This is a genomic window from Telmatospirillum siberiense (genome assembly GCF_002845745.1).
GTDB lineage: Bacteria > Pseudomonadota > Alphaproteobacteria > Rhodospirillales > Magnetospirillaceae > Telmatospirillum > Telmatospirillum siberiense.
Genome location: NZ_PIUM01000004.1, coordinates 115,344 through 169,653 on the forward strand (window position 1 = coordinate 115,344; position 54,310 = coordinate 169,653).

General features: G+C 60.7%; 63 protein-coding genes, 1 tRNA gene and 1 riboswitch (2 of these 65 only partly in view). Of the genes, 45 read left to right on the forward strand and 19 right to left on the reverse strand.

Annotated elements, in window-relative coordinates; genetic code table 11:
* The 14 genes from CWS72_RS05545 to parC form a co-directional block, all read left to right on the forward strand.
* Positions 1–1,210 carry the 3' portion of a hybrid sensor histidine kinase/response regulator gene (locus CWS72_RS05545; protein WP_101249585.1) on the forward strand. 455 nt of this gene lie to the left of the window's left edge, so 1,210 of the gene's 1,665 nt are visible here — the last part of the coding sequence; the start codon falls outside the window, past its left edge; it ends in the stop codon at positions 1,208–1,210.
* Positions 1,210–2,433 carry an HDOD domain-containing protein gene (locus tag CWS72_RS05550; protein ID WP_101249586.1) on the forward strand — a complete coding sequence of 408 codons (1,224 nt, stop codon included), beginning with the start codon at positions 1,210–1,212 and terminating at the stop codon, positions 2,431–2,433. The genes CWS72_RS05545 and CWS72_RS05550 overlap by 1 nt, the downstream gene beginning before the upstream one ends.
* Positions 2,434–2,821: 388 nt before the next feature.
* Positions 2,822–3,760 carry a histone deacetylase family protein gene (locus CWS72_RS05555; RefSeq protein ID WP_101249587.1) on the forward strand — a complete coding sequence of 313 codons (939 nt, stop codon included), beginning with the start codon at positions 2,822–2,824 and terminating at the stop codon, positions 3,758–3,760.
* A 57-nt stretch (positions 3,761–3,817) separates the two neighbouring features.
* A complete protein-coding gene (locus CWS72_RS05560) occupies positions 3,818–4,264 on the forward strand; it encodes a bacteriohemerythrin (protein ID WP_274540586.1) in 447 nt (148 codons plus the stop codon).
* A gap of 125 nt (positions 4,265–4,389) precedes the next feature.
* A complete protein-coding gene (locus CWS72_RS27690) occupies positions 4,390–4,527 on the forward strand; it encodes a hypothetical protein (protein WP_158240522.1) in 138 nt (45 codons plus the stop codon).
* Between the two features lie 279 nt (positions 4,528–4,806).
* Positions 4,807–5,739, forward strand: coding sequence for a lactate/malate family dehydrogenase (locus tag CWS72_RS05570; RefSeq protein WP_101249590.1), 933 nt, complete (start codon positions 4,807–4,809; stop codon positions 5,737–5,739).
* Positions 5,740–5,980: 241 nt separating this feature from the next.
* Positions 5,981–6,250, forward strand: coding sequence for a translation initiation factor IF-1 (gene infA, locus CWS72_RS05575; RefSeq protein WP_101249591.1), 270 nt, complete (start codon positions 5,981–5,983; stop codon positions 6,248–6,250).
* 96 nt (positions 6,251–6,346) lie between these two features.
* Positions 6,347–7,597, forward strand: a complete 1,251-nt coding sequence (locus CWS72_RS05580) for a DEAD/DEAH box helicase (RefSeq protein WP_420824050.1) — start codon at positions 6,347–6,349, stop codon at positions 7,595–7,597.
* 201 nt (positions 7,598–7,798) lie between these two features.
* Positions 7,799–8,350: a hypothetical protein gene (locus tag CWS72_RS05585; RefSeq protein ID WP_101249593.1), complete on the forward strand. Its 552-nt coding sequence runs from the start codon at positions 7,799–7,801 to the stop codon at positions 8,348–8,350.
* A 217-nt stretch (positions 8,351–8,567) separates the two neighbouring features.
* On the forward strand, positions 8,568–9,317 hold the full coding sequence (gene lepB, locus CWS72_RS05590; protein WP_199175552.1) for a signal peptidase I: 750 nt from the start codon (positions 8,568–8,570) through the stop codon (positions 9,315–9,317).
* Between the two features lie 13 nt (positions 9,318–9,330).
* Positions 9,331–10,032 carry a ribonuclease III gene (gene rnc / locus CWS72_RS05595; protein ID WP_101249594.1) on the forward strand — a complete coding sequence of 234 codons (702 nt, stop codon included), beginning with the start codon at positions 9,331–9,333 and terminating at the stop codon, positions 10,030–10,032.
* Positions 10,029–10,937 (forward strand): GTPase Era, encoded by a 909-nt coding sequence (era, locus tag CWS72_RS05600; protein WP_101249595.1) that lies wholly within the window; start codon positions 10,029–10,031, stop codon positions 10,935–10,937. The genes rnc and era overlap by 4 nt, the downstream gene beginning before the upstream one ends.
* A 101-nt stretch (positions 10,938–11,038) precedes the next feature.
* Positions 11,039–11,752, forward strand: a complete 714-nt coding sequence (gene recO, locus CWS72_RS05605; RefSeq protein WP_101249596.1) for a DNA repair protein RecO — start codon at positions 11,039–11,041, stop codon at positions 11,750–11,752.
* Positions 11,753–11,788: 36 nt separating this feature from the next.
* Positions 11,789–14,011, forward strand: coding sequence for a DNA topoisomerase IV subunit A (gene parC / locus CWS72_RS05610; RefSeq protein WP_101249597.1), 2,223 nt, complete (start codon positions 11,789–11,791; stop codon positions 14,009–14,011).
* Here parC and CWS72_RS05615 read toward each other — a convergent pair.
* The 3 genes from CWS72_RS05615 to motA all read right to left on the reverse strand — a co-directional run bounded on the left by CWS72_RS05615 (position 14,004) and on the right by motA (position 16,960).
* Entirely contained in the window at positions 14,004–14,783 is a 780-nt protein-coding gene (locus tag CWS72_RS05615; RefSeq protein ID WP_101249598.1) for an arginyltransferase, read from the reverse strand. The two genes, parC and CWS72_RS05615, sit on opposite strands and share 8 nt — an antisense overlap.
* A gap of 207 nt (positions 14,784–14,990) precedes the next feature.
* Entirely contained in the window at positions 14,991–16,079 is a 1,089-nt protein-coding gene (locus CWS72_RS05620) for a flagellar motor protein MotB (RefSeq protein ID WP_101249599.1), read from the reverse strand.
* A gap of 20 nt (positions 16,080–16,099) precedes the next feature.
* Positions 16,100–16,960: a flagellar motor stator protein MotA gene (gene motA, locus CWS72_RS05625; protein WP_101249600.1), complete on the reverse strand. Its 861-nt coding sequence runs from the start codon at positions 16,958–16,960 to the stop codon at positions 16,100–16,102.
* Positions 16,961–17,163: 203 nt separating this feature from the next.
* Between motA and CWS72_RS05630 the strand changes: the two genes are divergently transcribed.
* Positions 17,164–17,652 carry a flavin reductase family protein gene (locus CWS72_RS05630; RefSeq protein WP_101249601.1) on the forward strand — a complete coding sequence of 163 codons (489 nt, stop codon included), beginning with the start codon at positions 17,164–17,166 and terminating at the stop codon, positions 17,650–17,652.
* Positions 17,653–17,771: 119 nt separating this feature from the next.
* Positions 17,772–18,383 (forward strand): 2-hydroxychromene-2-carboxylate isomerase, encoded by a 612-nt coding sequence (locus tag CWS72_RS05635; RefSeq protein WP_101249602.1) that lies wholly within the window; start codon positions 17,772–17,774, stop codon positions 18,381–18,383.
* 97 nt (positions 18,384–18,480) lie between these two features.
* On the opposite strand, the gene CWS72_RS05640 is transcribed toward CWS72_RS05635, so the two are convergent.
* Positions 18,481–19,059, reverse strand: a complete 579-nt coding sequence (locus CWS72_RS05640) for a TMEM165/GDT1 family protein (RefSeq protein ID WP_101249603.1) — start codon at positions 19,057–19,059, stop codon at positions 18,481–18,483.
* A gap of 8 nt (positions 19,060–19,067) precedes the next feature.
* A riboswitch (yybP-ykoY riboswitch) is annotated at positions 19,068–19,252 on the reverse strand.
* Between the two features lie 82 nt (positions 19,253–19,334).
* On the opposite strand from CWS72_RS05640, the gene CWS72_RS05645 reads away from it, so the two are divergent.
* Positions 19,335–20,180 (forward strand): alpha/beta fold hydrolase, encoded by an 846-nt coding sequence (locus tag CWS72_RS05645; protein WP_101249604.1) that lies wholly within the window; start codon positions 19,335–19,337, stop codon positions 20,178–20,180.
* Between the two features lie 163 nt (positions 20,181–20,343).
* On the forward strand, positions 20,344–21,501 hold the full coding sequence (locus tag CWS72_RS05650) for an aldose epimerase family protein (RefSeq protein ID WP_241911598.1): 1,158 nt from the start codon (positions 20,344–20,346) through the stop codon (positions 21,499–21,501).
* A gap of 227 nt (positions 21,502–21,728) precedes the next feature.
* Here the strand turns inward: CWS72_RS05650 and CWS72_RS28030 are convergent, their stop codons facing one another.
* From CWS72_RS28030 to CWS72_RS05665, 4 genes are all read right to left on the reverse strand, one after another.
* A complete protein-coding gene (locus tag CWS72_RS28030) occupies positions 21,729–22,358 on the reverse strand; it encodes a glutathione S-transferase family protein (protein ID WP_199175553.1) in 630 nt (209 codons plus the stop codon).
* A gap of 42 nt (positions 22,359–22,400) precedes the next feature.
* Positions 22,401–23,096, reverse strand: coding sequence for a helix-turn-helix transcriptional regulator (locus CWS72_RS28035; RefSeq protein ID WP_199175554.1), 696 nt, complete (start codon positions 23,094–23,096; stop codon positions 22,401–22,403).
* 144 nt (positions 23,097–23,240) lie between these two features.
* The gene (gene hemB / locus CWS72_RS05660; RefSeq protein ID WP_241911599.1) at positions 23,241–24,251 is read right to left on the reverse strand and encodes a porphobilinogen synthase; all 1,011 of its coding nucleotides are present in this window, start codon (positions 24,249–24,251) and stop codon (positions 23,241–23,243) included.
* Positions 24,252–24,255: 4 nt separating this feature from the next.
* Positions 24,256–25,548 (reverse strand): O-acetylhomoserine aminocarboxypropyltransferase/cysteine synthase family protein, encoded by a 1,293-nt coding sequence (locus CWS72_RS05665; protein ID WP_101249738.1) that lies wholly within the window; start codon positions 25,546–25,548, stop codon positions 24,256–24,258.
* A 259-nt stretch (positions 25,549–25,807) separates the two neighbouring features.
* Between CWS72_RS05665 and CWS72_RS27360 the strand changes: the two genes are divergently transcribed.
* A complete protein-coding gene (locus tag CWS72_RS27360; protein ID WP_146002636.1) occupies positions 25,808–25,999 on the forward strand; it encodes a DUF6898 family protein in 192 nt (63 codons plus the stop codon).
* A gap of 269 nt (positions 26,000–26,268) precedes the next feature.
* Here the strand turns inward: CWS72_RS27360 and CWS72_RS05670 are convergent, their stop codons facing one another.
* The gene (locus CWS72_RS05670; protein WP_101249606.1) at positions 26,269–26,733 is read right to left on the reverse strand and encodes a Ros/MucR family transcriptional regulator; all 465 of its coding nucleotides are present in this window, start codon (positions 26,731–26,733) and stop codon (positions 26,269–26,271) included.
* Between the two features lie 404 nt (positions 26,734–27,137).
* On the opposite strand from CWS72_RS05670, the gene rpiB reads away from it, so the two are divergent.
* The 11 genes from rpiB (at position 27,138) to CWS72_RS05725 (ending at position 37,056) form a co-directional block, all read left to right on the forward strand.
* Positions 27,138–27,584: a ribose 5-phosphate isomerase B gene (gene rpiB / locus CWS72_RS05675; RefSeq protein ID WP_101249607.1), complete on the forward strand. Its 447-nt coding sequence runs from the start codon at positions 27,138–27,140 to the stop codon at positions 27,582–27,584.
* 42 nt (positions 27,585–27,626) lie between these two features.
* Positions 27,627–28,919 carry a serine hydroxymethyltransferase gene (glyA, locus tag CWS72_RS05680; RefSeq protein WP_101249608.1) on the forward strand — a complete coding sequence of 431 codons (1,293 nt, stop codon included), beginning with the start codon at positions 27,627–27,629 and terminating at the stop codon, positions 28,917–28,919.
* Positions 28,920–28,952: 33 nt separating this feature from the next.
* Entirely contained in the window at positions 28,953–29,420 is a 468-nt protein-coding gene (gene nrdR, locus CWS72_RS05685; RefSeq protein WP_101249739.1) for a transcriptional regulator NrdR, read from the forward strand.
* A 10-nt stretch (positions 29,421–29,430) separates the two neighbouring features.
* Positions 29,431–30,507: a bifunctional diaminohydroxyphosphoribosylaminopyrimidine deaminase/5-amino-6-(5-phosphoribosylamino)uracil reductase RibD gene (ribD, locus tag CWS72_RS05690; RefSeq protein WP_101249609.1), complete on the forward strand. Its 1,077-nt coding sequence runs from the start codon at positions 29,431–29,433 to the stop codon at positions 30,505–30,507.
* 75 nt (positions 30,508–30,582) lie between these two features.
* A complete protein-coding gene (locus tag CWS72_RS05695) occupies positions 30,583–31,170 on the forward strand; it encodes a riboflavin synthase (RefSeq protein ID WP_101249610.1) in 588 nt (195 codons plus the stop codon).
* A gap of 25 nt (positions 31,171–31,195) precedes the next feature.
* The gene (ribB, locus tag CWS72_RS05700; protein WP_420824052.1) at positions 31,196–32,299 is read left to right on the forward strand and encodes a 3,4-dihydroxy-2-butanone-4-phosphate synthase; all 1,104 of its coding nucleotides are present in this window, start codon (positions 31,196–31,198) and stop codon (positions 32,297–32,299) included.
* Complete coding sequence (ribH, locus tag CWS72_RS05705) at positions 32,296–32,760, forward strand: 6,7-dimethyl-8-ribityllumazine synthase (protein ID WP_101249612.1); 465 nt, start codon at positions 32,296–32,298, stop codon at positions 32,758–32,760. Before ribB ends, ribH begins: the two co-directional genes overlap by 4 nt.
* A gap of 29 nt (positions 32,761–32,789) precedes the next feature.
* A complete protein-coding gene (gene nusB / locus CWS72_RS05710; protein WP_420824051.1) occupies positions 32,790–33,296 on the forward strand; it encodes a transcription antitermination factor NusB in 507 nt (168 codons plus the stop codon).
* Positions 33,280–34,266 (forward strand): thiamine-phosphate kinase, encoded by a 987-nt coding sequence (thiL, locus tag CWS72_RS05715; protein ID WP_101249614.1) that lies wholly within the window; start codon positions 33,280–33,282, stop codon positions 34,264–34,266. The genes nusB and thiL overlap by 17 nt, the downstream gene beginning before the upstream one ends.
* A gap of 3 nt (positions 34,267–34,269) precedes the next feature.
* A complete protein-coding gene (locus CWS72_RS05720) occupies positions 34,270–34,740 on the forward strand; it encodes a hypothetical protein (RefSeq protein WP_101249615.1) in 471 nt (156 codons plus the stop codon).
* Between the two features lie 234 nt (positions 34,741–34,974).
* Positions 34,975–37,056 (forward strand): sodium-translocating pyrophosphatase, encoded by a 2,082-nt coding sequence (locus tag CWS72_RS05725; RefSeq protein WP_101249616.1) that lies wholly within the window; start codon positions 34,975–34,977, stop codon positions 37,054–37,056.
* 122 nt (positions 37,057–37,178) lie between these two features.
* Here CWS72_RS05725 and CWS72_RS05730 read toward each other — a convergent pair whose 3' ends face one another.
* Positions 37,179–37,646, reverse strand: coding sequence for an outer membrane protein assembly factor BamE (locus CWS72_RS05730; protein WP_101249617.1), 468 nt, complete (start codon positions 37,644–37,646; stop codon positions 37,179–37,181).
* A gap of 245 nt (positions 37,647–37,891) precedes the next feature.
* Here CWS72_RS05730 and CWS72_RS05735 point away from each other — a divergent pair, with 245 nt between their 5' ends.
* From CWS72_RS05735 to CWS72_RS05765, 7 genes are all read left to right on the forward strand, one after another.
* Positions 37,892–38,455, forward strand: a complete 564-nt coding sequence (locus CWS72_RS05735; protein WP_101249618.1) for a ubiquinol-cytochrome C chaperone family protein — start codon at positions 37,892–37,894, stop codon at positions 38,453–38,455.
* Entirely contained in the window at positions 38,452–38,976 is a 525-nt protein-coding gene (locus CWS72_RS05740; protein ID WP_101249619.1) for a YceD family protein, read from the forward strand. Before CWS72_RS05735 ends, CWS72_RS05740 begins: the two co-directional genes overlap by 4 nt.
* 142 nt (positions 38,977–39,118) lie before the next feature.
* The gene (rpmF, locus tag CWS72_RS05745) at positions 39,119–39,307 is read left to right on the forward strand and encodes a 50S ribosomal protein L32 (RefSeq protein WP_101249620.1); all 189 of its coding nucleotides are present in this window, start codon (positions 39,119–39,121) and stop codon (positions 39,305–39,307) included.
* A 38-nt stretch (positions 39,308–39,345) separates the two neighbouring features.
* Positions 39,346–40,395 (forward strand): phosphate acyltransferase PlsX, encoded by a 1,050-nt coding sequence (gene plsX / locus CWS72_RS05750; RefSeq protein ID WP_101249621.1) that lies wholly within the window; start codon positions 39,346–39,348, stop codon positions 40,393–40,395.
* A 5-nt stretch (positions 40,396–40,400) separates the two neighbouring features.
* Positions 40,401–41,372: a beta-ketoacyl-ACP synthase III gene (locus CWS72_RS05755; RefSeq protein ID WP_199175561.1), complete on the forward strand. Its 972-nt coding sequence runs from the start codon at positions 40,401–40,403 to the stop codon at positions 41,370–41,372.
* 126 nt (positions 41,373–41,498) lie between these two features.
* Positions 41,499–41,828 (forward strand): integration host factor subunit alpha, encoded by a 330-nt coding sequence (locus CWS72_RS05760; protein ID WP_101249623.1) that lies wholly within the window; start codon positions 41,499–41,501, stop codon positions 41,826–41,828.
* A complete protein-coding gene (locus CWS72_RS05765) occupies positions 41,825–42,361 on the forward strand; it encodes a MerR family transcriptional regulator (RefSeq protein ID WP_241911600.1) in 537 nt (178 codons plus the stop codon). The genes CWS72_RS05760 and CWS72_RS05765 overlap by 4 nt, the downstream gene beginning before the upstream one ends.
* Before the next feature lie 52 nt (positions 42,362–42,413).
* Here CWS72_RS05765 and pspF read toward each other — a convergent pair whose 3' ends face one another.
* Positions 42,414–43,433 carry a phage shock protein operon transcriptional activator gene (gene pspF / locus CWS72_RS05770; protein ID WP_101249624.1) on the reverse strand — a complete coding sequence of 340 codons (1,020 nt, stop codon included), beginning with the start codon at positions 43,431–43,433 and terminating at the stop codon, positions 42,414–42,416.
* A gap of 193 nt (positions 43,434–43,626) precedes the next feature.
* Here pspF and pspA point away from each other — a divergent pair, with 193 nt between their 5' ends.
* From pspA to CWS72_RS05790, 4 genes are all read left to right on the forward strand, one after another.
* Complete coding sequence (gene pspA, locus CWS72_RS05775) at positions 43,627–44,301, forward strand: phage shock protein PspA (RefSeq protein ID WP_101249625.1); 675 nt, start codon at positions 43,627–43,629, stop codon at positions 44,299–44,301.
* 21 nt (positions 44,302–44,322) lie between these two features.
* Positions 44,323–44,553, forward strand: a complete 231-nt coding sequence (pspB, locus tag CWS72_RS05780; protein WP_101249626.1) for an envelope stress response membrane protein PspB — start codon at positions 44,323–44,325, stop codon at positions 44,551–44,553.
* Complete coding sequence (locus CWS72_RS05785; protein ID WP_101249627.1) at positions 44,553–44,951, forward strand: PspC domain-containing protein; 399 nt, start codon at positions 44,553–44,555, stop codon at positions 44,949–44,951. Before pspB ends, CWS72_RS05785 begins: the two co-directional genes overlap by 1 nt.
* A 94-nt stretch (positions 44,952–45,045) precedes the next feature.
* A tRNA-Pro gene (locus CWS72_RS05790) sits at positions 45,046–45,122 on the forward strand.
* 75 nt (positions 45,123–45,197) lie between these two features.
* On the opposite strand, the gene CWS72_RS05795 is transcribed toward CWS72_RS05790, so the two are convergent.
* Entirely contained in the window at positions 45,198–45,377 is a 180-nt protein-coding gene (locus CWS72_RS05795; RefSeq protein ID WP_146002637.1) for a hypothetical protein, read from the reverse strand.
* 319 nt (positions 45,378–45,696) lie between these two features.
* Here CWS72_RS05795 and CWS72_RS05800 point away from each other — a divergent pair, with 319 nt between their 5' ends.
* Complete coding sequence (locus tag CWS72_RS05800) at positions 45,697–46,143, forward strand: bacteriohemerythrin (RefSeq protein ID WP_101249629.1); 447 nt, start codon at positions 45,697–45,699, stop codon at positions 46,141–46,143.
* Here CWS72_RS05800 and CWS72_RS05805 read toward each other — a convergent pair.
* Together CWS72_RS05805 and CWS72_RS05810 are read right to left on the reverse strand one after the other, a co-directional pair.
* Positions 46,077–46,370 (reverse strand): hypothetical protein, encoded by a 294-nt coding sequence (locus tag CWS72_RS05805; protein WP_101249630.1) that lies wholly within the window; start codon positions 46,368–46,370, stop codon positions 46,077–46,079. The genes CWS72_RS05800 and CWS72_RS05805 overlap by 67 nt on opposite strands.
* A 97-nt stretch (positions 46,371–46,467) precedes the next feature.
* Complete coding sequence (locus tag CWS72_RS05810) at positions 46,468–48,282, reverse strand: ABC transporter ATP-binding protein (protein ID WP_101249631.1); 1,815 nt, start codon at positions 48,280–48,282, stop codon at positions 46,468–46,470.
* Positions 48,283–48,432: 150 nt separating this feature from the next.
* Between CWS72_RS05810 and CWS72_RS05815 the strand changes: the two genes are divergently transcribed.
* The gene (locus CWS72_RS05815; RefSeq protein ID WP_241911601.1) at positions 48,433–49,119 is read left to right on the forward strand and encodes a fused DSP-PTPase phosphatase/NAD kinase-like protein; all 687 of its coding nucleotides are present in this window, start codon (positions 48,433–48,435) and stop codon (positions 49,117–49,119) included.
* A 75-nt stretch (positions 49,120–49,194) separates the two neighbouring features.
* On the opposite strand, the gene CWS72_RS05820 is transcribed toward CWS72_RS05815, so the two are convergent.
* From CWS72_RS05820 to CWS72_RS05840, 5 genes are all read right to left on the reverse strand, one after another.
* The gene (locus tag CWS72_RS05820; RefSeq protein ID WP_146002638.1) at positions 49,195–49,716 is read right to left on the reverse strand and encodes a hypothetical protein; all 522 of its coding nucleotides are present in this window, start codon (positions 49,714–49,716) and stop codon (positions 49,195–49,197) included.
* Positions 49,717–49,740: 24 nt separating this feature from the next.
* The gene (locus CWS72_RS05825; protein ID WP_101249634.1) at positions 49,741–49,992 is read right to left on the reverse strand and encodes a hypothetical protein; all 252 of its coding nucleotides are present in this window, start codon (positions 49,990–49,992) and stop codon (positions 49,741–49,743) included.
* A 137-nt stretch (positions 49,993–50,129) separates the two neighbouring features.
* Positions 50,130–51,614, reverse strand: a complete 1,485-nt coding sequence (locus CWS72_RS05830) for a sensor histidine kinase (RefSeq protein WP_101249635.1) — start codon at positions 51,612–51,614, stop codon at positions 50,130–50,132.
* Complete coding sequence (locus CWS72_RS05835; RefSeq protein WP_101249636.1) at positions 51,611–52,321, reverse strand: response regulator transcription factor; 711 nt, start codon at positions 52,319–52,321, stop codon at positions 51,611–51,613. The genes CWS72_RS05830 and CWS72_RS05835 overlap by 4 nt, the downstream gene beginning before the upstream one ends.
* A complete protein-coding gene (locus tag CWS72_RS05840) occupies positions 52,318–52,797 on the reverse strand; it encodes a hypothetical protein (RefSeq protein WP_101249637.1) in 480 nt (159 codons plus the stop codon). Before CWS72_RS05840 ends, CWS72_RS05835 begins: the two co-directional genes overlap by 4 nt.
* A gap of 133 nt (positions 52,798–52,930) precedes the next feature.
* On the opposite strand from CWS72_RS05840, the gene CWS72_RS05845 reads away from it, so the two are divergent.
* Both CWS72_RS05845 and cutA read left to right on the forward strand, forming a co-directional pair.
* On the forward strand, positions 52,931–54,037 hold the full coding sequence (locus CWS72_RS05845; RefSeq protein ID WP_146002639.1) for a glycosyltransferase: 1,107 nt from the start codon (positions 52,931–52,933) through the stop codon (positions 54,035–54,037).
* 48 nt (positions 54,038–54,085) lie between these two features.
* On the forward strand, positions 54,086–54,310 hold the 5' portion of the coding sequence (gene cutA, locus CWS72_RS05850; RefSeq protein WP_101249639.1) for a divalent-cation tolerance protein CutA. It continues 108 nt past the right edge of the window; only the first 225 of its 333 coding nucleotides appear in the window; it begins with the start codon at positions 54,086–54,088; its stop codon lies beyond the right edge, outside the window.

Below are 54,310 nucleotides of genomic sequence, written 5' to 3' on the forward strand. Positions count from 1 at the left end.
TATCCGCGCGATCACGGAAAGTCTCTTCGAAGGCGTCCTGGTGACCGATATCGACGGTTTCGTGGCTTTTTCCAACCATTCGGCCGACAGCCTGCTGGGTGACGAACGGACCCCCCGGATCGCCGGCCGTTTCGTCGATTCGATCTTCAGCCTGCGCGCCGACCAGCGGCTGTTGCTGTTCTCGGAGGGTCCTTTCAGCAAGGTGGTGGAAACCGGGCAGTCCTGGCGTGACGACGATGCCGTCTTCCAATTGCGCAACGGCCGAACCTTGTTGGTTGCCTACGCCTGTTCCGCCTTGGTCGAAGAGGGGATCCGTAAGGGAATCATCATATCCTTCCGCGATATCCAATCCTTGAAGCGGGCCCAGCAGGAATCGTTGCAGGCATCGAAGCTGGCCAGCGTCGGCCAGTTGGCCGCCGGCATCGCTCATGAAATCAATACGCCCATTCAATATATCGGCGATAATTTGCGTTTCCTGGGTGATTCCCTCGATACCCTGCTGGAGGTGAACCGCCGGTACCGCGACTTCATCGATCTCCATTGCGGCGAAGCGGACGCCCAGGCCAGGGAGGCGTTGGCGACGTTCGAGACCGAGTCCGATCTGTCCTATCTGCGAGAGGAGATGCCGCCGGCCGTCAGCCAATCTTTGGACGGGGTCGGCCAGGTGGCGAGGATCGTCCTCGCCATGAAGGAGTTTTCCCACCCCGGCGAGCGTGAAAAAGTCGCCGTCGATTTGAACCGGGCCATCGAAAACACCTTGGCGGTCAGTCGCAACGAATGGAAACACGTCGCCGAGGTGCGGTTGGATTTGGCCGAGGATCTACCTCAGGTGGCGTGCCTTCCCGGTGAGATGAATCAGGTGCTGCTCAATCTTATCGTCAACGCGGCTCACGCCATTCAGGCGCGCCAGTCCGCGGAAAAAGGCTTGATAAACCTGGCGACCCGCCGGCATGGCCGCTTCGTCGACATCATCGTCGGGGACGACGGCGTCGGGATGTCCGAAAGCATCAAGGAACGGATCTTCGATCCCTTCTTCACCACCAAGGCGGTCGGCAAGGGAACGGGGCAGGGACTGGCCATTTGTCGCGACGTTGTCGTCACCAAACATTCCGGCCGGATTTCCGTCGATACCGAGGAGGGGAAGGGGACGGTATTCACCATCTGTCTGCCGATCGACGGAAAGGCCGCTCAGGCTGCCGGACGTAAATAATGGGCCGGCCCCGCATTCTTTTCGTCGATGATGAACCCAACGTCTTGCAGGGACTGCAACGCATGTTGCGCTACATGCGGATCGAGTGGGATATGCGCTTCGTCGATTCCGGACGGGCCGCTCTCGATATGATGGAGCAAGAGCGCTTCGCGGCGGTGGTCACCGATATGCGGATGCCTGGCATGGACGGGGCCGAACTGCTCGCCGAGGTGAGGCGGCGCGATCCCGGCGCGGTCAGGGTCATCCTGTCCGGCTATTCCGACGCCGACAGCGTGATGCGCACTGTCGGGCCGGCCCATCAGTTTTTGGCCAAGCCCTGTTCCGCCCAGGTTTTGGTCGATGTCATCTTGCGGGCGTTCGAGTTGGAACGGGTCCTGGGATCGGAACATTTGCGCAAATTATTGACGGGTTTGAAGGGCCTGCCGACTCCTTCCGACACCTATTACACCCTGCTCGATTATATGAAGCGGCCCGAGGCTTCGGCGACCGGACTTGCCGAGATCATCGGTCGAGACGTCGCGATGACCGCGGAGTTGCTCAAGCTGACCAACTCTTCCTATTTCGGTTTGTCGTCCCGGTTGTCGCAGCCCTTGCAGGCGGTGCGCATTCTCGGTTTCGAAACCCTGGGCGCGTTGGTTTTGCGCATCGGAATATTCCGAAACTTCCAAGGGTTGCCTGAAATGGCCATGCTGGTCGAGGAGGTCAACCGCGACAGCTTTTTCGTGGCCAGGGTGGCCAGAAGAATTGCCAGGTTGGAAAACTTCGATGAGCATGCCCAGGAGGAGGCCTATTGCGCGGCGATGTTGAGTTCCATCGGCTTGCTGGTGCTGCTCGATCAATGTCCGCACGACGTGGCTCGCGTCAAGGCGGCGGTCGCCGCCGGTGTCGATCCGCAGGATGCCGAGGTGGCGGTTTTCGGCGCCAGCCATTTTCAGGTCGGCGCCTATCTGCTGGGCCTTTGGGGATTCAATAAGGCCGTCGTCGAGGCGGTGGCCTTTCTCGGGCGGCCCAGCGCGGCCTCCATCGGTGTCCTGGATATCGCCGGCGTCGTCCACATCGCCCGGGTTGTGTCCGGTCCTTCGCCCATTTACGCCCAGCCGGCGAAAGGTGCCGATATCGGCCGCCTGCCGCTTGACAAGGCTTATCTCCAATCGCTTGGAAAGGACGACCGGCTGGTCACCTGGTCGGCCGAGGCGGCTGTCGAGGCGGGGCGATCGAGCTGACAGGCGATCGGCCGAAGCCTGATGTCCCTCTTCAGAGCGTGATGCCTTAAATCTGCATCACGCCCCGGCTTTTTTTCAAGCCCTTGGCCTTAGCGCACGCATCCGCGTGCTTGGCTGCGGCCTCAATGACGCTCGATGCTTGTCTTCGGTATGGTTTCGGCAAAGGATATCGTTTTACCCCCCGACTTCGTTTAATCTGTTCCAATGAGCGGGCGATGAGATTGATACGACGTGCGGCGTCGATCCGGTGTACCGCTCATCTTTGGCAAGACCGAAACGAAACTGTTTTTCGAACCACTAAATAAATAAAAACGCCAACTTCCATTTGGAATTGGCGGCAATGACGGCAGGTATAATAAAAAATTGCTGTCAGGGAGGTTCAAGAAGCATGACCACGCTTTTGCTGACGCACCCAGCGTGCCTGCAGCACGAGACGGGGGATTATCACCCGGAATGTGCCGATCGTTTGCGGGCGGTCAACCATATCCTCGAACATGAGGATTTCTTGTTCCTGGCGCGGGAGGAGGCTCCTCGCGCCACCACGCAGCAATTGTTGCGCGCCCATTCCATGGATCATATCGACCATATCCTGTCGTTGGTTCCCGCCGCGGGAGAGATTCTCCCCATCGACGACGACACCTTCGTCTCGTCCCACTCCAGCGAGGCGGCTCTGAGGGCGGCGGGCGCCATTTGCGCCGCCGTCGAGGAAGTGGCGGCGAAAAGATGCCGGAATGCTTTTTGCGCGGTGCGTCCACCCGGACATCATGCCGAGCGGTCGGCGGCGATGGGATTCTGCCTGTTTTCCAATGCGGCCATCGGCGCGTTGCATGCCCGTGACGCTTGCGGATTTCGGAAAGTGGCAGTGATCGATTTCGACGTGCACCACGGCAATGGAACGCAACAGATCCTTTGGGACGAGGCGGGCATGTTCTATGCGTCCACTCATCAGCAGGACGCATATCCCTATAGCGGGACGCCGGACGAGCAGGGGCAGCCGGGGGGAGGTGTCATCGTCAATATACCATTGCCGGCGGGCAGCGGTTCGGACGCCTTCCGGCTTGCCTATGGCGACATCATCCTGCCCCGTCTTCGTGCCTTTGCTCCGGAATTCGTGATCGTCTCGGCGGGATTCGATGCCCATGCCGCGGATCCGATGGCGGATTTACGGCTGCAGGTGGCCGATTTCGAATGGGTGACCCGCGAGTTGTTGCGGATTGCCGAGGATTTTTGCGGCGCTCGGCTGGTTTCTGTTTTGGAGGGTGGCTACGACACCCGTGCCCTGGCCGCCTGCGTCGCGTCCCATGTGCGCGCGCTCATGGAAGGATAACACCATGTCGGACCGGGAGCTTTCCTCCGTAATGGTCCTTTGTCATCGGGGTCAATGATGCAATTCATCGAATGGACGACGCAGATGTCCGTAGGGTCCGATGTGCTGGACGGACATCACAAGATGATCATCGAATGCCTGAATCGTCTGTATCCCTTGATCGGGGCGGTAGGGCGGGATGCCGAGATCCATGCCGTCCTGGCTAAATTGGAAGATTTCGTGCTCGTTCACTTCAGCGAAGAAGAGCAATGCATGAAAAAAGGCGGTTACCTCGACTGGCAGGCGCATAAAGAGCAGCACGATAAAATGTATGACATTGTTTTCGGACTGAAGTCGGATGTGGAACATGGCAGGGAGTTGGATGCCAAGAAATTGTTTGACATCATATACAATTGGCTGCTTCAGCATATTTTGAAGGAAGACAAAAAATACGAAAAATTCATTAATAATACGGTGAATGATCCTCATGGTGTCTGGGTCAGGTCCAATGGTCGGCCGTATTAAAAATGGCTTTTTGCCTGTTCCGTTTGCCGGTGGTGTCATTTTCTAAGAGGGAAATGGGGTGTAATGTTTGGTTGGTGGAAGAACCTGACGCTGCGGGCGCGATTCAATGGGTCGGGGTGCTTGGGATGGCGGCGACGGTAGCGGTCGCCATCGTCGAGACCAACCGGATGGAAGCGAAGCTCATGGCCCGGGCGGTTCAGGTGTTCAAGACCAATCTGCTTCGCCAGCGTGAGCTTGAGGAGCAGCAGCGGCCGATCTCTTGAGCGCCTCGGACGATCTGGCCGCCCAGTCGACCCGCCTGAAGGGGATCATCGACGGCTTCCTCAAGGATGTCGCCTCCAACTGATTTCGGTGGACAATGCCGGGGTGTGCCGAACGGAAACTGCAAGTTGTTGAATATTGCGTAAGAACGTCATTGGATATCTCTAAGTTACGTCAATAGAAGGAGTATTAGAACAAGAACCCCCCTGTAGACGTGTTCTTGAACCGGGTTCATATTATCCGGCGGTTTCTGTCGTTCGATTCAATGAGAGGAGAGCGCCGTGAAGGTGTCGGTGATCGGCATGGGTGCGGTAGGCACCGAGTTGGTCGGCTATCTGGTCAACCTTTCGGAGGTTTCTGAGATCGTCGCCGTCGACAAGGCGCGCGAAAAGGCGGAAGCCGAAATCTGGGACTATTCCCATACGACGTCTTTCATTTATGCGAAAAATCCCTTGCTGGTGGCGGGGGACTATCCCGAGACCGAGGGCAGCGACATCGTCGTCATCACCGCCGGAGCCCAGCTTCAGCGAGGACAGACCCGCGATACCCTGGTCGAGATCAACGCCGAGGTGATCCGCGATATCATCGGCCGGGTCGAACGCTATTCACCGCAAGCCATCGTGCTCATCGTCACCAATCCCGTCGATGTCATAGCGCAGGTGGCGCTGCGCCATTCCTCCTATCCCCGCACGCGGTTGATGAGTGCCGGCACCATCGTCGATTCGGCCCGCTTCATGCGGATCCTGAGCGATCATCTGAAGATCGACCCCAAAAATATCTTCGGCTATGTGTTGGGAGATCACAGCGCGACCGGCTTCATTCCCTGGAGCATCTGTAATGTCTGCGGGCTGGACGTCGATACCTATTGTCGGCTGAACGGCGAGGTGCCGATCGACAAGGCGGCGGTGCGTCAGGCGGTCCTCGATGTCGGCCTCGATATCTTCAATCGAAAGGGAAACACCAATCACGCAATCGCGGCCAGCGTGTTCCGTATCATCCGTGCCGTGGCGTCCAACGAGCATTCGGTGTTGCCGGTCGGTGTCCTTTTGAAGGATCAGTATGAAGTGGACGATGTGGTGATGAGCGTGCCTTGCGTCATCGGACGTGACGGCGTGCAGAAAATCCTGAACTACCAATTCACCCGGCAAGAACAGCATGAGTTTCTGGCTTCCGAGGCGCATCTGCGGAAATTGCTTGCATTGGCGGGTGTTTAATTTGTCCCCCGCCTTCCTGGGGGGCGCATGGCAGGGTTCGTCCTCGGCATGGTAATAATGCTTGCGATTTCGGCTGAATAAGTCCATATACCAGCCATCTTAATGCTTCGGGTTCGCCCGCCGTCGCCTGTCGATGCCGGTTCTGGTGTACTCCTATCGAATTCGGGCATCCGCGTGAAGTTTGCGTGGCCATACCGGTAAGAGTTAAATCGCAGAACGCAAAAGGTAGACAGAGTCGATCTTGGCTAAGGAAGATCTCATAGAATTCGAGGGTGTGGTCAGCGAAGTGCTGCCGGACGCCCGTTTCCGTGTCACTTTGGACAGCGGGCATGAAGTGCTCGCCTATAGTTCAGGGCGTATGAAAAAAAACCGCATCCGCGTCCTCGCCGGCGATCGGGTGACGGTTGAAATGACGCCTTACGACTTGACCAAGGGACGCATCAATTTCCGTCATAAAGACGAGAGGGCCCCGCAACCGGGCCACCGTCCAGCGCCGCCGCGGCGCCGCTGATGATCAGGGTTGCGACAGGGCGATTTTAGAATACCCGGCGCAACCCTTATTTAATGAAAGTACATCCATATAATGACAAGTTTTGTTGAGCTCGGCTTGGTCGAGCCCATTTGCCTCGCCGTGACGGCTGAAGGCTACGAAAACGCGACGCCGATCCAGGCCCAGGCCATCCCCGCCATTCTTGCCGGGCGCGACGTGCTCGGAGTCGCTCAGACCGGAACCGGAAAGACGGCGGCATTCGCCTTGCCGATTCTGCAACGTCTGGCGGACAACAAGCGGCGGGCGGGACCGAAAGGCGCCCGGACGCTGATTTTGACCCCGACCCGGGAATTGGCCCAGCAGATCGGAAAATGCTTCGCCACTTACGGCGTTCATCTCCGGTTGAAGCGCACGGTCATCACCGGCGGCGTCGGCATGCACCCCCAGATCTGCTCGCTGCTGGCCGGATGCGACATTGTCATCGCCACGCCGGGCCGCATCCTCGACCTCGCCATGCGCGGTCATGTGAAGCTTGACGGTGTCGAGACCTTCGTCCTCGATGAGGCCGACCGCATGCTCGACATGGGCTTCATCCACGACGTGAAGAAAATCACCGCCCTGCTGCCTGCCGAACGGCAGACCCTGCTGTTCTCCGCGACCATGCCGTCCACCGTGTCCTCGCTGGTCGCCGGTTTGCTGAAGGATCATCTACGCGTCGAGGTGACGCCGGAATCGACCACGGTCGAACGTATCGAGCAGCGGGTGATGTTCGTCGCCAAGGACAAGAAGCGCGACCTGCTTCTTGATATCCTGCGCGGCACGTCGGTGACCCGCACCATCGTGTTCGCTCGGACCAAACATGGCGCCAACCGCCTGGCCGAACAGCTTTCGAAAAGTGGTGTGAAGGCCGAGGCCATTCACGGCAACAAGTCGCAAGGCGCCCGGCAGAGGGCTCTGGCCGATTTCCATTCCGGGAAGGTCAGCACTCTGGTCGCCACTGATATCGCCGCGCGCGGTATCGATGTCGACGGTATCAGCCATGTCATCAATTTCGATCTGCCGAACGAGCCGGAAAGCTATGTGCACCGGATCGGCCGGACCGCACGCGCCGGTGCCGAGGGCATTGCCTTGTCCTTCTGCGATGCCGACGAGATCGCCTATCTCAAGGATATCGAGCGGACGATCCGTCAGCCGATCGCGACCGACGAAACGCATCGGTTCCATTCCGAGACGATCGCGCGCATGCGGTTGGCACCGGTTTCCAAGCCCAAGGGGCGCCAGAGCGCCCGCCCATCCCGGAGTGGTGGTGGCGGTGGAAACCGGCAGCGTAGCGGTGCACGTGTCGGCGGGGCGCAGCGCGCGGCCTAAAGACCGTCTTCCCGCCAGGGGTTGCAAAAACGCCGCCGGTGCATTCACCGGCGGCGTTTTTGTTTTGCGGTTATTGACCGGCGGCCTTGTTATCGCGGAATGCGAAAAGCTCAACGCGGGAATGCGGGTCTCTCCTTGAGGAAGCGCATTACTTCCGGCCGATTCCATGTAAGATTTCATGAGTTCGGCAAGGAGCGAAAGATGCGGCTATATCAGCGACTGGCCTTTGTCATGATCGTCGGTGCGCTTACCGCTTGCGGCGGTCCCCTGACCAGGGATGTCGGAAATTCCTTTACCAAGATCAACGGGCTCTACGACTATGGCGCGAGCGGTCGCGATTTACGGCTGAGCGTGCGCGGAAATCCTTTCACCGTGTCCGATGACACGCTGTCCAAGGCGGTGGAGGCGGCGAGCCAGGTACAGGTCCTGCGTCCGCGGACCCATCCGACCTTGACACCCGATTCTTCCGCGCGGCGTGGATATGAGCTCGCTTTCCTGTTTTCTCCCGCGCCGACCCAGAGCGGTGACGACTTATGCAAGGGACGAATCGAAGATTCCGCGCCCGGTGCCGTCGCGCCGACGGTCCATGTTCTCGGAGTCTTCTGCGTCTCCGGCTCGGCCCAGACCGAGGTGAGGGGGCTGGCGGAAGCCACCGGTCCCGCTGATCCCCGCCTCAAGAATCTGGTGGCGCAAATGATTGTCCAACTGTTCCGTCCCGATCTACCCGATGCCGACGGCAATTCCGGGAGGTAGCGCGCCCTGCTTTCCGGCGGAGCGCCGGTTGGGGCGGGCCTGAGAAATGCCTCTCGGCAGAGCAAACCGATGCATTCTTTTCCGGAACGCCGCCGCTTGATGACGATGACGGCGAAGGGCTCTTGACAGGGGCGCTCGGCTAAGGCTTGATCGGCGGACCATGCACAGCGCCCGTTCCCTTCGGGAGGGCGCATTTTTTTTCACAGAACCGCGATCCATGGGCATCTCTCGAAAGAAAACAGGTGGCATTGGCGAAACGATCAAGACGATCGTTTACGCCGTCCTCATCGCCCTCGTTGTGCGGACCGTCGCCTTCGAGCCCTTCAACATTCCGTCCAAGTCGATGGTGCCGACCTTGCTGGTCGGGGATTATTTGTTCGTCTCCAAATACTCCTATGGCTACAGTCGCCATTCACTGCCGCTCAGCCTACATCTGTTCGACGGCCGGATCTTCGAACAGACGCCGGAACGTGGCGATGTCGTCGTCTTCAAGGTGCCGTCGGATAACCGCACGGATTACATCAAGCGGTTGGTCGGTTTGCCGGGCGATCATATCCAGATCGTCCATCGCGTCCTTTATATCAACGGCAAGCCGGTTGAGCGCAAGCAGGTCGGCGATTACACGGATCGCGATCCGCGGGGCGGCAGCCAGATCTACACCCAATATGTCGAGACCTTGCCCAACGGCCGGTCCCATCTCATCTTGGAATATCCCGGCAGCGAAAGTCAGGCTGACAACACGCCGGAATATGTGGTGCCCGATCATCATTACTTTATGATGGGCGACAACCGGGATAATTCGCAGGACAGCCGGTATTTGAGCGTGGTTGGCTATGTGCCTGCCGAAAATCTCGTCGGCCGGGCGGAGATCATCTTCTTCTCCACTGATGGATCGGCCGCTCTGTGGGAACTCTGGAAATGGCCTTGGGCAATTCGCTGGGACCGATTCTTCTCGTTGATTCATTGACTTTCGTGCGGCCATGGATCAGCGCCTGAACGATATCTGCCGGGCGCTCGCCTACCGGTTTCATCGCTTGGAACTGCTGGAGGAGGCGCTGACCCATTCCAGCGCCTGTCCGGCCCGGGGGCGGAGCCCGTCGTCGGCACGCCCCCGCGTTGCCTACGAACGTCTGGAGTTTCTCGGCGATCGCGTGCTTGGCTTGGCCGTCGCCGAAATGCTGTTCTATACCTTCCCTCAGGAGAACGAGGGCGCGCTTGCCCGTCGTCACGCCGCCCTGGTCCGCCGCGAAGCCCTGGCCCGTGTCGCCTTGACCATCGGGCTCGATGCGGCCCTGATCATGTCCAAAGGCGAGGAGGAGGGTGGTGGTCGGCATAATCCGACCATGCTCGCCGACGCCTGCGAGGCCGTCCTTGGGGCCGTTTACGCCGATGGAGGGCTGGAGGCCGCGGTTACCATCATCCGCCGCAACTGGGAGCCCTTGATGGCCGAGGCGGTGACGCCGCCCAAGGATGCCAAGACCGGTCTTCAGGAATGGGCGCAGGGGCGCGGAAAGCCGTTGCCGGTCTATCAGACTCTCGGCATGGAAGGGCCGCAGCACGATCCCATATTCATGATATCCGTTACTGTCGAAGGATTCGCCCCGGTCACCGGACGTGGCGCATCGAAACGGGTCGCCGAACAGGCCGCCGCCGCCGCCATGCTGGAAAAAGTGACGAAATGAGCGAGAATTCTACCCGTTGCGGCTTTATCGCCGTGGTCGGCGCACCCAACGCCGGAAAGTCCACCCTGGTCAATCAATTGGTCGGCACCAAGGTGTCCATCGTCTCGCCCAAGGTGCAGACCACGCGGAGCCGCGTGCTGGGCATCGCCATGGTGGAGGCCTCGAACGCCCAGATCATTTTCATCGACACCCCGGGTATCTTCGCACCGAAGCGCCGCTTCGAGCGGGCCATGGTGCAGGCGGCCTGGAGCGGGGCCGCCGATGCCGACCAGATCGCCCTGGTGATCGACGCCGAACGGGGAGTGGACGACAACAGTCAGTCCATTATCGATCGTCTGAAAGAGGCCGGCCGGCGCGCTGTTCTGGTGTTGAACAAGATCGACCTCGTCAAGCGCGAGAAGCTGCTGGCGCTGACCGCCGGCCTGGATGCCGCGGGGCTTTTCGACAAGGTTTTCATGGTCAGCGCCCGGACGGGAGACGGCACCGGCGATTTATTGGCATATTTTGCCGCCGGTCTGCCGGAAGGGCCATGGCATTTTCCCGAGGATCAGGTCTCCGACATGCCGATGCGGCTTTTGGCGGCCGAGATCACCCGGGAGCAGGTCTTCCATCAACTCCATCAGGAGCTTCCCTACGCCGCGACGGTCGAAACCGAGCAATGGACCGAAAAGGACGATGGAAGCGTGCGCATCGACCAGATCGTCTATGTGCAAAGAGACAGCCAGAAAGGCATCGTGCTCGGCAAAGCCGGTCGCCAGATCAAATCGATCGGCGAGAAGGCCCGCGTCGAGCTGGAAGAGATCCTGGAGCGCCGCGTCCATCTGTTCCTGCATGTGAAAGTGCGCGAGAACTGGCTCGATGACCGTCAGCATTACCGCGATCTGGGGCTCGATTTCGACGCGTGACAGAATGCCAAGTGTGATCGGAACCGATCACCGAGCCCTCAAGTGTGACCTGACGGGGTGAACATTTTCACCGCGAAGCGGCGGAGCAAACGGAAGGCTCCATGGATTGGACCGACGAGGGAATTCTGCTGTCGTTGCGCCGGCATGGCGAGACCGGGGCGGTGGCGACGCTGTTGACCCGGAAGCACGGGCGGCATGCCGGCTTGATCCACGGCGGCGCGGGAAAGGCGGCGCGGGCGGCGCTGCAGACGGGGAACCGCCTTCAGGTGACCTGGGCCGCCCGCTTGTCGGAACAGTTGGGGCGTTTCTCCTGGGAACTGGCCGGCGCCTCCGGAAGCGTCTGGCTGCACGATCCGCTTCGTCTCGCCGGTGTTTCGGCGGCTTGCGCCCTGTCCGATCTCTGCCTGCCCGAGCGGGAACCTCACCGTGCCGTCTACGAAGGTCTGGCGGCGGTGATCGAAGGTCTTGCCGGTCAGGACTGGCCCAGCCTCTATGTCCGCTGGGAATTGGGGCTGCTGGCGGAGTTGGGTTACAGCCTCGACCTGACGTCCTGCGCGGCCAGCGGCGCCACCGAGGATCTGGTCTATGTCTCGCCGCGTAGCGGCCGGGCGGTCAGCCGGGCGGCGGGGCAGGTCTATCACGCCAGGCTTCTGCCCTTGCCGGGCTTCCTTTTGGATGATTCGTCCGGTGACCGGCAGGCGGTCATCGACGGATTGTCCTTGACCGGCTATTTTCTCGAACGACATGTGCTGGCTCCGCAAGGCAGAGGGCTGCCGCCGGCACGATCGCGACTTGTAGATCGGCTTCTGGCGTGATCTACTAGATGTAGTAATTGGAAGTTGAGGAAGGGTATGACTGAGAGCGCCATCGCCGGCGACGTCAGAGACACGCCGCTCGCCGAGGCTTTGGGTGAGCGTTATCTCGCCTATGCCATGTCGACCATTGTTTCCCGTTCGCTGCCCGACGTGCGCGACGGACTTAAGCCGGTCCATCGCCGGCTTCTCTATGCCATGCAGCAGTTGAAGCTTGATCCGACGGGCGGCTTCAAGAAATGTGCCCGCGTGGTGGGCGACGTCATCGGTAAATACCATCCGCACGGCGATACGGCGGTTTATGACGCCATGGTGCGTTTGGCCCAGGACTTCGCCGTGCGTTATCCGCTGGTCGAGGGACAGGGTAATTTCGGCAATATCGACGGCGATAACGCCGCGGCCATGCGATACACCGAAGCGCGCTTGACCGCTGTCGCCACCGCCCTGATGGACGGTCTCGACGAGGACGCGGTCGATTTCCGTCCGACCTACGACGGCACCGAGGAAGAGCCGGTGGTGATGCCGGCGGCTTTCCCCAATCTGCTGGCCAACGGCTCGTCCGGTATCGCCGTCGGCATGGCGACCAACATTCCGCCGCACAATGTCGGGGAGATCTGCGACGCGCTGATCCATCTGATCGATCATGCCGACTGTCAGGTCGACGATCTGGTGACGTTCCTGCCCGGACCGGATTTTCCCACTGGCGGCGTCCTGGTCGAGAACAAGGAGGCCATTCTCGAGGCCTATCGCACCGGGCGGGGCAGTTTCCGTCTGCGCGCCCGCTGGACGGTCGAGAAACTATCGCACGGGCTCTTCCAGATCATCATCACCGAGGTGCCTTATCAGGTTCAGAAATCGAAACTGATCGAAAAGATCGCCGAACTTCTTGAGGCCAAGAAGCTTCCATTGCTGGCCGACGTGCGTGACGAATCGACGGATGTGGTGCGGGTCGTCCTGGAGCCGCGCAACCGTTCGGTCGAGGCTGAAACCCTGATGGAGCAATTGTTCCGTCAGACCGACCTCGAAGTCCGCGTGTCGCTCAACATGAACGTGCTCGACGCCGATTCGGTGCCGAGGGTGATGTCTTTGAAGGAGGTCCTGCGGGCCTTCCTCGATCATCGCCATGTGGTGCTGACCCGCCGGGCGACCCATCGTCTGGGCAAGATCGAAAAGCGGCTCGAGGTTCTGGAAGGCTTCCTGAAGGCCTACCTCAATCTCGACGAGGTGATCCGCATCATCCGCCACGAGGACGAGCCCAAGCCGGCCCTGATGGCGGCGTTCGAGTTGACGGAGCCGCAGGCCGAGGCGATCCTCAATATGCGGTTGCGTTCCTTGCGCAAGCTCGAGGAAATGGAAATCAAGGGCGAGCACGGCAAGCTGTCGGAGGAACGCGCGGGGCTGAAGTCCCTGCTGGCCGACGAAAGCCTGCGCTGGCGCCGGATCGCCGAGGAAATCGTCGCCATCAAGGGACAATTCGGGACGGATGACCTTCTGGGGCGCCGCCGTACCGAGCTTGGCGATGCGCCGTCGGCCATCGTCGTTCCCATCGAGGCCTTCGTCGAGCGGGAGGATATTACCGTCATTCTCTCCGAAAAGGGCTGGATCCGCGCGGTCAAGGGGCATGCCGACAACCCGGACGACTTCAAGTTCAAAGACGGCGATCAGTTGAAGGCGGCCATTCGCACTCAGACCACAGACAAGATCCTGTTCTTCGCCAGCAATGGGCGCTTCTTCACCATCGGGGGCGACAAATTTCAGCGTGGGCGCGGCCACGGCGAACCATTGCGCCTGATGATCGACTTGCCGAACGACGCCGACATCGTTTCCGCGATGCCTTATCGCGCCGAGACCAGGCTTCTGGTCGCGTCGACCGGCGGCCATGGCTTCCTGGTGAAAAGCGAGGAAGTGTTGGCGCAGACCCGGGCCGGGAAGCAAATCCTCAATCTCGGAGAGGGCGAACGGGCGGCTTTCTGCCTGCCGGTCGAGGGCGATGCTGTCGCCGTCGTCGGGGAAAATCGCAAGCTGCTGGTCTTCATGCAGGACGAAATCCCCGAAATGACCCGTGGACGCGGCGTCATTTTGCAAAAATATCGGGATGGCGGGACGTCCGATATCAAGCTGTTCGTTCTAGCGGACGGGTTGAGCTGGAAGATGGGCGAACGGACACGGACCGAAACCAATCTTCAGCCCTGGCTCGGCAAGCGGGCCACCGTCGGCCGGATGCCGCCGACCGGCTTTCCCCGCGACAATAAGTTCACCTGAGGGCGTGGGATGGATGGATGGGTGGGGGGCCGTCGTGATCGGCCTCGCCATCCAGCTTCAGCAACCGCCAGCCGCCGGGCACGAACGCCTCCAGGGGCATGAAGCGGGCCTTGTAGGACATCTTCGAGCTGTCGGCGATCCAATAGCCCAGATAAACGTAAGGCAGTCCCAGGCGGTGCGATTCTTCGATCAGCCAAAGGATCATATAGCTGCCGAGACTGGCCGCTTGGGATTCCGGATCATAGAAGCTGTAGACGGCCGACAGCCCGTCGCTCATGTGGTCGGTCAGAACCACGGCCTTGAGCTGGTTGTCGGCGCCGCGAAATTCGACGAGGAAGGTATCGATGGGACTGTCTTCGACCATCGAGCGATAGTCGTAAAATCCCATGAGGGCCATATCACCGCCGGCATGCCGGGATTCCTGATAGCGGGAGAATAGCCGGTATTGCTCGGCCGTCGCCCGGGCCGGGGACTGGCGGATCTGCAAACCGGCGTTCATCTTGACGATACGGCGCATCGTCCGCCGGGGCTGGAAATCATCGACCAGGATGCGAACCGGGACGCAGGCGTTGCAGCCGGGACAGGCTGGCGTATAGGCGATCGAATGGCTGCGGCGGAAGCCGGCGCGCGACAGCGCCTCATGCAGGGCTTCGGCGTCCGGACCTGATAGTTCCGTGACGATCTTGCGCTCCAACCTGCCCTGCAGATATGGGCAGGGCAGAGGTGCGGTGGTGAAGAAGAAATGCGGACGCTTGAGCGGAATGTGATCCATATGTCCGGTTCGTCTCCGTCCTGGCCCCGTCGGTCTTTACTATCCTGCGATTCGCGGCCCGCGTAAATGTTATCAGGCGGCCTTGTCCCGAGACAACGACTTCAAGATTGATAGCTTGGACGAAACTCGCGTTCGCGCCAAGACTGCCATGAGGCTTAAAGCCGGGTGGAATGGGGATCGCCGATCCTCAATCCCGCCCGGCCAAGATCAGGGCTGCGGGCCGGTCGCCGGTTTCGGCGGCGGCGGCAGGGCCTGTCCGGGAGCGGGCGGAGCCGCGCTCCGCAATTGTTCAGGCAGAACGCCCGATTTCGCCGCATCCGGTGTTACCGTTACCGTCGGCGGAGGTTGGGTGTCACGCAAGAGGACGATGGTGATGCGCCGGTTCCGCGCATTGGCCGGATCGTTTGGCGCCAGCGGATCCATGTCGGCGCGTCCGACCACCCGATCGACCCGGTCGGCAGGCACCCCCGAGGCAAGCAGCGTACGGCGGGTCGCCAGGGCACGGTCGGCGGAAAGCTCCCAGTTGGTGTAACCCGATCCCGGCCCGCCGGGGAAGGGGGTCGAATCGGTATGTCCGGAAATGGAGATCTTCTCGGGCAGTTGCTTGACCACGCGGGACACCATGTCGAGCAGCGCACGCGTGTGCCCGTACATGTCGGGCGATCCCCGCGGGAACATCGCCAGGCCGTCCTGGTCGACGATCTGGATGCGCAGACCCTCCGGGGTGTTATCCACCATCAGGCTGTCAGCCATTTTGCGGAGTTCGGGGATCGAATTGATGGCTTTTTGCAGGGATTCCTGGGCGCGTTCGAACTGCTGCTGCTCGCGTTGCGCGTTGGCCTGGATGATCTGCTGCTCGGTCAGCGCCTTGGCCTGACCTTGGCCTTGCGCATCGGCTTTGCCGGCGGACTGGCCTCCCTGGCCTTCACCGGCTCCTTCATCGCCCCCCTCCTTGGGATCTGTCAGGGCGTCCCCCCCCTGTCCAATGGTCGGAGGCGGCAGCGAGAGGGTGAAGCTGGGCGTCGTCCCGTTGGAGGACATCGATCCTTCGCCAACCACCTTGCCGCCCAACATGCCGCCGGCTCCGCTCTTGGAACTGGAGACCGTGGTCGGGGCGAAATAGTCCGCGACCCCTTGAAGTTGCTCCTCCGTTACCGCGTTCAGCAGCCAGAGAAGCAAAAAGAAGGCCATCATCGCCGTCACGAAATCGGCATAGGCGACCTTCCAGGCGCCACCGTGATGACCGGCGTGGCCCTTCTTGATGCGCTTGATGATGATCGGTTGTTGTTCGGCCATGGGCTGAGCTTAAGACCGGTTCAATCTGGAGGCAGATTGGTGACGGTCTCTTCTACCTCCATAAAACTGGGGCGGATGTGCGGCGGTAGGGTCTTGCGGCCGAATTCGATGGAAACCTGCGGCGCATAACCCATCATATGGGCGAGCAGGCAGCTCTTGATGCACATCAGATAGTCGGTCTCGGCCTTGTAGACGAGATCCAGATTGCGGCCGAAGGGGGCGAAGAAACCGTAGGACAACAGCACGCCCATGAAGGTACCGCACAAGGCGGCGCCGATCAGATGGCCCAACACCTCGGGGGGTTCGGTAATCGAACCCATGGTGTGGATGACGCCCAGCACGGCGGCGACGATGCCCAGTGCCGGCATGGCATCGGCCATCAGGGTGATGGCATCGGCGATCATGGCGATTTCGTGGTGGTGCGATTCGATCTCGGCGTCGATGACCGCCTCGACCTCGTGGGCGTTGTTCGTGCCCAGGGTGAGAAGACGCAGATAGTCGCAAAGGAATTCGAGCGTGTGGTGATCCGCCGAGAAGTTCGGAAACTTCTGGAACAGCGAGCTGTCGTCGGGCTTTTCCACATGGCTTTCGAGCGCCAGGTCACCCTTGGTCTTCGCCAGCTTGAACAGCGAATAAAGCAAGCTCAGCAGTTCGAGATAGGACGCCTTGTTGTGCCGCGATCCCTTGAGCATGGTGACCATGGCCTTGCCGAAGCCGAGGACGACGTTCTTGGGATTGCCGATGATGAAGGAGCCGAATGCCGCTCCTAGAATGATGAGCCATTCGAAGGGTTGGATCAGAACCCCGATTTCGCCGCCATTGCCGATATAGCCGCCAAGGACGGAGATAAGCACCACTGCAGTGCCAACAATTACGAACATCCGCTACCCCTGTCGCGCCGCATTGACCGGCGTGCCCCTTACCATACGAACGATGCTATAATTCGAGCATCCTGTCGCCAGTCAACAACATTAGTCATAAAAAAAGGTTAAGTGACTCGCATTTGGCCATGACGGGAAATTTGATAGCCCCTCCCTGTTTGTTGTATTAGTCTGGCTCTCGACATGCAAGGACTGGTGTCATAATGAGCTTCAATCCCCGCACATTTCGGAATGCCTTAGGTTGTTTTCCGACCGGCGTGACAATCGTCACGTCCTTGAAAGAAGACGGTGCTCCGATAGGGGTTACAATTAGCTCTTTTAGCTCTCTTTCACTCTCTCCTCCACTGGTTCTGTTTTGTTTGGACGACAGGAACAGTGAGCTGGACTCTTTCTTGCGGGCCGGGCATTTCGCGATCAATGTGCTGAGCGACGCGCAGCAGGATCTTTCGGATCGTTTCGCCAGCCGCAAAAGCGGAAAATGGGACGGTGTTTCCTGGGAGCCTTGGAACAGCGGGGTTCCCATCCTGAATGGTTGCCTTGCCAATTTCGAATGTGCGCTCGTTGCCGTTCATGATGGGGGGGATCACCGGATCTTCGTCGGACAGGTCGAGCGCATGCGCCAATCCGAGGAGGGAAAACCCTTGATTTACTGGAGAGGAAACTACGTCGGCTTGTCCGATTCTCTCAGTTGATCTTATTGCGTGCAAATTTAAGTATGAAAATCACCCTTTGGTTTATAAGGGAAAGGCGTGGCTTGCTTTCCGTTTAACGTTACAATGCCGTGGCGCGGTCACGGACGTGGGGCGGATTCATGGTAAGCGTCGTCGAATATTTTTTCGCGCTCAATTCACCTTGGAGTTACCTGGGGAGCGCGAGGCTTGCGGCAATAGCGGCCAAGCGCGGAGCGCAGGTCGCCGTACGGCCGATCAAGCTGGGGGCGGTCTTCTCCGAAACCGGCGGAGTTCCCCTTGCCAAGCGATCCTCGGAGCGGCAAGCCTACCGGTTGGTGGAATTGCAGCGTTGGAGCCGCTATCTCGATTTGCCCCTGATTCTTGAGCCTCGGTATTTTCCCGCCGATGAAACGGCTGCGGCCCATCTGGTCATCGCCGCCGAAAGCGCTGGCTTTGACGCCTTGGCGCTGGCCGGCGCGATCGGAGCCGCCCTATGGAACCGCAATCAGAATATCGCCGACTGGGCCGTCCTCGACGAGACGTCGCTGGAACTCGGCATCGACGTCGAGGATCTGCGCCAGCGCTTTTCTCCCGAGGAACTCAGCCGTACGCACGACGCCAATACCCGGGCAGCCCTGGATAAAGGGATTTTCGGCGTGCCGGCCTATGTGCTGAATGGCGAGGTGTTCTGGGGCCAGGACCGGCTGGACTTCCTCGACCGGGCCTTGGCCTCCATCCGCAACGATATGTGAAATCAACGGGCCAGCGAGCGAAAGCCCGAGGGTTTCGGAGAAACCCGCCCGGCGCTTGAGGGCAGCGGTGATCGGTTCAGATCACCGCAACATGGTATCAGTGGAAATATGGCAGCATTGCCCGGCCCAGGAAGATCAGGCCGATCAGGCAGAAGATGATCGCCGCGCCCTTTTGCAAGGCGGCCACGGGCAGGCGATTGGCAAAAGCCCTGCCGAGCAGCACCGCCGGCGTGTTGGCGATCATCAGGCCCGCCGTCGATCCCGCGACCACCGCCACCAGATTGGGATAGGCCGCGGCAAGGGCGAGGGTGGCGATCTGGGTCTTGTCCCCCATCTCGGCCAGGAAGAAGGCCGTCAGGGTGGCGAGGAACGCCCCCGTTCCGCTCTTTTGCAGGGATTCGTCCTCATCCAACCGGTCGGGCTTCAGGGCCCACAAGGCCATGACGATCATGCCAAGGCCCACGACCAGATCCAGCCAGAAGGGTGTCAGCAATCGGCCGAACCAGGTGCCGACCAATCCCGCCGCGGCATGGTTGGCGATCGTCGCGCAGAGAATTCCGGCGAGGATCGGCCAGGGACGTCGAAATCGCGCGGCAAGCAACAGCGACAGCAGCTGAGTGCGATCACCCATCTCGGCGATGCCGACGGTAGAGAGGGATATCAGGAATGCTTCCAAGAGAGGATACCTTGTGGGCGGAGACAAAGACCACGGCCGATCCCCGCCGCCGCCCGGCCGTAAGGAATCCGCCGTTGGTCTCGCCAGGCCCGGTGGGCTCCGCGCGCCATGACGTCCATCAGCGAAGATGGACGGTCAAGGATGTTGACGCGCGGCCCGACCAAAAGTTCGTCGGGCGGCTACTCCCCAAAGGAGCAGCGTTCTTACATTGCTTTTGGCGTGCTGGCAATGGACGATCATGGAAATCTCGTCGTTTCGGAAAAAGGAAGTCGGCGATGCTGCGCAAATATCTTCCCGTTCTCGGATTGCATGGGTTTCACCGGCTGGCTTACCGGGAGTGGGGCGATCCGGCCAATCCGAAGCTGTTGCTCTGCGTTCACGGTCTTACCCGTTGCGGCGGCGACTTCGATCATCTGGCCCGGAGGCTCGCCTCGACTTGGCGGGTGGTCTGCCCGGATATGCCGGGCAGGGGGGACAGCGAATGGTTGCCGGTCAAAAGCGACTATGCCGTTCCCACCTATCTGGCCGATTGTGCCGCTCTGATCGCGCGCCTCGGCGTGGATACGGTCGACTGGCTGGGGACATCCATGGGGGGAATCATCGGCATTCATCTGGCCGCCATGCCCGGCAGTCCCATCCGCCGACTGATCCTCAACGATATCGGCCCGTTCATTCCTGCCGCCGGCTTGCGCCGGATCGGCGTGGCCGTCGGGTCCGATCCCCATTTCAGCGACCGGACCCAGGCACTGTCTTTTCTTCAGACCGCCATGGCGAGCTTCGGTATTCACCAGGCCGAGCATTGGCAGCATATGCTCGATATCAGCACGCGACCGGATGGCGCTGGCGGCTTGCGGCTTCATTACGATCCCGGATTGGCCGAGGGTTTTCACCAGTCGGTTTCCTCCGACATTGAATTCTGGGCGGCGTGGGACGCTCTTGCCTGTCCCGTTTTGACGTTGCGGGGAGTCGAATCGGATATCCTGCTGCCCGAAACCGCCCGGGAAATGACGGCCCGCGGACCGAAAGCCCGGTTGGTGGAATTCGCCGGATGCGGTCATGCGCCAGCCCTGATGGAGCCGGAGCAAATCGCCGTGATTGAGAAATGGTTGAACGATGAATAGGCAAGCTTGTTCAAATTGGTCTGGCCACAAAGTGGCCTGACCATTGCCGGCGATGAAATCGCGGGGTATCCTTCCCAATGCCATGGTCTTTGGCGAGGCGCTCAGGCGATCCGGGCAGACCTTTCGGATCGTCGGCCAACAAATATTGTTAGGGGAACGGAAATTGCGAAATCTTGCCACATTCGGAACGGCCTGCATTATCGGTTCAACATTGGCGTTGGCGACTTCGGCGTTCGCCGCCTCGGGAGAGGGCAAGGCCTATGTCGACTTGGACCGCGCCAAATTCCAGAAGGATGTCGACGGTAAGCCGGTCGACCTCTACACCATCAAGAACAAGAAAGGCATGGTGGTAAAGGTCACCAACTACGGCGCCCGGGTCGAGCAGATCCTTGTTCCCGACCGGCACGGCAAACTGGGCGACGTTGTGCTGGGCTATGAATCGATCGATCAGGTGATGAATGGTCAGGCATCGATGAATGCGTTCATCGGCCGCTATGCCAACCGTGTCGCCAAGGGCAAGTTCACCCTGAACGGGCAGGACTACCAACTGAACATCAATAATCCGCCGAACACGCTGCATGGCGGACAGAAGGGGTCGCGTTTCGTCGTTTTCGATGCCCATCAGATCAACGATTCGACGATCGAGATGTCCTATACCTACAAGGATGGCGAGGAAAACTTCCCCGGCACGCTGCCATCTCGCGTCATCTACAAGGTCACCGACGGCAATGCCCTGGAAATTTCCTATGAAGCGGTGGCCGCCGACAAGCCGACGATCGTCAACTTCACCAGCCATCTCTTCGTCAATCTGGCCGGCAAGGGCGATATCCTCGACCATTTGCTGACCATCCCCGCCGACGCCATCACGCCGGTCGATGCCACCTTGATCACCACCGGGGAATTCCGTCCGGTCCAGGGAACGCCGATGGACTTTACCAAACCGGTGAAGATCGGCGCGCGCATCGCCGCCGATTACGACCAGATCAAATATGGTCCCGGCTACGACGTGAACTATGTGGTCAACAAGAAAGGGCAGGAACTGAGTCTGTCGGCCCGTGTCGTCGAGCCGACATCCGGCCGCGTTCTTGAAATCTATTCCACCGAGCCGGGGATTCAGTTCTATTCCGGCAATTTCCTGGAAGGAAAGGCACCCCGTGACGTCGGCAAGGGTGGCCAAGTCTACAATGTGCACGCGGCTTTCTCTCTGGAACCGCAGCATTTTCCCGATTCTGTCAACAAGCCGAACTTCCCATCGACCGTGTTGAACGCCGGGGATTGGTACAAGGGCAAGATCGTCTATAAATTCGGCGTGCAGAAGTAGTTTTTCGATCGCCCTTTCAAGGGTGCGTCAGCTTGAAGGCCGCGGAAGGGTGTCCGCGGCCTTTTTTTAGAGCGCGTTGCGTTTAGATTGAATCGCGCTCGTTAGCCCGAGCGGCGTTTGAGCATTTGAAAAAACGGAGTTTTTTTCAGCGTCACGCAAACCTATAGCAGTTCAAGCGAAGCGCGAACTGCTATAGGTTTGCCGCTATAGCGGAATATGCGCCCTTATCAGGCGTCGGCCCGTTCCATTGCCAGTCTCTCGATCTGGGCCAGGGCGCGTTTCCGTGCCGGTCTTTCCTTGAGCCCATTCCAATAGGCTTCGAATTCCGGGCGCTTGTCGATTTCATCAAACTGCATGGCCCAGCCCAGCATCGAGCCGACATAGACGTCGGCGGCGCTGAAGGTGGGACCGGCGATATAGCGCCGGTTGGCGACGGCCTTCGCCAGAACCTCCACGGTCTGGGCGTAACAGCCATAGCCGAAGCGCCCCCAAAGTTCGAGGGTGCCGGGATCCCAGCCGGCCGAACGGTTCATAATCGCCGGTTCGACGCAGGCGGCCGCGAAAAACAGCCAGCGATAATATTCGCCGCGGTCCTGGGGCGGCGGAGCCAGATCCGCCAGGGGAAAGGCATCGGCGAGATAGGCGCAGATGGCCGCGGATTCGGTGACCACCGTCCCGCCGTGGCGGAGCGCAGGGACCTTGCCCATGGGATTGATGGCAAGAAAATCCGGTGATTTCATCGTCGTTCCGAATTCCTTGACCTCAATGCGGTAGGGGACGCCGATTTCTTCAAGCATCCAATGGACGATGGCGCTTCGCGAACGCGGGTGGGTATAGAAGGTGAGGGTGTCGATCATTTCGCTCTCCTTGTCCGGGGTGACCTGGAGGCGTTTATAGACTCACATACTGTCAGAATCTGGCAGTATGTTCTGTTGCCGCCACTCCTTCATCAGAGCGGCGCGCCGGCGGGGATAACGTTCCGGCAGAAGGTCAGCCGCCTCGATTCGATCGATGCGGAAGTGGCGGAAATCCTGGCGCAATTCGCACCAGGCGACGAGGATGCGGGTCGATTCAAAGAAGCCGAGCGTGATCGGCCAAACGGTTCTTTGGCTAAGCAAGCCTTTTTCGTCCCGGTAGGCCATGGAGAGTTTGCGCTCTTCGCGTAGAAGCCTGCGCAGATCCTTCAGATCGACCGATTGTGTCCGTTCCCAGCCCGGGCCGACCAACAATGCGTCGTCTTGCAGACGGTGGCGTAAATCGGAGGGCAAAACGGCGGAAATTTTGGCGATGGCGTTGCGGGCCGCTTCGGCCAAGGCCTTATCGGTACGCTTGCCGACCCAACGGGCACCCAGCGCCAGCGCCTCGATTTCCTCTTCCGAGAACATCAGGGGCGGCAACAGGAAGCCGGGACGCAATATGTAACCGACGCCGGGCTCACCCTCGATTTCAGCCCCCATGGCCTGCAAGGCGGCGATGTCGCGATAGAGGGTTCGCAGTGAAATGCCGGCTGTCCGCGCCAGGTCGGCGCCGCTCACGGGGCAGCGGTGACGGCGGAGGATCTGCAAAAGATCGAAGAGACGATGGATGCGCGACATCGACGTTCCCTATGGCTTGCTGCCATATTCTGGCAGTTAGTCATCGGCACGGCAATTCTTGCGTCACGCGAAACAAAAATGCCTCCAGGGCGGTGCCCGGGAAGCATTTTGTTTGGCAAGAGAAGGGGACTGTCGCCGAGGGGCTCAGCCCCGCTTGAGCAGTTTCGCCGCCTCGACGGCGAAGTAGGTCAGAACGCCATCGGCACCGGCCCGCTTGAAGGCCATCAGGCTTTCCATCATGACCTTGTCGTTATCCAGCCAGCCATTGTTGATGGCGGCCTTCAGCATGGCGTATTCACCGCTCACCTGATAGGCGAAGGTCGGCACGGCAAAGGTTTCCCTGACCCGGCGCACGATATCCAGGTAGGGCATGCCGGGCTTGACCATGACCATGTCCGCCCCTTCCTGGAGGTCCATGGCGACTTCGCGCAGCGCTTCGTCGCTGTTGGCCGGATCCATCTGATAGGTCTTCTTGTTGCCGCCCTTGAGGGCGACGTTGGAGCCCAAGGCGTCACGGAACGGACCATAGAAGGCCGAGGCATATTTGGCGGCGTAGGACATGATCTGCACATGGATCAGGCCGGCGTCGTCCAGGGTCTTGCGGATGGCCTTGATCCGACCGTCCATCATGTCGGAAGGGGCAATGACGTCGCAGCCGGCCTGGGCCTGGACGAGGGCCTGGCGACAGAGGACATCGACGCTTTCGTCATTGACGACATAGTCGTCGACGACGAGGCCGTCGTGACCGTCGCTGTTGAACGGATCCAAGGCGACGTCACAGACGACGCCGAGATCGGGATAGGCCTTTTTGAGTGCGCGCACCGCCCGGCAGACGAGATTGTCGGGATTGACCGCCTCGCGCGCATCGGGAGTCTTCAGTTCGGCGGCGACGGATGGAAAGAGAGCGACGGCCGGGATGTCGAGATCCCTGGCTTCGCCCACGGCCTCGACCAGGGTGTCGAGCGAATAGCGCACGACACCGGGCATGGAGGGGACCGGAACATGCTGGCCGCTGCCTTCAGTGACGAAGACGGGCCAGATCAGGTCGGCAGTGGTGAGAACATTTTCCGCGACCAATCGCCGCGACCATGAGTCGCGGCGATTGCGGCGGAGGCGAGTCTGGGGAAAGCTCCCCGCGACGAGCGGTCCGAACACTTTGTTATGCGGCCTCCAGAGCCTGGGTGAGATCGGCGAGGATGTCGTCGATATGTTCAATGCCAATGGAAAGCCGAACATACCCCTCGGTGACCCCGGTCGCCAACTGATCTTCCTTCGAAAGTTGGGAATGGGTGGTGCTGGCCGGATGGATGGCCAGGCTGCGGGCGTCACCGATGTTGGCAACATGGTAGAAAAGCTGAAGAGCGTTGATGAAGCGCTTGCCCGCCTCGATGCCGTCCTTCAGCTCGAAGCCGACCAGGGCGCCGTACCCGCCCTTCAGTACCGCGTCGGCCCTCCTCCGGGCCTCTCCGGTCTGCAAGGAGGGGTGGATGACCTTGGTGACCTTGGGATGCTTGCTCAGATAGTCGGCGACGGCCAGCGCGTTGCGATTATGTTCGCGGATGCGCAGCGGCAGGGTTTCCAGGCCTTGGATGGTCTGGAAGGCGTTGAACGGGCTGGCGGCCGCGCCGATGTCGCGCAGCAGGATGACCCGGGCACGCAGGATGTAGGCAATGGGGCCGAGAGGCTTTACCGCCTGGGTCCATACGGCGCCGTGATAGCTGGGATCGGGCTGGTTCAGCAGGGGGAAGCGATCGGCATGCTTTTCCCAATCGAATTTTCCGGAATCGACGATGATGCCACCGATCGAGGTGCCATGGCCGCCGATATATTTGGTGGTCGAATAGACGACGATGGAGGCGCCATGGTCGATGGGGCGCGCGATGATCGGCGCCGCCGTGTTGTCGACGATCAGGGGGACGCCCAACTCATTGCCGATTTTCGCAACTTCGGCGATGGGGAAGACCTGAAGTTTGGGATTGGGCAGGGTTTCGGCGTAATAGGCTTTGGTTTTCGAATCGGTGGCGCGGCGGAAGTTTTCGGGGTCGGAAGGATCGACGAAACGCGCCTCGATGCCGAACTGCTTGAAGGTATTGGCGAAAAGATTCCAGGTGCCGCCGTAGAGATCGGTCGAGGTGACGAAATTATCGCCGGCCTGGGCGACGTTCAAAATGGAGAAGGTGCTGGCCGCCTGTCCCGAGGCGACGGCCAGGGCGGCAACGCCGCCGTCGAGGGCCGCGACGCGCTTTTCCAGGACATCGTTGGTCGGATTCATGATGCGGGTATAGATGTTGCCAAGTTCGGCCAAGCCAAAAAGATTGGCGGCCTGCTCGGTGTCCCGAAACTGATAGGACGTGGTCTGATAGATCGGCACGGCGACGGCATTGGTCGCGGGGTCCGCGCGGTAACCTTCATGCAGGACCAAAGTTTCGGGATGGCGACTGGCGATGCTCATGAATTGGTACCCCCTTTTCAGTTTGCCGGATGGCTTTAAGTCGCATCCCTTTTCGTTGATGTGGGGCGACTTGGCCTTGCGAAATGGCAGGGCCTGAGCAAACACCGATCCAGATTGGGTGTCAAGATGAACTGCTCAGTAAATTTGTAAAAAGATAAAATAATACATTATTAATACGTATTATATAGTTGGCCACTTTCCGTGGCGCACCAATGCCGCTATATGTCTGTGGCATCATATTTCGAACGGGAGTGACGGAGTGGGGCGGCAACCTGACTTGGATGAGGTCTTGATCGAATTCCGGCGCATCGGTAATTCGGTGAAGGTGTCGGCGATCGAACCGGTCACCAATACCGAGGTCTCCATTGTCGGTCCGGCTACGGCTGGAGAGCACGCGCTCAGGATGGCCGCGATCCAGAAACTGCGCTATGTGCTGGCCAAAAAGGGGTAGCCGGCGCCAGCGCTATCGGATTCGTGCATCTTTGTCGTTTTATCAGTGCGGTGGCACCGGCGTCCCTGCCGATGATCCTGATTAAAGTCCAAGTGTCATTGCGAGGAGCGAAGCGACGCGGCAATCTCGACTGCCCTGGACTGCTTCTCCGCGCTCGCAGTGACGGCATTATCTCCGCACTCCAAGCGAAAGGCCGCGTCTTTAACGAGCGCGGCCTTTGAAATTCACGGCGTTCAATCAGGTATGAACCACGGAAGAGGGTGGTTCGATCAGCGACCGCGCGGCCGACGGGTCTTCTTTTCGCTGCTCTCGTCTTCACCGGCCTTGCGGCCGAGGCCTATCTTCTTGGCGAAGTCCGAACGCTGCGCGGCGTAATTTGGCGCCACCATCGGGTAGTCTGGCGGCAGACCCCACCTTGCCCGGTATTCATCGGGAGTCATATTGTAGGTGGTGCGAAGATGACGCTTCAGCATCTTCAACTTTTTGCCATCTTCCAGACAGACGATGTAATCCGGTGTTACGGATTTTTTTACCGGCACGGCTGGCCGCGGAGCCTCGACCTTAACTTCCGGCGTCTGGCCGTCCAACTGGTTCAAAGAATTGAAGACAGTATGAATGACCTCGGGGATTTGTCCTGCCGGCAGAGGGTTCTTGCTCACATAGGCGGCGACGACGTCAACTGCCATGCGAAGGATGTCATCGTGCGAAATCTTCTCAGCGTTAGCTTCACTCATTTTGCCACGACCTGATACTAGAACACCGAATGCTCCAACTAATCGCATGGTGTGAGTCGGGTGTCAATGGAAAACGCACATGATAGAATACTGATTTCTTTCACGGAGTGTCGAAACCAATAAAAAGATCGCGGAAGATCGTTACGGATACGGCTCTGCTCAGTATTTTCGCGGCCTGTTGACTTGTCAGCAGAGGTCCGACCATGGACCATGAGTCGAAATCGTATGCCTGTGGGGAATTGGTCAGGCGGCCTTATCTGTAAGTAGTAATAAAATTTTTCTGGTTAATGCCCGGGGTATGATTGCCGACCCGTGATTGCCCGAGCGATTGTGGTCCATTGGCAAGGCGGTGCGACATATGGTATCAAACGGCGGTCTTAATCCATTGAGCGATCTGCGCAAACATGCCCCAAGAGATCATCGCGATGGCCGCCGACCATGGCGGCTACGAGCTGAAAGCCTTCCTGCGTCAAACCCTTGAGGCCCAAGGCGTTTCCGTACTCGATCTGGGGACGGATGGTCCCCAGTCGGTGGACTACCCCGATTTTGCCGACGCCATGGCCGATGCCATCCGCGAGGGCCGTGCCGGAAAGGGCGTCCTGATCTGCGGAACGGGAATAGGCATCAGCATCGCCGCCAACCGTCATCCGGAATTGCGCGCGGCCCTGGTGCACGACGCCTTTGGCGCGCGCCTGGCCCGGCAGCATAATGACGCGAACGTGATTGTTTTCGGGGGGCGGACCATCGGTACGGAAGTCGCCAAGGATTGTCTGGCGTTGTTTCTCTCCACGGAATTCGAAGGTGGCCGCCATGCCCGCAGGGTGGCCAAGATGAGTGGCGCGGCCCGCTGAGGCGATCAGGACCGCGCGAGCCATTAATTGAGGATAGAGCTGATGTCGATCGAACAGGGTTCCCTTCAACGCTATTTCGGTTCCTCCCTGGCGGAGAGCGACCCCGAGATCTTTGCCGCGATCGGCAAGGAGTTGGCGCGCCAGCAGGATCAGATCGAGTTGATCGCTTCCGAGAACATCGTCTCGAAGGCGGTGCTCGAAGCCCAGGGGTCGGTGCTGACCAACAAATATGCCGAGGGCTATCCGGGCAAGCGTTATTATGGTGGCTGCGAGTTCGTCGACATCGCCGAGGAACTGGCCATCGAGCGCGCCAAGAAACTTTTCGATTGCGCTTACGCCAACGTCCAGCCCAATTCCGGATCCCAGGCCAACCAGGCGGTGTTTCTGGCGTTGATGCAGCCGGGGGATACTTTCCTCGGTCTTTCGCTGGCCAGCGGTGGGCATCTGACCCATGGCGCGCCGCCCAATCTTTCCGGAAAATGGTTCAAGGCCGTGCAATATGGCGTGCGGCTGCAGGATGCGCAGATCGATTTCGACGAGGTCGAGCGACTGGCCAAGGAACATCGGCCGAAATTGATCATCACCGGCGGATCAGCCTATCCCCGGACCATCGATTTCGCGCGCTTCCGGGCCATCGCCGATTCGGTCGGCGCCTATTTCATGGTCGATATGGCGCATTTCGCCGGTCTGGTCGCCGGTGGCGAACATCCGAGCCCGTTGCCGCATGCCCATGTGGTGACCACCACGACGCATAAGACTTTGCGCGGGCCGCGCGGCGGCATGATCCTGAGCAACGACGCCGATCTCGGAAAGAAGCTCAATTCGGCCATCTTCCCGGGCCTGCAGGGCGGGCCTCTGATGCATGTTATCGCCGGCAAGGCCGTCGCCTTCGGCGAGGCCTTGAAGCCCGAGTTCAAGCTTTACGCCAAGGCCGTCAAGGAAAACGCCGCGGTCCTGGCCGATACGCTGGTGCGCCGCGGTCTCGACATCGTTTCGGGCGGTACCGACACCCATCTCATGCTGGTCGATCTGCGGCCCAAGAAGCTGACCGGCAAGGCGGCGGAAGCCAGCCTGGAGCGGGCCGGCATCACCTGCAACAAGAACGGTATTCCTTTCGATCCCGAGAAGCCGACCATCACCTCGGGCGTGCGTCTGGGGTCTCCCGCCGCTACCACGCGGGGCTTCGGGGTCGAGGAGTTCCGGCAGGTCGGCAATCTTATCGGCGACGTTCTCGATGGTCTGACGGTCTCTCCCGATGATAACGGAGCGGTGGAACGCAAGGTGCGTGCCCAGGTGAGCGAATTGTGCAAGCGGTTCCCGATCTATCAGGGGTGAGCGTCTGCGGGACGAGCGATGGAGGGGAAGGCGATGCGCTGTCCGTTTTGTGGTCACGACGATACACAGGTTAAGGATTCTCGGCCGACCGAGGACAATTCGGCGATTCGCCGCCGGCGATTCTGTACGGCTTGCGGTTCACGCTTCACCACCTTCGAACGGGTACAATTGCGCGAACTGATCGTCGTCAAGAAGAACGGTCAGCGCGCGCCCTTCGACAGGGATAAATTGGCGCGTTCGCTTGCCATCGCCGTGCGCAAACGTCCGGTCGATCCAGATCGCGTCGAGCGCATCGTCAACAGTATCCAGCGCAGGCTGGAAAGTTGCGGGGAGGCCGAAATTTCCACCACCAGCATCGGAGAGCTGGTGATGGAGGCGTTGGCCAATCTCGATCAGGTCGCTTACGTACGCTTCGCCTCGGTCTATCGAGACTTCCGCGAAGCCAAGGACTTCGGGGATTTCGTGGGGAAACTTGGTGGCGAAATCGGCCTCGACGACTGATCTTTCCCATATGCAGGCCGCGTTGAGCCTGGCTCGGCGCGGTCTTGGGTCCGTGTGGCCCAATCCCTCGGTCGGATGCGTTGTCGTGAGGAACGGACGTGTCGTCGGGCGCGGATGGACGGCCAAGGGCGGCCGGCCGCATGCCGAGACCATCGCGCTTTCCCAGGCCGGAGAGGCCGCGGCGGGAGCCACCGTCTTCGTTACCCTTGAACCCTGCAGCCACCATGGAAAAACCGGCCCCTGCGCGGACGCCCTGATCGCCGCCAGGGTCGGCCGTGTCGTCGTCGCCATCGAGGATCCCGATCCACGCGTGTCGGGAAGAGGTCTGCAGCGTTTGCGCGACGCCGGCGTCGAGGTCGAGGTCGGTCCCGGTTCCGAGGCCGCGGCGGAGATCAATGCGGGATTCTTCCGCCGGGTCATCGATGGACGGCCATTGGTGACGCTGAAACTGGCCAGCTCCCTGGATGGGCGAATCGCCACGGTGAGTGGGGAAAGCCGATGGATCACCGGGCAGGACGCGCGTGCCGCCGGGCATCGGCTGCGGGCGGAAAACGACGCCATCATGGTGGGCAGCGGTACGGCCTTGTTCGACAATCCCGATCTGACCTGCCGGTTGGCCGGTTTGGAGGATCGCACGCCGATCCGTCTGGTGATGGATGGGCATTTACGCTTGTCGCTCACCTCAAAACTGGTGATCGGCGCCCGGCAATGGCCGACCTGGCTGATCACCCGCGAGGGCAACGATCCGGAGCGCTTGCAAGCCTACGCCGCCTGCGGCGTCGAGATCATCGAGGTGGCGACGGCGGCGAACGGCAAGATCGATCTTCCGGACGCGCTGCGGGAATTGGCCAGGCGGGGACTGACCAGAATTCTGGTCGAGGGCGGCGCCCATCTGGCGGCCGCCTTGTTGCGCGATGACCTGGTCGACAGGGTGGCCTGGTTCCGGGCGCCCCTGCTGGTGGGCGGCGACGGATTGCCGGCGGTGGCGTCCTTCGGGATCGATCATTTGGCGGTGGCGCCACGCTTCAAGCGCCTTACCTTGGCGGAACTGGGATCCGATCTGTTTGAATATCTGACAAGGGACTGACTTTAAGGTGGGGCGGAGGTCGGCGATGAAGAAATCCGAGACCTTCGGACATCACCAATAAAACAGGAAATCATTATGTTCACAGGCATTGTTAGCGATTTGGGCGAGGTTCTGGAGATTTCCGGAAAAGGCGATGTGCTGTTCAAGATTCGCACGGCTTTCGACGTCAAGCAGGTGCCGATCGGGGCGTCTATCGCCAACAACGGCGTTTGCCTGACCGTTATCGATCGCGGTTCCGATTGGTTCGCCGTGCAGGCTTCGGCCGAGACGCTCGACAAGACCACCCTGGGGCGGTGGGCGCCGGGGAGCCGGGTCAATCTCGAACGCGCCATGCGAATCGGTGACGAGTTGGGGGGGCATATCGTTTCCGGTCACGTCGACGGTGTCGCCACCGTGGTCGGCATCCGCCCCGAGAACGATTCCCTGCGTTTCACCTTCGAGGCGCCGGATCATCTGAAGCGCTTTGTCGCTCCCAAGGGATCGGTCGCCATCGACGGCGTTTCGCTGACGGTCAACGAGGTCGAGGGGGCGCGTTTCGGCATCAATATCATTCCCCATACCAAAAGCGTGACCACCTTCGGCGGTTATGCGGTGGGATCCAAGGTCAATATGGAAATCGACATGTTGGCCCGCTATGTCGCGCGCCTGCTCGAAAAGGATTGATCGATTGCCGAACTTCCGCGCCCATATGTCACCGGTCGAGGATCTCATCGCGGAAGCCCGCGCGGGTCGCATGTTCATCCTGATCGACGACGAGGATCGGGAAAACGAGGGCGATCTGGTGATTCCGGCCCGCATGGCGTCCTCGGACGCGATCAATTTCATGGCGAAATACGGGCGTGGACTGATCTGTCTGGCGATGACCAGGGAGCGTATCGAGCAGTTGGGTCTTTCGATGATGGCGCCCGCCAATGCGTCGCGGCACCAGACGGCCTTTACGGTCAGCATCGAGGCACGCGAAGGGGTGACCACCGGCATTTCGGCGGCGGATCGGGCCCGCACCATCGCCGATGCCATCGATCCGGAAAAGGGCGCGCAGGATATCGTCAGTCCCGGTCACGTCTTTCCACTGATGGCCCGCGAAGGAGGCGTGCTGGCGCGGGCCGGTCATACTGAGGCGGCCGTCGACGTGGCCCGCCTGGCCGGTCTCAACCCTTCCGGCGTCATCTGCGAGATCATGAACGACGACGGCAGCATGGCCCGCACGCCCGATCTGGTCAAATTCGCGCAAGTCCACGGGTTGAAAATCGGCACCATTGCCGACCTGATCGCCTATCGTCTCCGCAACGACAAGATCATCCGCCGCACGTTGGAAACCGGCTTCCGGTCCACCCATGGCGGCGAGTGGAAGATGATCATCTATGTCAATACGGCCGCCTATGCCGAGCATGTCGTCCTGGTCAAAGGCGACATCGCGTCGGGGGGGCCGGTGCTGGCGCGGGTTCACGCCTTGAACGTGCTGGACGACGTCCTCGGCGATCTCGATTCCGGAAAGGGCGGTCAGTTGCATACGGCCATGGAGATGGTGGCGGCGGAGGGCAGGGGGGTCATCCTTCTGATCCGTGAGCCGCGTCCATCCAGTTTGACCGACCGCGTCAAGGCGCGCCTCGACGGCAGCGAGGAACCGGGGCAGCTCCGCGATTATGGAATTGGCGCCCAAATTCTGATCGATCTCGGCGTTTCCGAGATGATTCTTTTGTCGAATACGAAAAAGACTATCATTGGACTTGAAGGATATGGCCTTAGCGTCGTCGAGCAGCGGGCGATCCCCATTCACGAGGAGAGGCAATGAGCAGCGGCGTACGCATATTGATCGTGGAATCGCGATTCTACGATGACATCACCGATAACCTGGTCAAGGGCGCTGTCAAGGAACTGGCCGCCGTCGGTGCCGGCTACAAACGCCTGATCGTGCCGGGCATCCTGGAGATTCCGGCGGCGATCCGCTATGCCATCCGGGCGATGGAGTTGCGGGCCACGGATGAGCGCTATTCCGGCTATGTCGCGCTCGGTTGCGCCATCAAGGGCGAGACCGATCATTATGAGCATGTCAGCCGTGAAGCCATCTCCGGCGTACAGAAATTAGCCCTCGATTACACTTTGGCGGTTGGCAACGGCATCCTGACCGTGCATAACCGCGCCCAGGCGATGGAACGCTGCTCCCCGGAGCGGCGAAACTTCGGTGGACAAGCCGCCCGCGCCTGCCTCCGCATGATCGAAATCAAACGCGAACTCAGTCTCATACCGAAATGACAGCCCCCAAAGGCCAAAAGAAAAAATCCGTGCAGGCGCGGTCCGCCGCCCGGCTCGCCGCCGTGCAGGCCCTTTATAATGCCGAATTGTCCGGGCAAACCCCGGACCTTGTCCTCGACGATTTCCTCAAGCATGGAATCGGCGGCAAGGTTATGCTGACGCCGGAGGGCGTCGACCCCGCCGGGTTCGGCGAGGTAGAGCATGTCCTGGCCGACCCGGATCCGCTGATGCTCACGGCGATCTTTCGGGGAACCTTGGCGAGACGTGACGATTTCGATGAAATGATCGCCGGGGCTTTGAGCGCCGACTGGACGGTGGACCGGCTTGAAACCGTGCTGCGCGCCATTTTGCGAGCCGGTGCCTGCGAATTGGCCGATTTTCCCGACGTCCCCGTCCGGGTCGTCATTTCGGAATATGTCGACATCGCGCACGCCTTTTATTCCGGCCCCGAACCCGGGCTGGTCAATGCCGTGCTCGATCGCATAGGGCGGGTGGTGCGGGCCGGCGAGATCGGCGGTGATGTCCGGTCTCGATGAATTCTCCCTGATCGCCCGGCTTTTCGCGCCCCTGGCGGCGCGTCATCCGGGTGCATTGGGGTTGACCGACGACGCGGCGTTGATCGATGGTCCGGAGGGGCGGCAATGGGCGGTGACCGCCGATGCCATGGTGGCGGGCGTTCATTTCCTGCCCGACGATCCGCCCGATCTGATCGCCCGCAAGTTGATCCGCGTCAATCTCTCGGATCTCGCCGCCATGGGCGCGCGCCCCTTCGCCGTCCTTCTGGCCAGTTGCTTCCCTAGGGACGTGACCGGCGATTGGCTTGATCGTTTTGCCTCCGGATTGAAAACCGATTGCGAGGAATTTTCCATCGCGCTGATCGGCGGCGATACGGTGGCGACGCCCGGACCGCTTACCCTGGCTTTGACGGCCATCGGCGACGTTGGCCGAAATTCGGCCCTATTGCGTTCGAACGCTCGTTCGGGAGACGATATCTGGGTTTCCGGCACCATCGGCGATTCCGCGTTCGGCCTGATGGTCGGACGGGGAGAGCCCGTGCCGGTGGGCCCGGCCGAGCGGCAGTGGCTGTTGGAGCGCTATCGTCTGCCCCGGCCGCGCACCACATTGGGGCCGGCTCTCGTCGGTCTCGCCGGCGCCGCCATGGATATCTCGGACGGACTGGTCGGCGATCTTGGTCATATCTGCGAAACGTCCGGCGTCGGTGCGGTGATCGAAGCGGAGAAAGTACCGCTTTCGGACGCGGTGCGGATGGCGATCTCGGCCGGCTTCGGAAGCATCGTCACTGTGTTGACCGGCGGCGACGATTACGAGCTGCTGTTTTCAGCCCCGGCGGAGCGGGCCACGGCCATCGAGGCCCTGGGTCGGGAGCTCGACTTGCGTCTGACGCCGATCGGGCGGATCATCGAGGGCGAGGGGGTGCGGGTCGAAGACTCCGATGGCCGCGCGCTTTCCCTTTCCGGCGGCGGATATCGTCATTTCGGCGGGTGAGATATGAAAAAGGTCATCATTATCGTCGTCCTGGTGGTGATCTTGATCCTCGGTGTCATCGGCGGCTTGTCGATGTTCGGCATGGGGCCGTTTCCCAATCTTCTGACCTCCTTGAAGTCCGAGGAGAAAGCCGCGCCGGCCGAACAGCCGGTGGCCGCGGAATCGCGGGACCGAGTGTACGATCTCGGCACCTTCATCATTCCACTGGTCGCCAAGCACGCCATCGGCCGGCAGATCGGCATGGATCTGGCCATCGTCGTCGACGTCGAATCGGCCGGCAAGGTCGCGGCGGAGCTTCCCCGCCTGCAAAACGCACTTCTGGTCGATCTTTACGATTTCGTTCCGCAGCATGCCGACGCCCATTCCGCCGGTGATCGCGAGGCCATTCATCAACGATTGATCAAAGTGGCCTGTCGGCTGTTTGGCGAAAAAGCCATTCACGACGTGGTTATCAAATCTCTTTACGACCGCTAAATCAGGATTTTCTCTGTCATTGGTAAAATGGTCAGTCCAATGCTTGGATTCTTTTCAGCCAAGTCTTAATTCATATCCTTTTTTTCCCACACTTTAGTTGCGCCAAACGGTCCATTCTGGCAGGTTGTGGCCGCTGTCTCGGTCGTTCCGTCCGAACGTTTTTTGGTTTCCGCTGTGTTCGGATGGGCATGTCGAGCTCAAAAAACGGCACCTCAGGGGATAGGAAGGACAAGAATGGCCTATACGTTTGTTTTGGCGTGCGGTGTGCTGGCTCTCGTTTACGGGGTGTATGCCGGCCGCGCGGTGCTCTCGGCGCCCGCCGGGAACGCCCGGATGCAGGAAATCGCCGCTGCGGTGCAGGAAGGCGCGCGCGCCTACCTCAATCGCCAATATTCCACCATCGCCGTTGTCGGCGTCATCGTTGCGATCATTCTCGGCTGGCGCCTCGGTCTGCATGTGGCCATCGGCTTTGTCATCGGCGCCTTTTTGTCCGGCATCGCCGGCTATGTCGGGATGAATGTTTCGGTGCGCGCCAATGTGCGAACCGCCGAGGCGGCCCGTTCGGGCGGTCTGGCGCCGGCTCTGTCGGTCGCCTTCCGTTCGGGCGCGGTGACCGGTCTTCTGGTGGTCGGGTTGGGGCTTCTGGGGGTCACTGGATATTACGTCGTCCTGCGTCATTTCGGCTTCGAGTCGCGTAATCTGGTGGAAGGGCTGGTCGCCTTGTCCTTCGGCGCCTCGCTCATTTCCATTTTTGCCCGTCTGGGCGGCGGTATCTTCACCAAGGGCGCCGACGTCGGTGCCGACCTGGTCGGCAAGGTCGAGGCCGGAATTCCCGAGGACGACCCGCGCAATCCGGCGGTGATCGCCGACAACGTCGGCGACAACGTCGGCGACTGCGCCGGCATGGCGGCCGATCTGTTCGAGACCTATGCCGTCACCACGGTGGCGACCATGCTGTTGGGCTCGATCTTCTTCTCCGGGGCGGATCAGGAAAAGCTGATGCTGTTCCCGCTGCTGATCGGCGGCGTCTGCATCATCGCTTCGGTGATCGGAACCTTCTTCGTGCGGCTCGACGCATCGCAGAAGATCATGCGGGCCCTTTACAAGGGCTTGATCGCCACCGGCATCCTGTCGTTGATCGCCATCGCCGCCGCCGCTCAATATCTGTTCGGCGGCTTCGAGGCCTCCTTTACCACCACCGGTGGATTGGTTCTGACGGTGAAGGCCCTCATGGGCTGCTCCGTGGTCGGGCTCCTCATCACCGGACTTCTGGTGTGGATCACCGAATATTACACCGGTACCGATTATCGTCCGGTGCGCAGCGTCGCCCAGGCGTCGACGACCGGACACGGCACCAACGTCATCCAGGGGCTGGCCGTTTCGATGGAAGCCACGGCATTGCCGGTGCTGGTCATTTCGGTGGGCATCATCGTCTCTTATATGCTGGCCGGACTTTATGGCATCGCCATCGCGGCGACGACCATGCTGGCCCTGGCCGGTATCGTGGTTGCACTCGACGCCTATGGTCCGGTGACCGACAACGCCGGCGGCATCGCCGAGATGGCCGACTTGCCGAAGGACGTCCGCAAGATCACCGATGCTCTGGACGCCGTCGGAAATACCACCAAGGCGGTGACCAAGGGCTATGCCATCGGTTCCGCCGGCTTGGCGGCGTTGGTGCTGTTCGCCGCCTACACCGAAGATCTGCATCATTATTTTCCCAAGCTGACGGTCAGCTTCAGCCTGCAGGATCCCTTCGTCGTCATCGGTCTATTCATCGGCGGCCTGCTGCCCTATCTATTCGGGTCGATGGGCATGATGGCGGTTGGACGGGCGGCCGGTTCGGTCGTCGTCGAGGTCCGTCGTCAGTTCAAGGAGATCGCCGGGATCATGGAAGGCACCGCCAAGCCTGACTACGGCCGTGCCGTCGACATGCTGACCAAGGCGGCGATCAAGGAAATGCTCGTGCCCTCCTTGCTGCCGGTTTTGGCCCCGGTGGTGCTCTATGTGGTGGTTCTGGCCGTGGCGGGGCAGGCGGCGGCCTTCTCGGCCCTGGGGGCCATGCTGATGGGCACCATCGTCACCGGCCTGTTCGTCGCCCTGTCGATGACTTCGGGTGGCGGCGCCTGGGACAATGCCAAGAAGTTCATCGAGGACGGCAATCATGGCGGCAAGGGGTCCGACGCCCATAAGGCGGCGGTGACCGGCGACACGGTCGGTGATCCCTACAAGGATACCGCCGGACCGGCGGTCAATCCGATGATCAAGATCATCAATATCGTGGCGCTTCTGCTGCTGGCGATCGTTGCCGGCTAACGGAAACCCCATCTGTTCGTCCCTACCGTCCCATCCCCTGACGGGGCGGTAGGGCAAACAGGCATAAAAAAACCGCCGTCTAGAGAAAGACGGCGGTTTTTTCGTGTTGAGAGGCCCTTGGATCAGCCGCCCGGCTGGGCGTCGTCCTTGCCTTTCGAATTGAATTTTCCGACGTTGCCCAGCAATTGCTCAAGGATGCTGAGATCGCGCCCGGCGCTCGGCGTTTCACGGGCCACCATGGTGACGTCCTTGCCATCCTGCAGGGTCAGCTTGCGGACATCGGTGACGGTGCCGGTGCGGTCGAAATCGATCACGACGACCTGACGCTCCAGTTCCTCGGGCTTGAAGAAGGCGATCGTCTCGATTTTGCTGCTGATGTAGTACCAGCGCTCATCGCCGAACACCGAGGTGCTGGCCGGCGTGCCGAGCAGCGCCGTGACGTCGCTCTTCGTAAAACGGCCCGGTTTGATTTCCGTCAGGCGTTCCGGGGTCGGCAGATTGCCGCGCAGATCGACAACGGGCTCGCAGGCGGTGGCGGTTCCCAGAAACGCCATGGCCAAAAGAAAACGGACGGTGGACTTGGAGTGCATCTTGCCCCGATATGATAGCCGCCTGGACAGGACATTCCGAGACTGCACTTGGCAGGCGATTCGGACGACGGATCGGCGGCGCGACCGACAGTGTGCAGAAAGTGCACTTCCATGCGGCACCTTGTCAATCTTCCCGGTGCCTTTTCGTCTCCGATCTTTTCCCGGCTGGCGCATTGCGCTAACTTGCCGACGACGCTGGCGCCCTTGAGGCGGGGCGGCGGTGCTCTCATGAATGGATCGGTCGGATGGTTCTTCGTTCTTTGTTTTCCCGAGGTCGTGTCGCCGAGGCCGGACAGGCGCTTTATGCCGCCGCCGTTCGGCAGGCGCGGCGTGAGGAATTTTATCTTTCGTTCGGGGTTCCCGACAGCGTCGACGGTCGTTTCGATCTTCTGGCTCTGCACGTCTTTCTGCTGCTCCATCGCCTGGGCAAGAGCGGAAGGCCGGCGAAGGCCTTGTCGCAGGTCGTATTCGATCTGATGTTCGCCGACATGGAGGCGAACTTGCGCGAGATGGGGGTTTCCGATATGGCCGTCGGCGGGCGGGTGAAGACCATGGCCAAGGCCTTTTATGGACGGATCGCCGCCTACGAACCGGGACTGGAAGCGGCCAGCGGCGATCCCGCCGTCCTGCGCGACGCCCTGGCCCGCAACCTCTATCGGGGGGAACCGGTGGAGGAACGCGCGCTGGACGCCATGGCGGCCTATGTGCGGCGGTCCGACGCCATCCTGATCGAACAGTCGCTCGATGATTTGCGGGACGGCAAGGTGCGTTTTGCCGCTCCGATGCCGGAGGACGTGGTACCATCATGATCGCTATCGAATTTTCGCGACCGGTGCAGGTCGATCGGTTTGGCCACGACGAACGTCGTTACGATATCGAGGCCAACGGCGAGGAGCGCGCGGCCCTGGCCGAGCGCTACGGTATCCTGTCCGTCGACAGTTTCACCGCCCATCTGCGGCTGAGGCGGATATCCGGAGAGCGGCTGCTTCTGAAGGGACGCTTTTCCGCCGATGTGGTTCAGTCCTGCGTGGTCAGCCTGGAACCCGTGTCCGCCCATCTGGAAGAGGATTTCAGCCTGGTCTATGCTGCAGACCTTGACGAGGAGGACGTCGAGGTGGATATCGGTCTGACGGAAGAGGATCCCCCCGAGCCGATCGAAGGCGGTGTCATCGATCTGGGAGAGGCGGCGGCCGAACATCTGGCCCTGGCCCTGGATCCGTTTCCGCGCGCCCCCGGCGCATCCTTTCAGGGAGGCGACGAGCCCCCCGAGCCCGAGCCGCCGCCGAAGGTCAGCCCTTTCGCCGCCCTGGCGTCGCTGAAAAAGAAATAGAGGTTTTCACCTCGAAAAGCGCCATTCTGGCATGGTATTGCCGGAGTGTCGTAAATAGTACCGGATTAGGCTTGCTCCCCTGGCTGTTTTTCGTTAAGAAAGGCGCCTTTCCGCTTTTGCCCCTTGGCAGAGAGTAATTCAAATGGCTGTCCCGAAGAAAAAGACCTCGAAATCCCGTCGCAACATGCGCCGCTCCCACGACGCTTTGAAGGCCGTTGGCCACGTGGAGTGCCCGAACTGCGGCGAACCGAAACTGCCCCATCATGTCTGTGGCTCTTGCGGTCACTATGATGGGCGCGAAGTGGTTGCCGAATCCGGAGCCGCCGCCTAACATCGCTACCGTTTGTGGATGTCCTAAGGATAGCGAGATTGATTGGGCGCGTAACGATATCGCTGGACGCCATGGGCGGGGACAACGCCCCGGACGTGGTTGTTCAGGGCGTGCAAATTGCGCGCAATAGATTGCCGCATGTCGACTTTTTGCTCTTTGGCGATCAAGCCAAGCTTGAGTCGTTGCTTGCGCAGGCGCCGGAGTTGAAGGGGTGTTGCCAGCTCCGCCACACCGATCAGGCGGTCAAGGGTGATGACAAGCCATCGCAGGTTTTGCGCCAGGGGCGCAAGACCAGCATGTGGCTTGCCGTCGACGCCGTGGCCCGTGGTGAAGCCGCCGGGGTGGTCTCGGCGGGCAACACCGGCGCCCTGATGGCCGTGTCCAAGTATGTGTTGCGCATGCTGCCTGGAATCGATCGGCCGGCGATCGCCGGTTTCTTCCCGACCGAGCGCGGCGAGAGCGTGATGCTCGATCTCGGCGCCAATGTCGATTGCGACGCCAACAATCTCGTGGAATTCGCGGTGATGGGCGAAGTGTTCGCCCGGATCGTCCTGGGTATCGAAAATCCGACCGTCGGTTTGCTCAATGTCGGTTCGGAAGAGATGAAGGGCAACGATTCGGTCAGGACCGCCGCTTCGATCCTGCGCCAGGGTCACCTGCCGTTGACCTTCCACGGTTTCGTTGAGGGTAACGATATCGCCGGTGGCGCTGTCGATGTCGTGGTCAGTGACGGTTTTACCGGAAATATCGCGCTGAAGAGCGCCGAGGGGCTGGCCCGGCTTTACACGCGCTTCCTGCGTGACGCCTTCTCCAGTTCCTGGCTGGCCAAACTGGGCTATCTGCTGGCGCGCTCGGCCTTGGTCAAGGTGAAACTTCGGACCGATCCACGGCGTTACAACGGCGCCATGTTCCTTGGTTTGAACGGCATTGCCGTGAAAAGCCACGGCGGCACCGATGCGGTTGGCTTCGCCAATGCCATCGGAGTGGCCGCCGATCTCATCACTCATGGCTTCAACGACAGCATCAAGCAGGAATTGGAGCGGTTGAAGGCCATTGAGGAGCAACCAGCACAGGCGGCCGCGATCTGATGTCGATGATTCGTTCTCGTATCGTTGGCGTCGGCGCCTATCTGCCTGAGCGTGTGCTGACCAATGCCGACCTCACCCAGCGTGTCGATACCACCGATGAGTGGATCGTCGAACGCACCGGTATTCGCGAGCGCCATATCGCCGCGGAAGATCAGTTCACCTCCCACCTCGCCATCGCCGCGGCGGAGCGGGCTCTGGCCTCGGCCGGCCTGACCGGCGCCGACCTTGATCTGATCGTCCTGGCGACGGCCACGCCGGACAATACGTTTCCCTCGACCGCGACGCGGGTTCAGGCCGCCCTGGGGATGACCCGGGGGGCCGCATTCGATGTGCAGGCGGTCTGTTCGGGATTTATCTTCGCCCTGTCGGTGGCTGATAATTTCATCAAGAGCGGCCAAGCACGGACCGCCCTGGTCATCGGCGCCGAGTGCTTCTCGCGCATTCTCGATTGGACCGATCGTTCCACCTGCGTTCTGTTCGGCGACGGCGCCGGTGCCGTGGTGCTGAGGGCGGAAGAGGGACGGGGCGATAACGGCGATAACGGCATTCTGTCGACCCATATCCATTCCGATGGCCGGCATTACAAATTACTTCATGTCGATGGCGGCCCGTCCTCCACACAGACGGTCGGTCATTTGCGCATGGAAGGGCGCGAGGTTTTCCGCCACGCCGTGGTCAATCTCGCCTCGGTCGTTCACGAGGCCCTCGAGGCCAATGGAATGGCCGCCAGTTCCCTCGACTGGATCGTGCCGCATCAGGCCAACAAACGGATCATCGAGGGGACTGCCCGCAAATTGGGGCTGTCGCTCGACAGGGTGGTGATGACCGTCGAACGTCATGCCAATACCTCGGCGGCGTCCGTTCCCCTGGCTTTGACCGAGGCGGTTGAAGACGGCCGCATCAAGCCGGGGCATCTGGTGTTGCTCGAAGCCATGGGCGGCGGTTTCACCTGGGGGGCGGCACTGGTCCGTTTCTGAGCGAGTATCCGTATTAACACTGCGGTCTTTTCCCCCTTCCGCAACGAACCCCTCCATCCCTTTGATATTGACGGATTTCTGGCAAGGGGGTACGGTCATCCCAATGACTTTATGAGGGTGAGCGGCATGGCTGAGCGAACGATTACCCGTGCGGAGTTGAGCGAGGCTGTCTATCAAGAGGTCGGCCTGTCGCGTAACGAATCGGCTGATTTGCTGGAATTGGTCTTGAGTGAAATCTCCACGGCGCTGGCGCAAGGCGAACCGGTGAAGATTTCATCCTTCGGAAGTTTTTCGGTGCGCTCCAAGGGCCAACGTCTTGGCCGGAATCCGAAGACGGGGGAGGAGGTTCCCATCCTGCCCCGCAAGGTCATGGTGTTCCGTCCTTCGCAATTGCTGAAGAACCGGATCAACGACGGCCTGTCCAAGACGGCGCAGGGCCGTAAGACAACGACGTGATCGAGGCAGAAGACAGCGAGCACGCGGTCGTCCGCAAGCCGGTCAAGTCGGAGGCGGCCTTCCGCACCATCAGCGAGGTTTCTGAGGACCTCGATGTGCCTCAGCACGTCCTCAGATTCTGGGAAAGCAAGTTTTCACAGATCAAGCCGCTGAAACGGGGCGGTGGCCGGCGTTATTACCGGCCCGAGGACCTCGTTCTCCTGAAGCGTATTCGCGATCTTCTCTACAAGGACGGCTATACCATCCGAGGCGTGCAGAAGCTGTTGCGCGATCAGTCGCGTGGACAGGTCATCGCCGACGCCAAGCCGGAAGCGGCGATGGCTGCCGTTCCGGAGGAGCCATCCCCCGAAGCCCCGTCCCCGGCCTCGGAGACGGCTTCCGTCGTGGAAGCCGTCACACAGGCGCAGTTGGCGCTGGAGCCGGCTGTTCCCGCGGCGGAACGGCTGAGCTCGAGCCATCGCAAGGAATTGCAGGAGCTTCTGGCCGAACTGCTCGAATTGCGCTCCCTGCTGGCGAAGGCCCATCAGGGCTGAGCGGCAAACGCCGCTGGCGGTGTTCCGCTCAATCATCCCGCGAATAAGCCTGCTATTCCCTTCCAATCAGGTCGTGCTTCAACAATTGGCCGCGCAGCTGGTGGTAGGTCATGCCCAGGAAGGCCGCCGTCCGTTTTTGATGGTGGTCGTTGGCGAGGAGCGCCTGGTGAAGAAGGCTGCGTTCCAAATGCCTGACATGGGCGGCGAAGTCATAAGGTCCCGAAGGGGGGGCGATGCCATCCGTCATCGCGGGGCCGGCGTTTCCGGCTTCGCGGGAAGGCGCTGGCCGCCAGGGTGAAACGAAGGGGTCGAGAACGATGTTGTCGACCTTGCGGCCGGGATCGGTACGATAGACCGCGCGTTCCACCACATTCTTCAGTTCACGGACATTGCCCGGCCAGGAATGCCCGAGCAGGGTGGCCGATGCCCGGGTGGTAAAGCCCGGAAAGACGTCGCGGCGGAGTTCCTGGGACATGCGCAGGGCGAAATGTTCGGACAGCACCTCAATATCTTCCGGTCGCTCGCGCAGGGGCGGCAGGGTCATGACGTCGAAGGCCAAGCGATCCAACAGATCGGCACGGAAGCGCCCGTTGGCGGCCAACGACGGCAGGTCTTCGTTGGTGGCGGCGACCAGGCGAACATCGACTTCGACCGTCTCGCTGCCGCCGACCCGCTCAAAACTGCCATATTCGACGACTCGCAGGATGGTTTCCTGGACGGTCATCGGGGCGTTGGCGATCTCGTCGAGAAACAAGGTGCCGCGATGGGCCAATTCGAACCGTCCCAACCTTCTGCGTTGGGCACCGGTGAAGGCGCCGGCCTCGTGACCGAACAATTCGGTCTCCAGAAGGCTGTCGGTCAGCCCGCCGCAATTGAGCTTGAGAAATGGCTGGTTCCAGCGTGGCGACAGGTAGTGGAGGCGGGCGGCGATCAGTTCCTTGCCGGTGCCGCGTTCTCCAACCAGGAGGACGGGCCGCGACAAGGGAGCCATCCGCGAGACGTCGGCCATGGTCTCCTGAAACAATGGACTGCGACCGATCGGCGTGGGAGCGTCGGGAGGGATTGAAATCATACGCTCCTGAAAAAATGAATATTTTCGCTATTAAATAGTGAAATAGACTACATATAAAATGCCGCTTCGTCGATTTTTGTAAATTAATCTCGCTATTTCAGTGTGTTATCGATTCCTCCATGCTTGGCATGATCCTTGATAAGGGCATAGCCGGCTTGCCGCGAACACGGCGCACGCATGAAGGAGCGGTTCCATGGGTGTCTTTTCTCGTATCAGCGACATCATCAATTCCAACATCAACGCCATTCTCGACCGGGCCCAGGATCCCGAGAAGATCATTCGCCTGATCATTCAGGAAATGGAGGACACGCTGGTCGAAGTGCGATCGGCGGCGGTCCGTACCATCGCCGAACAGAAGGAACTGGACCGCAAGATCGCCACCGTCGCCAGGGACGTGGAGGAATGGCAGACCAAGGCCGAATTCGCCCTGGTCAAGGGGCGGGAGGATCTGGCCAAGGGCGCCTTGCAGGTGAAGTCCAAGTTGCAACATGAATTGGACGGCCTCAAGACCAGGCACGAGCAGATCGAGGCGGGGCTTGTCAAGCAGGGCGAGGATGTCGCCGCCCTGCAGCAGAAACTGGCCGATGCCAAGGCGCGCGAAGCGACGATGATCGCGCGTCACAAGACCGCGACCAATCGGCTGAAGCTGCGGTCTTCGACCTATGACGGCCGGGTGGGCGATGCCTTCGCCCGTTTCGAACAGATCGAGCGGGCCCTGGACGAATTGGAGGGTAAGGTGGATATCTATGACATGGCGAAGCCGAAGGGTGTCGCCGAGGAGCTGGCGGAGTTGCAGGCCGACCATCAGGTGGAGCGCGAGTTGGCGGCCCTGAAGGCCAAATTGGCCGGTACCGGCGAGACCCGCTGAAACGCTTGGACAGGAGTGCCGATGATGGGGTGGAGCGGACATATGACGGGCGTGCTGATCGTGGCGATCGTCGTCATCGGGCCGATCTGGCTGTCGTTGCACTACCGGGCGCGCAATGCGGCGGGCCGCATGGGGCGTGGCGACTTGTCGGCCAAACTCGACGAGCTCACCGTTCTTGCCGGTCGCATGCAGGCGCGCATCGAAGCTCTTGAGCGGCTTCTGGAAGCCGCTCAGACCAAAGGAAAGTCTTGATGAACTTCTCGTTTCACTGGCCGGAGCGGCCCTCGGAACTGCGCCGAGATCCGGCGCATGGCAAGATCGCCGGCGTTTGCGCCGGCCTTGGGACCTATTTCGAGGTCAGCCCGAAATTCATCCGCGTGGCCCTGGTCCTGGGCTGCGTTTTTGGCCTGTTCATTCCTCTCGTGGCCGGCTATGTCCTGCTGACCATGCTGTTGCCGACGGTGGCGGAAAGCGAGAGCGTTGATTTTCCCGGAACCGGGGGCTCGCCGGCTTGGAATACGGCTGCGTCCGGTGATCGGATCGACGCTTTGAAGGACCATTTCCGGCACTTGGACCAACGTCTCGCCGCGATCGAGGCCCAGGTAACCTCCGACGAATTTCGTCTCAGACAAAAATTCCGCGATTTATAGGACGATATGGCGATTTTCCGCGTTTTCGGCGGTTGCGTTCGGCAAATCGTGTGGCTATAGTGCGCGCCTCTTCCCGGTGACGGGGAGAACAGGTCGGAGCGTAGCGCAGCCCGGTAGCGCATCAGTCTGGGGGACTGGAGGTCGCAGGTTCGAATCCTGTCGCTCCGACCAAATTTCCAAAAGTCGTTATAGGCCAGCAACGCCGTCCTCTCCCGAGGGCGGCGTTGGCTTTTCTGCCTGCCGTCTTCACGGATGCTTTGAGCGGTCCGCCGGTTCGCCTGCCGGGCGGAAAAACCTGTCCCGCCTCGTCCGGCAGGGCGCCGTCGTTTCGCTCGCCGCCGGAACCCGATGCGGCTTCTGGATGATGGCGCTCCAGCCCCAGACCACCACAGCCAGCCAGGCAAGGATGGCAAGGCAGATCGCCAATCCCAACCACCATCTCGGGTGGCGGCGGAAACGGTGGTGCCGTCTCTGATGCCCCCTGGGTTGGCGTGAGATGCATAGATAGCCGGGGCTTTTTCTCACCACGTCTCCCTCCGTTTTCCCGGTTTTTCGGGAGATCGGCCTGTCCAATCGACGGACGGGTGCTTCTAAACAGAGAGAATTTTTTTATGGCGGAAGTTTGATGAAGTGGACGAGATGGCAGTTATCAAATAAATATGAGTTCTATGATGTGATTATTGAGTTATGACAAGGTTTACATTTGAAATAATCAGTATACATTTTCCTCTTGAAAGTAGCAAAAATGGTTGCAGGCACCATTGCTAAATGGTCTTCGGACATGAGTGTCGGTGTCCTCGTTCTGGATGAGGAACATCGTTTTTTGATTGAGGAAATGAATTCTTTACACGCGATCAAAAAAATGAAAAGTCAGGATACGTTGGAGAACTGTCTTGGCCGACTGATCTGTTTCGCCATAAAGCATTTCTTCCACGAAGAATCCTATATGGCGAAGATGCGCTATAGCCGGATGCCGGCACATAAGGTGGCGCACGATGATTTCATTGTGAAAATGCAATCATTTTTGCGCCGGGGCGCCGATGAGGATGTAACTGTATTGTCGGTGGAAATCGTCGAATATCTCGACGAGTGGTGCGCACAGCACATTCTGGTGGAGGACAGGCGTTACGCCTTGGAGGCGGACTCGCGATCCGGACAAGACCGGATGTGGGGTGGGGGGCGATCGAGATAGCCGGGCAGGCCGGAGTTTTTCGGCGAACGGCAGTCGATCGTGGCCGCGACGTTGAGGCCGGCGTGCAGCAGCAGCAGAATGGCCACGCCGATGAGCGTGTATCCCAATAAATCGAGATCCGTATCGATTGAAAAAACCGCCATGCCGGCGACAAGGGCGCTCAGCCCCAGCGAATAGGGCTGTCGGGCGGAGCTCCCGGTGGGATGGGGATGGAACGGCGCGTCCATGACGGTCCTCTTCGCGGGATGGCAATCGGAACGCTACGAACATAGTGAATTATGAACGTTCTCTCCGTGATTGCTATCACACCAGAGTATGCATAAATCAAAGGGTGGGAACCGTCTCCCCGTCCTGCTGCGACGCCGAGGAGAATTGCAGGGCGTGCAGATGGGCGTAAAGTCCTTCCTTGGCCAGTAGCTGGTCGTGATCGCCCGTTTCGATGACCCGTCCATGATCGAAAACATGAATGACGTCGGCGTCCTTGATGGTGGACAGGCGATGAGCGATGACGATGGTGGTTCGCCCCTTCATCAAGCTGCCGAGCGCCGTCTGGATTGCCCGTTCGGATTCGGTGTCCAGCGCGCTGGTCGCCTCGTCGAGCAACAGAATGGGGGCATTCTTGAGAATGGCCCTGGCGATGGCGATGCGTTGGCGCTGTCCGCCGGACAGGCGCAGGCCATGTTCGCCCACCCGTGTTTGATAGCCCTCGGGCAGATGATCGATGAAATCGGCGGCGGCGGCGGCTCCGGCGGCGGCGAAGACCTCTTCGTCGCTGGCCTCCAGTCGGCCGCAGCGGATGTTGTTGATGATACTGTCGTCGAACAGCACGACTTCCTGGCTGACGACGGCGATCGCCCCTCGCAGGCTGGAGAAGGTGACGTCCCGGATATCCTGTCCATTGATGACGACACGGCCCTGGTTGGGATCGTAGAAACGGGGAATCAGGCTGAAGACGGTGCTTTTCCCCGCGCCCGAAGGTCCGACCAGGGCCGTAATGCCGCCCGCGGGCGCTTCGAAGCTGACCCCGTTCAGGGCATTGTCGATGCCGTCATAGGAAAAGCGCACAGCCTCGAAGCGAACCGCGCCCGACTGTCTGGGCAGGTCCTGGGCATCGCCGCGTTCGGTAAGAAGGGGCTTTTGATCGAGCAGGGCGAATATGCGATGCGCCGCCGCAAGGCCGGTCTGCAACGAAACATTGACCTTGGACAGCGATCTCAGCGGCTGGTAGGCCATCAGCACCGAGGCGATGAAGGAGAAGAAGGCGCCGGGCGTCGTCGCCCCCTCGATAACCCGGGCGCCGCCATAGACGATGACCGCCGTGATGGCGATGCCGCCGAAAACATCGATGATGGGCTGTGCCGCCGCCTCGACCCGGGTGGCATGGATGGCCAGGTTGCAAAGCGAGGTTACCAGGCGATCGACCCGGCTTTGCTCGAACTCCTCCAGGCCATAGGCCTTGATGACGCGGATGCCCTGGAACGTCTGCGATAAGGAGGTGGTCAACCCACCCATCTTCTCCTGGGTTTGCGTGGCAACCTTGCGCATCCGTTTGCCCAGACGCTGCAGCGGATAGATCGAGAGCGGAGCGGCCACCAGGCTGACGGTGGCCAACAGCCAATCCTGGTAAAAGGTGAGGCCCACCAGGAAGACCACCGAGAGAGCGTCACGGCCAATGCCGACGAAGGCCGAGGAGACGGCCGAGCGCATGGCGTTGATATCATAGGTGAAATGCGATACCAGACTACCCGAGGTTCGTATCTGGAAGAGCGCGACATCCTGATGGACGATGTGGTGGAACAGGCGGTTCTGCATGTCGGAGATGATGCGCTGGCCGACGGTTGCCAGCAGGACCTCCTGGCAATAGCTGGCCAGGCTCTTCAGCGCGAAGACGGCGAGAACCCCGCTGCCGATCAACCAAAGCATCGAACCGTTGCGCTCGACGAAGACCTTGTTGACCACGGGATCCAGCAGCCAGGCCGAGGCGGTGGTCATGCCGGCGACGACGCCCATGCAGACGAGCGCCGCCAGCATATGGTAACGATAGGGCAGGACCGACTCATGGAACAGGCGGCGCATCAATCCGAACGACCGGTTGTCAGTCAGTGGGATTTTCGCTTCGGTCTTCTGATCGTCGGTCATTGGAGCCCTTGTCCTTGGAAATGGCTGCTGTGATACACCATCCGGGACGAATGGGGCCAGAGTTTGCTTGAAGACGAATTGCCCTGATGATTGCGCCGCCGCTTTGTGTTACGCCTTTGCTTCCTTGCCGCCGCGGAGTTTCGAAGCATTATGGATTTGCCGACGCTCGCCCAGACGAGCCCCGGATTGACTAAAAGTCGACGGTTGCGTGCCTTTCTCGATATGTGGTTGGTCGACCATGGCTTCATTCGCGACATTTATTGCAACATTCATCCGGTTACCGAAGGTGTCTGGCGGTCAGCCCAGCCGGCCCCGCGCCATTTGCGGTGGGCCAAGCGACAGGGTATCCGCACCATCCTCAATCTGCGCGGACGGCGGGACACCTGCGGAGCCTACATTCTCGAGCGCGAGGAATGCGAGCGCCTGGGCCTGATCCTGGTTGATTTTCCCATCCGGTCTCGCAGTCCGATGGACCGGGAGACCCTGCTCGCGGCCATCGATATCTTTGATCGAATCGAATATCCGGTCCTGATGCACTGTAAATCCGGAGCGGATCGCGCCGGTTTGATGTCGACGCTTTATCTGTTCCTGAAGGGCGGGGTGCCACTGCGCGAGGCGATGCGGAAGCATCTGTCGCTGATGTATGGCCATGTGAAACAGGCCAAGACCGGCGTGCTCGATTTTGTTTTGGAACAGTTCCTCGCCGACGGAGATGAAAGTCCCGAGGCCTTTCGCCGGTGGATCGCCACGGTTTACGACCGCGCGAAGATCCAGGTCCAATTTCATGAGAATTGGCTGGCGGGCGTCATCATCAAGTTCATTCTGCGGCGGGAATAGTCCGGCTTAGGGTCCATGGACATTCGCGCATAAAAAAAAGACCGGCTGCAAGGCCGGTCTTTTTTCATTTCCGGGTCAGGGCCGTGAATTGCGTTCCGACATGCGGATCAACGACGGCTGCCAGGGATAAGGGGGCGGAGCGTGCGGACGCAGAGGGCGCTGTCCCAACTTCAGCGAGGCATGCGCCGCCGTCGGGATCGTCAGCACGATGGGCGGGGCGTCGAACAGGCTGTTGAACAGATCGTTGGCGTCGCCCAACTCGCATGCCCAGCGATGAACCGCACGGAAGCGAACGGTTCCGATGTCGCGGCGTCTGGCCACCGGAGCGAGAATGGTCTGCATCCGTAACAGAAAGCGGTGCTGCACGCCGGCCGCGCCCTCGGGGCCGACGGAGCGTAGCGATAAAAGACCCAGGCTGCCGTCGCCCAGGGGGCCGACCTCGTCATAAGGCGATGCGGCGGTACGGACGGCGGATTCGAGGACCGGTGCCGGCAACGCCGGTGCCGAAACCGACATCAGGGTCAGGCGGACCGTCGAAGCCCGGAAAGCATCGATTTGGCGTTGCGCTTCGTCGACGAACATATTTCGATCAGTCATCGGCGGTACCCTCCTGGTCAAAGGTTAATGTCTCTTGTCGAGGCTGACTTGGTTGGGCGTCGTCAAGGCGCCGATGGCAGCGCCGCCCGCGGCGCCGATCAGCATTCCTCCGAGAATGGGACCTCCGGCCAGCGCCGTTACGGCTGCGCCGCCGGCCGCGCCGATCGCGCCACCCGATAAAGCTCTTTGGGCTTCCGTCGACATATGCGAACAGCCTGAAACCGAGAGAAGGCTCAAGCAGATGAAACAAACGACGACAGGTTTCTTCACGTTCACGACGGACTCCTAGTTGGCGAGGCGATCGTCTGCCACCTCCATACAATGGGATCCGTCGTGTGATAATGCTTGCAACCAAGCTGTGAGATATCTGTGATATTCGCCGGGACAAATCCGTCCGAACGTGGGCACTGCGGCTATGCGGCCGGCAACACGATCTCGATCCTGAGGCCGGCTCCGGCGATGTTTTCGGCGTGGACCCGGCCTCCCAACACTTCGACCGTTCGGCGTACGACGGCCAGGCCGATACCGAAATGCGCCTGACTTTTTGGACGTCGGTCGTTCGGCCGGTAGGAGAAGTTGCGGCGGAAAATCGAATCGAGCTGATCGGGAGGCACGCCCGGTCCCTCGTCTTCCACGGTAAGGCGGACCTTGGAGGGAAGGGCGTCGACGGTCAATGTCACGGTGCCGCCCGGCGGCGAAAATCCGATGGCGTTGTCCAGAAGGTTCTCCAGAACCGTCTCCAGGCTTTCCTCGGTGGCAACCACATAAGCCGATTTTGCGCCTTTCGCTTGAATGGTGACTCCTTCGGCGGCGTGTATCCGCTGGAAGGCCTTGGCCATGTCATCGGACAGACGGGCCATATCGACACTTTGCAGGCGGGCGTTGATCAGGGCGGCCGCGGCTTCGTCGAGGCGCCGGGCCCCCTGGACCAGGCTGGTCAGCCGGTCCAGGGCATGTTCGAGTACTTCCAGGGCTTGCCTGGCGCGCGGATCGTCTCCGGCGGTCTGCCGCAGGGGTTCGATGGACTGGGTCATCGCGGCGATCGGCCCTTTGAAGGCATGGGCGTTATCCTCGGCCGCCTCGCGCATGGCCCGTGCCGAGGCGTCGAGCGTGGCCACCATGCGGTCGAATTCACCGGCGACGGGGATCAGTTCGGGGATGGCTGCGACCTGGGCGAATGTTTCGTTGTCGGCTTGGCCGCCCTGGCGGATGCGTTTGGCCAGTTTCGCGAAAGAGCGCAGATCGATCAATGTGCCGACCACCGCCATCGCCGTCAATACGGCGATCAGAGCGTAAAGCAGCATCGCCAAACGGACCTCCGGCGCCTCGGAGAAGGGGCGGGAGAGCGATGATCCGGCGAGATCGTCCAGGCCGTAGGACGTCAAAATCACCCAACAGCCGGCCGAGGTGTGCAGGGGCGACATCGACGTCAGCAGTTCGTCTTTTCCGGACGTTCCGGCATATTGCACGGCCAGGGGGCCGGTCCCGGCGCAACTTGCGTCGAGACGCGACAGCACGCCGGTCTGATCGAGCCGCTGACGCTCCCGGTCGAGGTCCGCCGTTTCGATCGCCGGACTGGCGGCGACCAGGAAAAAGGCGTCGCCCCGTCCGGCGGGCCGCAGCAGGAGCTTGACATGCACCTGGTCGATGGCCAGGTCCTGGACCGTTTTCGCGGCGTCCAGCAGGGCCCTTCCTCCGGCCCGGTTCAGCACGGGCTCCAGGACTTCGGCGGCGAGCCGGCCTTCCACCTGCAGGCTGTGCAGCAGGAAGGCCTGACGTTCGGCGTCGGTATCGGCGAACTTGACGTAAAGGATGGCCGGAACCACCAGGAACATCGTCGCCAGGGCGAGAAACTTTCCGGCCAGCGACCGGCTGATGAGGCGCAGGATTCTGATCACGCCGCCTCCACCCAGCGATAGCCGAACCCGGGATAGTTGACGATGGCGCTGAAGGACGGATCGATCGTGATGAATTTTTCGCGCAACCGTTTGATCAGCGCCCGGACGTTGGCGCGATAGCCCTCGGTTCCGTCGCCGGCGATGAAATTCTCGCCGCGCAAGGTGTCGTAGATCTCCCGGTAGGTCACGTCCCGCCCGGCTTGCGCCAACAGCGAAACCACACGGAACTCTCCAAAGGTCAATTCGATCGTCCGTCCGCGCCATTGCACGTCATGCTTATTGGCGTCGAGCGTCAGGGAACCGCTGCGTAACGGCGCGGTTCCTTCGCTGTTTTGTCCGGCGCGGCCCAGGATCAATTCGATCCGTTTTTGTAAAATCGCAAAGCTGCGGGTCTTGTCGATGAAATCGACAGCGCCATAGGCCAGGGCGGCTTCCTCGAAAAGAATATCGTTATGCGAGGTGAAGAAGAGCGCCGGCGTGTCGATGCCCTTGGCGCGCAAGCGTTTCAGCAGGTCGAGGCCGGTCATCACCGGCATTCTCCAATCGAGAATCAGCAGATCGGCCTTGGTCCGGCCGCTTTCGAGAAAAGACAGGGCTTCGACGGGGTCGCCGAACGGGTGGACCTCGTAGCCGGCCCCGGCCAGATTGCCGGCCAGCACCGCGCGCAGCATGTCGTCGTCGTCGACGAGAGTGAGGCTGGAGGTCATTGCGCCACCCGCAGTTCGGAGTAGCATCCCTTGGCGGCCTGCGTCCGGTTGCCATCCCACTGATAATTGAGGACCCGAAGATCTCCGGCCTTCAAGTCGAGGAAAAAAATCACTTCCAGAGTGCATCCGACGGACCGATAGGACAAAATTCTCGCAGCTCCATCGGTCCGCGTTTCGGCCGGTGATCCCAGAAATTTGCGCACTCCTGTTTCATCGAGGCCGATCAGTTCCTCCGGCGATGCCGGTGGCGCTTTTGCCTGCCGCGTCGTTGGGGAAGCCGTGCGCTTTTCCGGTTTGGCCGGAGAGGGGGCGGGTTTAACCGTCGGCGCTTCCGCGGTCGGCTTGGGCGGCGGCGGCGGCGCGGCCGGCTCGGAGGGCTCGTCGTGCAACAACGCGCAGGCGCCGAGTTGGGCACAAAGAACGACGGCCGTTCCGGTTGTGACGATACGGGCGTGCAGCCACCGTCGCATGATCATCTCGTTCTATCCGTCGGAAGCGGGTAAGTATTCAGCGGAAGGATTAAGGCTTCGGTAACGTGGGGCGGTGAAAGTGTCCGTCGCGGCGGATATTTTTCTCCGGCCCGCACCGGGCGAGAGGAGCATTTGGGCATTGTCCGATCGGGTTCCCCATCTTCTGGTGGCTTTGACGGCGCACGGTTTCGGCCATGCGGCGATGACCGCCCCCGTCGTGAATGCGTTGGCCGACAAGCTACCCGCATTTCGGCTGACCTTGCAAAGTAATCATCCGAAAGATTTCCTGTCGGAGCGGTTCAAGGTTCCCTTCGAACGGATTCCCGGCGACGACGATTTCGGATTGATGATGCTCTCCGCCACCCGCATCGATCTGAATGAAACCGCGGAAGCCTATCGGCGATTGCATGATCGCCTGGAAGCGGCGGTCGGGCAGCAGGCCGATCGCATGCGCGATCTGGGTGTCGATTTCGTGCTGTCGAACATCGGCTATGTTCCGCTGCTGGCGGCGCAAAAGGCGGGCATTCCCGCCATGGCGCTGTCCTGCCTCAACTGGGCCGACATTTACGGCCATTATTTCTCCCATCGCCCGGAGGCCGCCGCCGTCCAGGCGGACATGCTGGCCGGCTATCGCTCGGCCGCGACATTTTTGCAGCCCGCCCCGGCCATGCCGATGCCCCGCTTGTCCAATGGCCGCCCCATCGGTCCTATCGCCGCCATTGCCGGTGGCGATAGGACGGCAATCCGCCGCCATCTCGGCGTGGAGGCTGGGATGCGCCTCGGATTGATCGCCTTCGGCGGCGTGGAGTCCGGGCTGGCGTTGAGGAATTGGCCCAGGCTGGAGGGCTGGCGCTGGCTGATTGCCGAAAATCCCGAAGGGCACCCCGACATGGTGGTCCTCAACCGCGCGGAACTGGACTTTACCGATGCTCTCGGCAGTAGCGACGTGGTGGTGACCAAGCCCGGTTACGGCACTTTTTCCGAGGCGGCGGTAAACGGCGTTCCGGTCCTTTTCGTGCCACGGCCGGATTGGCCGGAAAATCCGCACCTTGTCGATTGGCTGACGGAACGTGGAAAATGTCTGCCCATCAGGGCCGATGATCTCTTGAATCCGGATATCCTGAAAAAACAACTCCACATGTTGTTTTCCTGTCGGGCCAGACCCTTGGTCATGCCGGATGGGGCGGAGGAGGGAGCCGTGGCGCTCTGCGGGGCTTTACGGGTCACCGGATGCTTGCGTAAGTAGTTATAAAAGATCCCATTCGTTGCTGTGGGGTATCGACCGGAGGCGATCATGACGGAAACCGATAACGGCGAAGTATTGCTCTATTTGACGGCGCCGGACCGGGGTACCGCCCTGGCCATCGCGCGGGCCTTGCTTGAGGACCGTTTGATCGCCTGCGCCAATGTCATCGATGGAGCGTCCTCGCTTTACTGGTGGGAAGGCAGGATCGAGGAGGCTGCGGAAGCCTTGCTGATCGGCAAGACCACGATGACGTTGATGCCGTCCGTGACCAGG

Excerpts from the sequence above, each read along its gene's own strand:
- CWS72_RS05550 (WP_101249586.1), top strand. The coding sequence starts at position 1,210 with ATGGGCCGGCCCCGCATTCTTTTCGTCGATGATGAACCCAACGTCTTG.
- CWS72_RS05555 (WP_101249587.1), top strand. The coding sequence starts at position 2,822 with ATGACCACGCTTTTGCTGACGCACCCAGCGTGCCTGCAGCACGAGACG.
- CWS72_RS05560 (WP_274540586.1), top strand. The coding sequence starts at position 3,818 with ATGCAATTCATCGAATGGACGACGCAGATGTCCGTAGGGTCCGATGTG.
- CWS72_RS27690 (WP_158240522.1), top strand. The coding sequence starts at position 4,390 with ATGGCGGCGACGGTAGCGGTCGCCATCGTCGAGACCAACCGGATGGAA.
- CWS72_RS05585 (WP_101249593.1), top strand. The coding sequence starts at position 7,799 with ATGCGGCTATATCAGCGACTGGCCTTTGTCATGATCGTCGGTGCGCTT.
- lepB (WP_199175552.1), top strand. The coding sequence starts at position 8,568 with ATGGGCATCTCTCGAAAGAAAACAGGTGGCATTGGCGAAACGATCAAG.
- rnc (WP_101249594.1), top strand. The coding sequence starts at position 9,331 with ATGGATCAGCGCCTGAACGATATCTGCCGGGCGCTCGCCTACCGGTTT.
- era (WP_101249595.1), top strand. The coding sequence starts at position 10,029 with ATGAGCGAGAATTCTACCCGTTGCGGCTTTATCGCCGTGGTCGGCGCA.
- recO (WP_101249596.1), top strand. The coding sequence starts at position 11,039 with ATGGATTGGACCGACGAGGGAATTCTGCTGTCGTTGCGCCGGCATGGC.
- parC (WP_101249597.1), top strand. The coding sequence starts at position 11,789 with ATGACTGAGAGCGCCATCGCCGGCGACGTCAGAGACACGCCGCTCGCC.
- CWS72_RS05615 (WP_101249598.1), bottom strand. The coding sequence starts at position 14,783 with ATGGATCACATTCCGCTCAAGCGTCCGCATTTCTTCTTCACCACCGCA.
- CWS72_RS05620 (WP_101249599.1), bottom strand. The coding sequence starts at position 16,079 with ATGGCCGAACAACAACCGATCATCATCAAGCGCATCAAGAAGGGCCAC.
- motA (WP_101249600.1), bottom strand. The coding sequence starts at position 16,960 with ATGTTCGTAATTGTTGGCACTGCAGTGGTGCTTATCTCCGTCCTTGGC.
- CWS72_RS05630 (WP_101249601.1), top strand. The coding sequence starts at position 17,164 with ATGAGCTTCAATCCCCGCACATTTCGGAATGCCTTAGGTTGTTTTCCG.
- CWS72_RS05635 (WP_101249602.1), top strand. The coding sequence starts at position 17,772 with ATGGTAAGCGTCGTCGAATATTTTTTCGCGCTCAATTCACCTTGGAGT.
- CWS72_RS05645 (WP_101249604.1), top strand. The coding sequence starts at position 19,335 with ATGCTGCGCAAATATCTTCCCGTTCTCGGATTGCATGGGTTTCACCGG.
- CWS72_RS28030 (WP_199175553.1), bottom strand. The coding sequence starts at position 22,358 with ATGATCGACACCCTCACCTTCTATACCCACCCGCGTTCGCGAAGCGCC.
- CWS72_RS28035 (WP_199175554.1), bottom strand. The coding sequence starts at position 23,096 with ATGTCGCGCATCCATCGTCTCTTCGATCTTTTGCAGATCCTCCGCCGT.
- CWS72_RS05665 (WP_101249738.1), bottom strand. The coding sequence starts at position 25,548 with ATGAGCATCGCCAGTCGCCATCCCGAAACTTTGGTCCTGCATGAAGGT.
- CWS72_RS05670 (WP_101249606.1), bottom strand. The coding sequence starts at position 26,733 with ATGAGTGAAGCTAACGCTGAGAAGATTTCGCACGATGACATCCTTCGC.
- rpiB (WP_101249607.1), top strand. The coding sequence starts at position 27,138 with ATGCCCCAAGAGATCATCGCGATGGCCGCCGACCATGGCGGCTACGAG.
- glyA (WP_101249608.1), top strand. The coding sequence starts at position 27,627 with ATGTCGATCGAACAGGGTTCCCTTCAACGCTATTTCGGTTCCTCCCTG.
- nrdR (WP_101249739.1), top strand. The coding sequence starts at position 28,953 with ATGCGCTGTCCGTTTTGTGGTCACGACGATACACAGGTTAAGGATTCT.
- ribD (WP_101249609.1), top strand. The coding sequence starts at position 29,431 with ATGCAGGCCGCGTTGAGCCTGGCTCGGCGCGGTCTTGGGTCCGTGTGG.
- CWS72_RS05695 (WP_101249610.1), top strand. The coding sequence starts at position 30,583 with ATGTTCACAGGCATTGTTAGCGATTTGGGCGAGGTTCTGGAGATTTCC.
- ribB (WP_420824052.1), top strand. The coding sequence starts at position 31,196 with ATGTCACCGGTCGAGGATCTCATCGCGGAAGCCCGCGCGGGTCGCATG.
- ribH (WP_101249612.1), top strand. The coding sequence starts at position 32,296 with ATGAGCAGCGGCGTACGCATATTGATCGTGGAATCGCGATTCTACGAT.
- thiL (WP_101249614.1), top strand. The coding sequence starts at position 33,280 with ATGTCCGGTCTCGATGAATTCTCCCTGATCGCCCGGCTTTTCGCGCCC.
- CWS72_RS05720 (WP_101249615.1), top strand. The coding sequence starts at position 34,270 with ATGAAAAAGGTCATCATTATCGTCGTCCTGGTGGTGATCTTGATCCTC.
- CWS72_RS05725 (WP_101249616.1), top strand. The coding sequence starts at position 34,975 with ATGGCCTATACGTTTGTTTTGGCGTGCGGTGTGCTGGCTCTCGTTTAC.
- CWS72_RS05730 (WP_101249617.1), bottom strand. The coding sequence starts at position 37,646 with ATGCACTCCAAGTCCACCGTCCGTTTTCTTTTGGCCATGGCGTTTCTG.
- CWS72_RS05735 (WP_101249618.1), top strand. The coding sequence starts at position 37,892 with ATGGTTCTTCGTTCTTTGTTTTCCCGAGGTCGTGTCGCCGAGGCCGGA.
- CWS72_RS05740 (WP_101249619.1), top strand. The coding sequence starts at position 38,452 with ATGATCGCTATCGAATTTTCGCGACCGGTGCAGGTCGATCGGTTTGGC.
- rpmF (WP_101249620.1), top strand. The coding sequence starts at position 39,119 with ATGGCTGTCCCGAAGAAAAAGACCTCGAAATCCCGTCGCAACATGCGC.
- CWS72_RS05755 (WP_199175561.1), top strand. The coding sequence starts at position 40,401 with ATGATTCGTTCTCGTATCGTTGGCGTCGGCGCCTATCTGCCTGAGCGT.
- CWS72_RS05760 (WP_101249623.1), top strand. The coding sequence starts at position 41,499 with ATGGCTGAGCGAACGATTACCCGTGCGGAGTTGAGCGAGGCTGTCTAT.
- pspF (WP_101249624.1), bottom strand. The coding sequence starts at position 43,433 with ATGATTTCAATCCCTCCCGACGCTCCCACGCCGATCGGTCGCAGTCCA.
- pspA (WP_101249625.1), top strand. The coding sequence starts at position 43,627 with ATGGGTGTCTTTTCTCGTATCAGCGACATCATCAATTCCAACATCAAC.
- pspB (WP_101249626.1), top strand. The coding sequence starts at position 44,323 with ATGATGGGGTGGAGCGGACATATGACGGGCGTGCTGATCGTGGCGATC.
- CWS72_RS05785 (WP_101249627.1), top strand. The coding sequence starts at position 44,553 with ATGAACTTCTCGTTTCACTGGCCGGAGCGGCCCTCGGAACTGCGCCGA.
- CWS72_RS05800 (WP_101249629.1), top strand. The coding sequence starts at position 45,697 with ATGGTTGCAGGCACCATTGCTAAATGGTCTTCGGACATGAGTGTCGGT.
- CWS72_RS05805 (WP_101249630.1), bottom strand. The coding sequence starts at position 46,370 with ATGGACGCGCCGTTCCATCCCCATCCCACCGGGAGCTCCGCCCGACAG.
- CWS72_RS05810 (WP_101249631.1), bottom strand. The coding sequence starts at position 48,282 with ATGACCGACGATCAGAAGACCGAAGCGAAAATCCCACTGACTGACAAC.
- CWS72_RS05815 (WP_241911601.1), top strand. The coding sequence starts at position 48,433 with ATGGATTTGCCGACGCTCGCCCAGACGAGCCCCGGATTGACTAAAAGT.
- CWS72_RS05820 (WP_146002638.1), bottom strand. The coding sequence starts at position 49,716 with ATGACTGATCGAAATATGTTCGTCGACGAAGCGCAACGCCAAATCGAT.
- CWS72_RS05835 (WP_101249636.1), bottom strand. The coding sequence starts at position 52,321 with ATGACCTCCAGCCTCACTCTCGTCGACGACGACGACATGCTGCGCGCG.
- CWS72_RS05840 (WP_101249637.1), bottom strand. The coding sequence starts at position 52,797 with ATGATCATGCGACGGTGGCTGCACGCCCGTATCGTCACAACCGGAACG.